Raw genomic sequence first — 57,671 nt, forward strand, 5'->3', positions numbered from 1 at the left:
CGCGACGTAGACCAGAGGGAAGGGGAACGGTGCTGGCGCGCGGAAGTCGGCCATGTCGGCGATCCGGGCGTCGACGGGCAGGGCGCCGCGCTGGTGTTGCAGGACTGCGATCATGTCGGGGGACGCGTCGATGCCGCAGACCGGAGTGCCGCGTTCGGCCAGGGGCAGGGCGATCCGGCCGGAGCCGATGCCGAGTTCGAGGGCGGGGCCGTCGCCGGCCAGGTCGTGCAGGAAGTGCACCGCTGGGGCGGGGTCGAGGTGGCCGGCGGAGTCGGCGTCGTAGTGGGGTGCCCACCTGTTCCAGTGGTCGGCCTGCTGAGCAAAATGACCGTTGCCGTCCATTGATCACCTTTCACGTGCGCGGATGGGTGACAGGTTCCGCCGGACGTGTGTCAGGGGCCCTGCGGACGGCCGGAAGCCGCTAGTTTTCCGCGGTGCCCTGGTCCGCGGATCGCTCGCGGCCGGGGATTGCTTTGCCCGGTCCGTGATCGCCCGATCTTGTGAGGTATGGCGCCCGTGGGTTACCTGCAACTGCTGCGGAAGCGTTCGGTGCTGGTGCTGTGGTCGTCGGCGGCGATGAGCGTGCTCGGCGACCGGCTGTACGGGCTTGCGGTGATGTGGGTGGTGTACGAGTCGACCGGCTCGGCGACGTGGATGGGTGTCGCCGCGGTGGTCGAGTCGATTCCGTACATCCTGATCGGTACGTTCGGCCGGGACCTGGTCACCCGGTTCTCCTCGTACCGGGCGCTCGGCTGGCTGGACGCCGGCCGGGCCGCAGCGGCGTGCGCGCTGCCGTTTCTGTGGTCGCCGGACGGCGGCGGCCTGGCGGTGCTGCTGGCGCTGATCTTCGTGCTCGGCACGCTGGGGGCGTTGTTCGGTCCGAACCTGGGCGCCCTGGTGCCGGACCTGGTCGAGCCGGGCCAGGTGCGGCAGATGATCGGGCTGCTGGACCTGACGACCCGGATTGTGGCGATCGCTGGGCCCGGCGCGGTCGGCCTGATTCTGCTGGCCGTTTCCGAGGTGCAGCTGTTCGCCCTGGACGGGGTGACGTTCGCCGTGTCGGCGGTGGCGATGTGGTGGTTGCACGCCCACGCCCGCCGTACCGCCCGGGTGGCCGCGTCGGGGCCGGCCGCCGCGCCGGCGGTCGAGGAGCCGGCGGCCGCTGCGTGGCCGGTGCTGCGTCGCCACCCGGACGTAGCTCTCGGCGTCGGCCTGCACGGGATGGGGTTCTTCGTCGCGGCGGTGTCTGCGGTCGGCCTGCCCGCGCTGCTTGCGGTCCAGCTCGGCCAGGGCGCCGCCGGATACGGGCTCGCGCTGGCGGCGGTCGGTGCCGGGGCGCTGGCCGGGAATCTGCTGATCGGCAACCTGGCGCTCGGGCACTGGCTGACGGTGTACTGCGGGGCGTGGGCGGTGGCCGGGCTGACGTTGTTCGGGTACGGGATCGCACCGTCGATGCCGGTCGTGTTGGCCGTCGGGTTCATCGCCGGGCTGGCCACCCCGGCCGCCGCGGTCACGTTGCGGACCCGGCTGTCGGAGTTCGGCAAGCAGGAGCGGCTGCGGCTGATCACCGTCGACCAGACGGTGATCCGGACCGCGGGCACGGTCGGCATGCTGACCCTTCCGATGACGGTCGATGCGGCGCCGGCCACCGCGTTCGCCGGGGCCGGCGTGCTGCTGCTGGTGACCGCCGCGGTGACGGCCCTTGTAGGGCGCCGGTGGGTGACGGTGCCGGAGTTCGCACGGGCCGAGCCGGTCGGCGGCCGCGCATCCTGACCTGAACGGGGGCCGCCCGCCCCGCACCGGAGTACGAGACGGGCGGATCCTGTGGGGGCGGCGCGGTTCTCAGATCGTCGCGCCGGCCGTGAGCGCGGCCGGCGAGTCTGGGGCGTGCTCGGTGGGCGTGAACTGGGCGACGTCGGCGCGCAGGAGGTGCTCGATGGTGATGGCCTCTGGCGGGACGCCGATCATCTCGTAAACCTTTCGGTGCATCCGGGAGAAGCCGGCGCCGCCGCGTTCGGTGAAGAACTCCCGGTCGTACCAGGCGACGCCGAGGAGCACGATGCCGCCACCCGAGCGCGGGTCTTCCGGGTTGTCGAACTGGACGTACGTGTTGTCCCAGTCCCACAGCATAAGTTCCTCAGGACGGGCCCGGAGCTTGTCGTCGGACTCCTTGATCGCCTCGACGCAGGCGACCAGGGTGGCGAAGTCGTCGCACCGGTAGCGGCAGTCACTGAACGCGACGACCGTCTTGTCGCCGCGGCGGGCCGGGTCGCTGCTCTCGCCCGTGAGCACCTGAATGCGGGTCAGCGGTGTGGGGCCGGACAGGATGGATTCGAGCACGCTCATGGTTCGTTCCTCCTTGCTCGGTGTGGGACTTACCAGCTGGGTCCGGCGATCGGGTACAGCTGGGGCTCTTGGCCGTCACGGCGGGTCACCGCGTCGGGGGCGACGTAGCGCAGGTTCAGGCCGATCCGGGGCTGGGCGGAGGTGTTCGGCGGGCTGGAGTGCAACAGCCGGACATCCATCGCCATGGCCTCGCCGGCGGCCAGCGGCACCACGACAGGCTCGGGGCTCCCCGCAGGTACATCGGTGGTGAGGGCGCGGCCGCGTTGGCCGCCGTGCGGGTCTTCTCGGCGGGTGGGCAGGTAGCCGTGTCTGTGGGAGCCGGGGATGACGCGCAGCGCGCCGTTCCCGGCGGTCGCGGCGGTCAACGCCATCCACACGGTCACCGACCGTTCGGGGTCCAGCTCCATGTCGGCGCCGACACCGTCCTGGTGCCACGGCACGCGGAAGTCAGCGGCGGGCCGCTTCGTCAACAGGAAGCCGCCCTCCAGGGCGATGTCGGGGCCGATCAGGTCGGCGACCGCGTTGACGATGACCGGGCGGCGGACGAGGACCGCGATCTCCGGCAGGCTCAGCCAGGGGGCCTTGACGACGTCGCCGTTCCCGGCGACCTGCTGGCCGATCCGGATCGCCTCGCCGGGTGCCGCCCACTGCAACCCGGTGTGGAAGCCGGACGTCCCGAGTCTGCCCGCCGTGGTGATCATGGAGACTGCCCCTCTCTGCCTGCCGCGGGGTCGGCCCCGCACCGATCAGCTATCGATGAAATCCACTGTCGATCCGGGGAGGGGGCCGCGGATACCCTCCTGACGGGGGTACCCATGAGGGGGGTGGATGTCGATCTACCAGCGGGTTTACGATTCGCGCACCCAAGCACCCGTCAATCTGGGGGCACTGTGGAGCGTGCGACCGTACGACCGCTGCCCGAGCAGCTGCTGACCGATCCGGTGGTCGTCGACGCGCTACGGTGCCGCGAGTTCGCGCCGGTTTTCGCCGCCGCGCACCGACACGGAATCTCCTGGAATGAGCTGGACGAGGCGACCGGGCTGAAGGCTGACCGGATCAGCGACTACGTGAAGCGGGGCACCTACCCGAACCCACGAATCGAGACCGTCGAGCGCATCGCGGACGGTCTGCAAATCCCGGGTTGGATGGTGGGCCTGACTGAGAGACCATGGGAGCTCACTCCGCCGGCCGACTCCGGAAGGGAGATGAGCGCCGTGAACCGTCGAGACCTGCTCACCGCGGGCCTGGTCCTTCCACTGGCCGGGATCAGTGCCGCGCGTGACGAGACCGAGGCTGCGCTGGCCTACGCCGGCGTGGAGGACGTGACCGATGTCGAGGCGGCCGCCGAGCGGTACAGCGCCGGCTATCGCGGTAGAGCCCCGGAGGAGATGCTCGGCCTGCTGGCCGGAAGGCTCAAAGAGGTCGCTCCGTTGATGAAGCTCAAACACACCACGGCGGTCGGCAAGGATCTGGCCCGGGCGGTCGCGCAGCTGGGCGGTATGGCGGCGATCGTGCTGCACGACATGGGCCGCCATGAACTCGCCGAGCAGTGGTTTGTCACAGCGGTGAAGGTTGCGCGCCGGTCGACGGACCGGCAGACGGTTGCGTGGGTACAGGCCCGGCGGGCGATGGTGCCGCTCAACTACGGGGCGCCGCGTGTCGCGGCCAAGCTCGCTGCCGAGGCCCGGCGGGAGGCAGGTAGCGGAGAGACGGCTGCGGCCGCGCTCGCCGCGTCGGTGGCCGCGCGGGCGTACGCGCTCACCGGCCAGCACGAGGAGGCTGACCAGGCGCTACGGGCCGCCGACCGTATCGCCGGCCTGCTGTCGCACGGGGAGTCGGCGGATACCTGGCTGGGCTACTGCGAGCAGAAACACCACGTGCATCGGTCACAGGCGCTCACGTCGATGACGAATACCGCGGCGGCGAGGGAGGCTCAGCTGGCCGGCATCGCGTTGTCGACCCGGATGAGCATGACGCGGACGCTGCTGCTGCTGGATGGGGCGGTGTGTGTCCGCCGGGACGGCGATCCGTTCGGCGCGTGCGAGGCTGCGGTCGAGGCGTTCGACCAGGCGCCGGACCGGTTCCGGGCAGGTCTTGTCCGGCGGCGCGCAGTCGAGCTGTTCAACAGCGTGCCCGACAACGTGCGCCAGTCGACAGCCGGTCGGTCGCTCGGTGCGGCTCTCATTTCCGCCTGAAGCGGGCTTTCGCAGGTCAACGCTGGCATCATGGCGCAACGGTGTGCGGGTTTCGGCGAGGTGCACACCTGCGTGACCAGGGCCGCCAGACGCTGGGGCAGCTCGGCAGCCCGGAGGTGGGACGGCTGCTGGACGACCCCGAGCCGGATGTCCGGGAAACCGCGGCGGAAGCGCTGGGCCTGCCCGTCTGGGGTCCCCCGCCCGGGTGAGCGGCGGGAGACCCCAGGCCGGGTGTCACGGCCAGACGTACGGTGACTTGACCGGCTTCGGCTCGCGTGGCTGCTTCACCGGGTGTGCCGCGAACTGCTCGGCGTGCAGGCCGAACGAGCGGTCCAGCTTCGGCATCCAGTAGGCGTCGTCGTGCCGCCCGGCGCCCAGCTGGTAGTCGTGCCGCACCCCCTTCGCCGCCAGTGCCGTGCTCATCTGCTGGGCCGCCGCCCCGAACCGGTAGTCGTCGGAGTCGCCGCCGTCGAAGTAGTACCGGTGCCGGTTCAGGTCGGCCGCCGACATCCCGGCGACCAGGGTCAGGGGCCGGAGCCCGGCGTTGGCGGCCTGTTCGGCGGAGGTGCCGACGAGCGGCGGCAGGCTCAGCGCGCCCATGTGGCTGGCGATCGAGCTGAACACGCCGGGGTTGTTCAACCCGAGCGTGAACGCCCCCTGCCCGCCCATCGACACGCCGCTGATCCCACGGTGGTCACGGTCGGCGACGGTCCGGTAGGAGCGGTCGACCAGCGGCACGATCTCGTCCACGATCATCGTGCGGTACTTGCCGGCGGACGTGTCGACGTACCAGCCGCTGCCGCCGTCCGGGAACACCACGATCGCCTCGACGCCCAGCCGGTCGAGCACGGTGTCGATGTCGCGGGCCTCCCATTCGATGTTGCTGCCGTTGAACCCGTTCAGCATGTAGACGACCGGGAACCGCTGGGCGGTGGTGCGGGTGTACGCCTTCGGCAGGTACACGTTGAACTGCGCGCGCCGCCCCATCGCCGCCGACTGGTAGTCGTCGCGGAAGAACCGCGAGTGGTCACCGAGTTCGACCGTTTTGCGCGGGTCGATGTAGAGCAGCTCGCGGGTCGGCGGCAGTCCGGTCCAGGTGCGGATGGTGTCGACGACGAGCCGGCCCTGACTGTCGACGAACACTTCGGCCTGCGCGTCGGTCAGCGTCACCTTCCCGGCCTTGAGCAGGTCCTTCAGTTCGGCGAGCCGGCGGGCGGCGGTGTCGCCCTGGTGGAGGAAGCCGTCGGCCAGGGTCGCGGCATAGCCGCGGACGTCGCCGGCGGCGACGGCGCGGTGCTGCCGGTCCAGCACGGCACAGGCATGGGCCAACTGGGTACGGCTGGCAGCCTTCCCGGTGTCGCCGGCCAGGGCACGCAGTCGCGCCTTGGAGTACAGCCCGACGGGTCCCTGGTAGAAGCCGCCCCCACCGGTGCCGTCGTAGACCCGCACGGCGATGACGTTGGTGGCGCCCCACCGCAGCAGCCCGTCGGCCGGGTAGTACTCGCGCGGCACCTCCCAGGTGGAGTCGAAGGTGGGCGGGAAGCCCCCGGTCCGCCCGATCTCCTGCCCGTTGAGGAACGCCTGATCCGCGTCGTCGATCTTGCCGAGCGCCGCGACGACGGCCGAGTCGGTGACCCCGGTCGGCCGTTCCGGCAGCGTGAAGGTCTTGCGATACCAGGCGAAGCCGTCGTACGAGCTGAGGTCGGTGTGGTTCCCCCAGTTGTCCGGGACGGTCCAGTCCCGCCAGGAGGTGTCGGCGAAGGACGGATCCGACCACGCCGGATCGTCGCCGGTGGTGAACTTCCAGCCGTCCCCGGCCAGATCCACCCCGAAGTCGACCGACCCGGTGGTGGCGCAGGCGGTCGACGGAGGGCCCGCCTGAGCCGATGTGGGAACGTTCACAGATCCAAGAGTCAAGAGTAGGGTGCCCAGCAGAGCGCGAGCTTTCAATGACATGGAGTGCCCCCGAACGGAACGGGTTCGAACAAGAAACAAGACGAACGCACACTCGCAACATTCGCGAAACCTGTCAACCGGGAGCCTTCGAGAGGCATCCGGTGTCGAGTAGTGTGCGATTCGTGGAGCTCACGGACTTCTGGTCGATCGTCGAGGATTCGGCGCGGGAGGGCACCGACCCCGACGAGCGGGCCGCCCGGATCGCGGCGTCGCTGGCCGCGCTGTCCGACGAGGACCTGATCGCCTTCCAGGGGCACTTCGACGACCAGATGGACCGGCTCGGCGGCGACCTCGTGTGGAAGGCCGCGGCCCTGATCCGCAACGGCTGTGGCGACGACAGTTTCAGCCGTTTCCGGGCATGGGTGATCGGCCTGGGGCGCGAGGCCGTCGACCGTGTGGTGGCCGACCCCGATCACCTCGCCGAGCGGCCGGAGATTCAGCGGCTGGCCGGCCGGGACGACAGTGAGTGGGCCGACGACGAGTGGCCGGACTGGGAGGAGTTCGAGTTCGCCGCCGTCAATGAGTACGAGCGCCGCCACGGCGCCGTCGCCCTGCCGCGCGGCGAGCGGGCGGTGACACCGGAGGGTGAGGACCGGGAGCTGCCCCGGCTCGACGCGATGTTCCCGGACAGTGGACCGCTCTGACGGCGGTCAGCGGTTGAAGACGGTCACCTCGATGGCGTAGTGGTCGGCCCGGTACAGGTTGTCGGAGTACTCGACGGTGGCGCCGGTGCTGTCGAACGACGTGCGCTGCATGCTGATCAGCGGTGTGTGCTGGCCGATGTCGAGCAGCCGGGCCTGCGCCGGCGTCGCCGCCTTCGCTGTGATCCGCTGCTTGGCGACGGCCGGTCGCCCGTTCCACTCGGCCATCATCCGGTAGAGGCTGCGGTTGTTGAGCGCCTCGACGGTCAGGTCGGCGAACCGCGGTGGCAGCCAGTTGCGCAGCACGGCGAGCGGCACCCCGTCGGCCAGGCGCAGCCGTTCGCAGTGCACGAGCCGTTCGGTGGCGGGCAGGCCGAGCATCCGGGCGGCGTGCCGGTCGACGCAGTCGCGGTCGAAGCGCAGCACCGTGGTCTGCGGTTGCCGGCCGGCGGCGGCCAGGTCGTCGTAGAGGCTGGTCAGGGCCACCCGGCGGCGGACCTGCACGTCGGTGACCCGGGTGCCGACGCCGCGTTTGCGGGTGAGCAGCCCTTTGCTGACGAGTTCCTCGATGGCCCGGCGGATGGTGGGGCGGGAGATGTCCAGCGTCTCGGCGAGTTCGATCTCGGTGGGCAGGCGTTCGCCGGGGACGAGTTCGCCCCGGTCGATCGCCTCCTCGAGGCGTCGGCCGAGCTGGAAGTAGATGGGGACGGGGCTGGTGCGGTCGATCTCGAGAGGCGGCATGGGCATCGGTGGCACCCCCTCAGCGGTGACAATCGCGGAAGTTTGTCAGTGCGTTCAGAAGAATGTCAATACAAACTATTGACGTGATCAACACGGCGGCAGAGGCTGCTGACACGTGCGGCGGAAACGCTCGCGACATCTTGCCGTAATCGGAGGTGTGATGCAGGACTTCGAGGTCATAGCCATGGGACGTGTCGGTGTCGACATCTACCCCTTGCAGACCGGAGTGGGCCTCGAGGACGTCACCTCGTTCGGCAAGTTCCTCGGGGGTAGCGCGACCAACGTCGCGGTCGCCGCCGCGCGGCACGGCCGGCGAACCGCGGTGATCACCCGGGTCGGGCACGACCCGTTCGGGAGGTACGTGCACCGCGCCCTCGGCGAACTCGGCGTCGACGACCGGTTCGTCTCGTCCGTGGCGGGCCTGCCGACCCCGGTCACGTTCTGCGAGATCTTCCCGCCGGACGACTTCCCGCTCTACTTCTACCGCCAGCCGACCGCCCCCGACCTGATGATCGGGCCGGGCGAGCTGGACCTGGACGCGATCACGAACGCGGGCGTCTTCTGGGCCACCGTCACCGGACTGTCCCAGGACCCCAGCAACAGTGCCCACCACACCGCCTGGCGGGCCCGTGGCCGGCGCCCGCTGACCATCCTGGACCTCGACTACCGGCCGATGTTCTGGGATTCGCCGGACGAGGCCACGGCCGCCGTGCAGGAGGCGTTGCCGCACGTCAGCGTGGCGGTCGGCAATCTCGCCGAATGCGGCATCGCGGTCGGTGAGACTGATCCGGACGCCGCCGCGGACGCCCTGCTCGCCGCCGGGGTGTCCCTCGCGGTGGTCAAGATGGGCCCGGCCGGGGTGCTCGCCAAGACCGCGAAGGAGAGCGTGACCAAGGAACCCACCGACGTCGACGTCGTCAACGGCCTGGGCGCCGGGGACGGGTTCGGCGGCGCTCTCTGCCACGGTCTGCTGAACGGCTGGCCCCTGGACCGGATCATCGGTTTCGCCAACGCGGCCGGCGCGATCGTCGCGAGCCGCCTCGAATGCTCCACCGCCATGCCGACCACGGCCGAGGTGGAGAAGGTCATGGAGGCCGGACGTGTCTGACGACGACCTTGGGAAGAACGACGACCCTGGAAAGTACGACGACCTCGGGAAGAACGACAACCTCGGGAAGGACGACGATTTCGCGGTACTGCGCGGCCTGCGTGCCACCCGCCCGCAGGCGATCGCCGAGGCCGCCGCGCGACGGATCCGCCGTCCGCTGCTGGCCGACCCGGCCGACCGGCTCATGCTGGTCGCCGCCGACCACCCGGCCCGCGGGGCGCTGGGTGTCCGGGGTGACGGCGGCGCGATGGCCGACCGATACGAGCTGCTGCGCCGGCTGCGGACCGCGCTGCGCCGCCCGGGCGTCGACGGGGTGCTCGGCACCGCCGACGTCCTGGAGGACCTGCTGCTGCTCGGCGAGCTGGACGACAAGATCGCCATCGGTTCGATGAACCGGGGCGGCCTGCAGGGTGCGGTGTTCGAACTGGACGACCGGTTCACCGGCTACGACGCGGCGGCGGTGGCCCGGATGCGGTTCGACGGCGGCAAGATGCTCGTCCGGATCGACCCGGACGATCCGGCCAGCGTCCGCACCCTGGAGGCGTGCGCCCGCGCCGTCGACGAGCTGGCCGCGCACGGGCTGCTCGCCATGGTCGAGCCGTTCCTGTCGACCCGGGGCAGCAGCGGCTCGGTGGTCAACGACCTGAGCACGGCGGCGGTGGCCCGATCGGTGGCGATCGCCGCGGGACTCGGCGGGACCAGCGCCTACACGTGGCTGAAACTGCCGGTCGTCGAGGAGATGGAGGCGGTGATGGCGGCGACGACGATGCCGGCGCTGCTGCTCGGCGGCGATCCGTCGGGCAGCCCGGAGGAGACCTACGCGTCGTGGGGGCGGGCCCTGGCCGTACCCGGTGTGCGCGGTCTGATGGTCGGCCGGGCGCTGCTCTATCCGCCGGACGGTGACGTGGCCGCCGCCGTCGACTCGGCGGTGCGGCTGGTCCGTACGGGGGTGGCGGCGTGATCCGGCTGGACGTGACTCCGGAGTCGGCGGGCTGGGGCTACAGCGGCCTGCGCGTCGTGGTCCTGGCACCGGGCGACGAGTACCAGCAGTCCACCGGCGGCGACGAGATGGTCGTGGTGCCGCTGAGTGGCTCGGCCACCGTCACCACCGACGGTGACAAGGCGGAGCTGGCCGGGCGGGGGAGTGTCTTCGACGGGCCGACCGATGTGGTCTACGTGCCGATCGAGACGACGCTGACGCTGCGCAGCGCCGACGGGGGCCGGTTCGCGCTGGCCACGGCACGGGCCACGAAGCGGCTGCCGTTCCGGCACATCCCGGTCGCCGAGCAGCGGATCGAGATGCGCGGCGCGGGGGTCTGCTCCCGGCAGGTCAACAACTTCGCCACCACCGATGTGCTGGACGCCGACCGGATCATCGCCTGCGAGGTGCTCACCCCGGGCGGTAACTGGTCGTCGTATCCGCCGCACCGGCACGACGACCTGGAGGAGATCTACTACTTCGAGGTGGCCGGGGGCGGGCCCGCCTACCAGCGTGCCGACGGGGTGCACGAGGTCCGTACCGGTGAGGTGGTGTTGATCCCGGACGGCTGGCACGGCCCGTCGATGGCCACGCCTGGTTATGACCTCTACTACCTGAACGTGATGGCCGGGCCGGGGGAGCGGGCCTGGGTGATCGAGGACGAGCCGGAGCACGCCTGGGTCCGTGACACATGGACCGGCCAGGCGATCGACGAGCGGCTGCCGTTCGGAAAGCAGGCGTCATGAGACTCACCGTGGGACAGGCCGTTGTCCGGTTCCTGGCCGCGCAGTACACCGAGCGTGACGGCGCCGAGCACCGGCTGATCGAAGGCTGGTTCGGCATCTTCGGTCACGGCAACGTCGCCGGCCTCGGCCAGGCGCTGCTGGAGGCCGAGCTGACCGACCCGGGCGCGGTGCCCTACCGGCAGGGCCGCAACGAGCAGGGCATGGTGCACGCGGCCGCCGGGTTCGCCCGGATGCGCAACCGGATGTCGACGCTGGCCTGCACCACCTCGATCGGGCCGGGTGCCACCAACATGGTCACCGGCGCGGCGCTCGCGACGGTCAACCGCCTGCCGGTGCTGCTGTTGCCGGGCGACGTCTTCGCCACCCGGGTCGCCAACCCGGTGCTGCAGGAGCTGGAGGATCCGCGCGGCTTCGACGTCAGCGTCAACGACACGCTGCGGCCGGTGTCCCGCTTCTACGACCGGATCTGGCGGGCACAGCAGCTGCCTTCGGCGCTGCTCGGCGCGATGCGGGTCCTCACCGATCCGGCCGAGACCGGCGCGGTCACCCTGGCGTTGCCGCAGGACGTACAGGCGGAGGCGTACGACTTCCCGGACCCGTTGTTCCGCAAGCGGGTCTGGCACGTGCCGCGCACACTCCCGGAACCGGGCGCGCTGGCCCGCGCGGTCGCGATCATCCGGAGTGCCGAGCGCCCGTTGATCATCGCCGGTGGCGGCGTCATCTACTCGGAGGCGACCGAGGCGCTGCGGTCCCTCGCCGAGGCGACCGGCATCCCGGTCGCCGAGACGCAGGCGGGCAAGGGCTCGATGCGGTACGACCACCCGCTCGCCCTCGGCGCGGTCGGCGCCACCGGAACCGTGGCGGCCAACGGGTTCGCCCGCGACGCCGACGTCGTGATCGGCATCGGCACCCGCTGGAGCGACTTCACCACCGCGTCCCGCAGCGCGTTCGCCGACCCGTCGGTCCGCTTCGTTAACGTAAACATCGCCTCCTTCGATGCCGCGAAGCACGCGGGCGAGGCGGTGGTGGCCGACGCCCGGGCCGCACTGGAGGCGTTGCTCGACGCGCTGGCCGGTTACCGGACGGATGCCGGCTACCAGGCGCGTGCCCGTGAGCAGGCCCAGGCCTGGGATGCGACCGTGGAACGGGCCTACCACCGGGGCAACCAGCCGCTCCCGGCGCAGACCGAGGTGATCGGTGCGGTCAACGACGCGGCCGGCCCCCGCGACGTGGTCGTCTGCGCTGCCGGGTCGATGCCCGGTGACCTGCACAAACTGTGGCGCACCCGGGACCCGAAGGGCTACCACGTCGAGTACGGCTTCTCCTGCATGGGCTACGAGATCGCCGGCGGGCTGGGCGTGAAACTGGCAGCCCCGGACCGTGAGGTCTTCGTCATGGTCGGCGACGGGTCCTACCTGATGATGGCGCAGGAGCTCGTCACCGCCGTACAGGAGAAGGTGAAGTTGATCGTGGTTCTCGTGCAGAACCACGGCTATGCCTCGATCGGGCGGCTCTCCGCCTCGGTCGGCGCCCAGCGGTTCGGGACCGCCTACCGCTACCGCGACCAGGACGGACGTCTCGGCGGGAGCACGCTGCCGGTCGATCTGGCGACCAACGCCGCCAGCCTCGGCGCGACCGTCCTCCGGGCGGCCACCGTCGACGAGCTGCGCCAGGCGCTGGCCGAGGCGCGGGAGACCGACGGCGTCACGGTCGTGCACGTCGACACCGACCCGATGGCCGACTCGCCGGGCAGCGAGTCCTGGTGGGACGTGCCGGTCGCGGAGATCTCCCAGCTGGAGACGGTCCGGACGGCCCATGAGCAGTATCTCGACGGCAAGCGCGGACAGCGCGACTACCTGTAGAAGGAGGGGACATCTTGACCGGCTTCGCGGAACGTATCGGCGGCGCGCCGATCTCCTGGGGCGTCTGTGAGGCGCCCGGCTGGGGACTGGAACTCCCCGCCGACCGGGTGCTCGCCGAGATGGGCGGGCTCGGGCTGCGGGCCACCGAACTCGGCCCCACCGGCTACCTGGGCAAGACCCCGGCGGATGTCCGGGTCACCCTGGACCGCCACGGCATGACGCTGATCGGCGGTTTCCTGCCGGTGCCGATGCACGTGGTGACCGACGCGGACCTGGCCGAGGCCGCCGCCGCGATGGACACCCTGGCCGCCGCGGGCGCCGAGGTCGTGGTGCTGGCCGCCCGCTCCGGTGACGGCAGTTACGACCACAAGGTGCACCTCGGCGACGACGAGTGGACCACGCTGTTCGCCACCCTGGAGACGCTGCAGGAGATGGCCCGCGACCGCGGCCTGCGCCCGAGTCTGCACCCGCACGTCGGCACCGCCGTCGAGTCCCGCGAGGCGGTGCTGCGCGTGCTCGACGGCAGTGACGTGCCGATCTGCCTGGACACCGGCCACCTGCTGATCGGCGGCATGCAGCCGGCCGAGCTGCTGGAACTGGCCGCGAACCGGATCACCCACGTGCACCTCAAGGACGTCGACCTGGAGGTGTCGGCGACCGTCCAGGACGGCACCCGCGCCTACATCGACGGGGTCCGGGCCGGCCTCTACACGCCGCTCGGCGCCGGTGACGTGGACATCCCCGGCATCGTCCGCGCCCTGGAGAACGCCGGATACACCGGCTGGTACGTCCTGGAACAGGACTGTGCGCTGGCCGACGTGCCCGCCGACGGCCAGGGCCCGGTCGGTGACGCCCGGCGCAGCGTCGCGTTCCTCACCGAGGTGTCCCGGTGACGACGCTGGTCTCTCCCGGATACGTCCCGGCCGGAACCGGAATCGGAGGCTCCACGGTGAAGCGGATCGGCATCATCGGCACCGGCATCATGGGCGCCGACCACGCCCGCCTGCTCACCTCGGCGGTCTCCGGGGCTGCCGTCGGCGGGGTCTTCGACCTCGACGGCGACCGGGCCCGCGGGGTGGCCGAGGCCAGCGGCGGCGCGCGGGTGTTCGCCGACCCGTACGCGCTGATCGCCGACGACGCCATCGACGCCGTCCTGATCGCCTCCTCGGACGCCACCCACGAGGACTACGTGCTCGCGTGTGTGGCCGCCGGCAAGCCGGTGCTCTGCGAGAAACCGCTGGCCCCGACCGTCGACGGCTGCGCCCGGATCCTGGAGGCCGAGACGGCGTACGGCAGCCGGCTGATCACCGTCGGGTTCATGCGCCGCTTCGACCCCGGCTACACCGACCTGAAGGCGCTGCTCGCGACCGGTGCGATCGGTGCTCCGCTGATGCTGCACAACGTGCACCGCAACCCGGCCGCCGTCCCCGGCATGCCGAGCGCCAACCTGATCACCAACTCGGCGGTGCACGAGCTGGACATCACCCGCTGGCTGTTCGACGAGGAGATCACCGAGGTCGCCGTGCACACCCCGCGGCCGACCGGCAACTCCGGCGGCACCCGCGACCCGCAGCTGCTGATCCTCACCACCGCGTCCGGGGTGCTCTCCGACGTGGAGATCTTCGTCAACGCGCGGTACGGCTACGAGGTCCGCTGCGAACTCGTCGCCGAGACCGGCACGGTCACTCTGGACGCGCCACCGCCGACCTCGGTACGCCGTTCCGGACTGCACGCGCGCGAGCTGCCGGCCGACTGGCGGCCCCGTTTCGCCGAGGCGTACCGCCTGGAATTGCAGGACTGGATCGACGGAACCGGCCAGGGCGCCACGGCGTGGGACGGATTCGCCGCCACGTTCGTCGCACAGGCGTGTGTGAACGCGCTGGAAAGCGGAGAACGTTATACCGTCGAGATGCCGGCGATACCCGGGCTATACCGGCGGCAGTAAAAGGTGGGTGCCATTTCTTCGCGTGTTTCTGAAAGTGATGCGGTGACCGATTTTGATCGCGCCTTCGCCTCCCGGGCGCGTGCCGCCCTGGAGCGGGAGGTCCAGGGCATCCGCGCCGAGTCCGGCGACCTGTGGCGGCGGCTCCAGCACCGGCGGCTCGCCGAGCGGGTCCACGCCCTCGCCGCGGCCTGGCACCTGACCGGCGACAGTGGTGTGCTCGCTCCGGCGGCACGGCTGACCGGTCTGCTGCGGGAGCGGCAGAACCCGGGTGGCCTGTTCCGCGGTGGCGACAACGTGGACTCGCCGCCGGACTCGGCGTTCAGCGTCAACGATCTCGCCGACGCGGCGTGGCTGCTGCGCGGCACCGACGAGGGCGGCGCCCTGGTCCAGCTGCTCGACGGCATGACCCCCGCCCTGGTCAAGGGCGGGGTGCACACGCCGAACCACCGGTGGGAGCTGTCCGCGGCCCTGGCCCGCCTGCACCGGCTGCGCCCGCAGCGGGCGATCGCCGACCGGGTGGAGCAGTGGCTGGCCGAGGGCGTCGACATCGAGGACGGGCTCTACTCGGAGCGCAGCGCCAACTACGCCGCCGCCGTGTCGAACCCGTCCCTGCTGGTGATCGCCGACGTGTTCGACCGCCCCGACCTGCTCGACGCGGTCGAGGCCAACCTGACCGCCACCCTCGACCTGCTGCTGCCCGACGGCACCGTGGAGACCGTCCTGTCCCGGCGGCAGGACCAGCGGCATCCGATGCCGTTGAAGCTCTTCCTGCTGCCGTTGCGCACGATGGCGATCCTGCGGGACCGCGGTGACCTGGCCTGGGCCGCCGGGATCGCCCTGGAGCAGGGCATCGTCGCGCCCGCGCACGCCGCCACCGACCCGGTCGCCGGTCGTGCGCTGCCAACGGCGGTCCCGCCGCCGGTGCCCCGGGAGCGCCACTTCGCCGCGGCCGGAACGCTGGTCGCGCACGGCCCGGCCCGGACGGTCGTGGTGTTCGGCGGCTCCGACTACGCACGGCACCGGCGGATCCGCTCCGGGCTGGCGAACTCGCCGACCCTGTTGCGGCTGCACGCCGGCGACACGGTGCTGGACAGTGTCCGGCTGTCGCGCACATTCTTCGGCCTGGGCCCGTTCCGCGCCGGCTCGCTGACCGTCACGCCCGGCGCGGCCACCCTCTCCGAGACCGTCTCGGCCGCCTACTACCAGCCACTTCCCGGGGACGGGACCGGCCGTTACGCCCTCACCGACGACGGCCGCTTCAGCGCCGCCATGGACTTCGCCCATCGTCCCCGCGACGAGGTCACCCTCACCACCGAGGTCCAGGTGAGCCGTACCGGCCCGGGTACCGACCTGACCGTTGACATCAGTGGGGCGGCCGTGGACTGGGCGCTGGAGCTGGCGTTCCGGCCCGGCGGCACGATGACCGGTGCCCGTCCGCTGGGCGGTGATCGATGGCATCTGGAGTCCGGCACGGCCGCCTACGGCGGGCTGTCGGTGACGGTCGTCGAGGGGCCGCGGACGGCGTCGGAGTCCGAACCGGGCTACCACCCGGGTGAGGACTACGAGTTCCTCGGCGGCACCGATGCGGCCGCCGGTGTCCTTCTGTATGTGACCGGAAAAGCCCCGTCGAGGCTTCGCCTGTCCATCGTTTAGGAAACCGTACAGAGCTGCGACCTGCGATATCGACCCGGGTCGATTAAAATCCAACCTGTGAATTAACATGTCGTTGACGCGGTAAGCGCTTTCCTCTAACGTCCGTCGCCACGAGAAGAACCACGAGAAGACATTTCATCGAGGAGATAGTCATGGGCATTTCGGCATCCGCTCGGAAGGGGTGGCTGGCCGCGAGCGTCGTCGGCGCCCTCGTCCTCGGCGCCTGCTCGTCCGGATCCGGCAGCGGTGACGGCGACCCGAAGAGCATCACCTTCTGGTTCTCCACCTCCGCCCAGGACCAGGGTTACACCGACCTGGCCAAGGAGTTCGAGGCCAAGGAGGGCATCAAGGTCGAGATCGTCAACGTCCCCTACGACGGCTACCAGGACAAGCTGAGCCAGGCGGCCCAGGCCAACGCCCTGCCGGACACCGCCAGCGTGCCGTCGCTCGACCCGCTCTGGGTCAACCAGCTGCAGGACCTCTCCAGCATCGCGAACGCCGAAGCCAACAAGATCAACAAGAACCTGGTCACCGCGGACGGCGACAAGGTCCTGTCGATCCCCTCGGACGTCACCGCGGCCGGGCTCTACATCAACAAGAGCCTGTTCGACAAGGCCGGCGTGTCCTACCCGACCGACCCTGCGCAGACCTGGACCTGGACCGACTTCCTCGCCGCCGCCACCAAGGTCCGCGAGGCCACCAACGCCAAGTACGACCTGGTCTACGACAACTCCGCGGCCCGCATCCGCGGCTGGATCTACACCCACGGCGGCACCGGCTTCCAGCTCGGCGCCGACGGTAAGTTCGCCGCCCCGGACGCCGCCACCGTCACGGCGCTCACCGAATTCGCCAAGATCAACGACGACAAGGTCATGCCCAAGTCGGTCTGGACCTCCGGCCAGGACCCGAACGCCCTGTTCAAGAGCGGCCAGGTCGTCGCCTACTACTCGGGCGTCTGGCAGGTCGCCGACTTCGCCGACAGCATCACCGACTTCGAGTGGGCCAGCGTGCCCAGCCCGGCCCAGCCGACCCACGCCACCGACATCAACCTCGGCGGCAAGATGGTCGCGTTCAACAACGGTGACAAGGCCGAGTCGGCCAAGAAGTGGATCGACTTCGTCTTCCAGCCGGCCAACTACACCAAGCTGGCGCAGACCAACGGCTACCTCCCCATCGAGACCGGCCTGACGCTGACCTACCCGTTCGAGAAGAAGGCCGCCCAGGACGCGTTCGCCTTGTACATCAAGGAGATGGAGCTCGCCGACCCGATCTCCAGCTCCGGCCAGGCCAACCAGACCAAGCTGCTGCTGGCCAAGCAGAAGGTCGAGGACGCGCTGATCAAGACCGAGCTGGCCAAGCTGGTCAACGGCGAGCAGGACGCGCAGAAGACCGTGGACGCCATCGTCACCGGCCTGAACGACCAGATCAAGTAGGGGACCGCGACGGGTGGGCCCGCCGGCTTCCGGCGGGCCCACCCTCGCTGGGAAAGACTCGCTGGGAAAGAGGAGTGACCATGGTCTTCAGCGCCAGCCGGCGCCGGCACAACAGCTACACCCTTGCTCCACTGATCCTGATCTCGGTCAACGTCCTGCTCTTCCTGACGTTCTTCGTCTGGCCCGCCATCATCGGCCTGGCCTACTCCTTCACCAGCTACACCGGTGTCGGCGACGCGCCCTGGGTCGGCCTGGAGAACTACCAGGAACTGATCGGTGACGCCGACTTCTACGCGGCCCTGCTGCGCACCCTGATCTACACCGGCTGTGTCGTCCCGCTGATGTTCGTGATGTCGCTCGGCATCGCCTACCTGCTGACCAGCCCGTACGCCAAGGGCAAGACCATCGCCCGGGTGGTCTTCTTCCTGCCCTGGCTGATCTCGCCGATCATCGCCGGTGTCATCTGGCGCTGGCTGTTCGGGGAGAACTTCGGCCTGGTCAACTTCGTGATCACCGAACTCGGCGGCGACCCGGTCTCCTGGCAGTCCAACGGCGACCTGTCCCTGATGATCGTCGTCATAGTGGCCACCTGGGCCGGCACCGCGTTCAACATGCTGCTGTTCATCGCCGCGCTCAAGAACGTGCCGGTCTCCTACTACGAGGCCGCCGACCTGGACGGGGCGAACGCCTGGCAGAAGTTCCGGAGCATCACCCTGCCGGCCATCGCACCCACCTCGTTCATCGTCGTGCTGCTCAGCACCCTGCACGCGATGAAGGAGTACACCTACTTCGTCGCGGTCAACGACGGCGGCCCGGGCACCGAGAACAACCTGATCGTCCAGTACATCTACGAGACCGGCTTCAAACGGGCCCAGATCGGCTACGCGAGCGCGGCGTCGTTCGTACTCCTGCTGATCCTGGTGATGGTGGCCGTTCTCCAGCTGATCGCCAGCCGCCGGAAGGGATCCTGAGATGGCCGTCTCCCGGAGCAGGACCGGCGATCTGCCGAAGAAGATCAGCTCCAGCGCGATCATGTGGCTGCTGGCCGTCCTGTACGGCTTCCCGCTGCTCTGGTTCGTGGTCAGCTCGTTCAAACCCGGCGGCGAACTGTTCTCCTACCCGCTGACGTTCTGGCCGAAGAACCCGACGATCGAGGGCTACACCGACGCCTGGACCAGCTTCGACTTCCCCGGTTACCTGGTCAACACGATGATCGTGGCGATCGCGGCCACCCTGCTCACCATCATCGTCAGCGCCGCCTGCGGATACGCCCTGGCCAAGTACAGCAACTGGTGGCTGAAGATCTTCGCCGGCTGCATCCTGGCCACCACCATGCTGCCGACCGAGACGATCCTGGCCCCGCTGTTCCTGGTGGTCCGCAACCTCGGCCTCTACAACAGCCTGTCCGGTGTGGTGGTACCCGCCGTGATCACCGCCACCGGCACGTTCATGTTCCGCCAGTTCTTCGTCACGGTCCCCAACGACCTGCTCGAAGCGGCCCGCATCGACGGCTCCAGCGAACTGTCCACCTTCTTCCGGATCATGCTGCCGCTGTCCCGGCCGATCATCCTGACCCTGGCGATCTTCTCGTTCCAGTGGCGTTGGAACGAGTACCTCTGGCCGCTGATCATCCTCAACGAGCCCAGCCAGTTCACCCTGCAGATCGGCATCGCCGGCATCGTCGGCGCCAACAACGTGAACTGGTCGATCCTGATCAGCGCCTCCGTCCTCTCCATGGTTCCGCTGGTCGCCATCTACCTGGTGTTCCAGAAGTACGTGATGAACGCAGACATCAACGCCGGCCTCAAAGACTGAGGAACATAGATGACCACTCTGACCCGCCGCACCCTGCTCGCGGCGACCACCGCCGGACTCGCCGCCCCGCTCCTGAGCCGCGCCGGTCTGGCCGCTTCGCTGGCCGAGGCGAAAGCCTTCGTCGACGACTACAGGTCGAACCTCACCACCAACCTGACCGTCGACACCAACGCCGCCGTGCGGATCCTCTCCGGCGTGCGGTCCTACTGGCAGACCGGCACCGCCTGGAACAACGGCACCGTCCTGAACGCCGCGGTGCTCCGCGCCAACATCAGGTTCTGCGAGAAGCGGACCGCCGGGCGTACCGACGCCGAGGCCGCCTGGTCGTTCATCGTCGACCGCCGCCACCAGAGCTACGCCGTCATCGACGGTCTCGGCCCGTGGGCCGCCGCCTACCGCACCACGGCACTGGCCGTCACCGGTATCACCGAGGCGCCGGCCGGCACCCCGGCCACCACGATCAGCGACGCCGTGCCCGCGGGCGCCCCCGCCGGATCCACCCTCGGCGCCGGCTCGCCCACCTCACCGCTGGGCCAGATCGTCACCCTGGTCAACACGGTCCGCGGTAACTGGTCCTCCAGCAACCCGTCGAAGTTCGCCGTCCAGTACCCGCGCCCCTGGCGGCTCACCACCGACAGCACCGTCGTCGACACCGGCGTCCTCGACGCGTTCGGCTTCCCCGTCTACCAGTCGAAGGTCGTGGTCGCGCCGCAACTGCTCCGGCAGCGCGGGCTCGTCCCGGGCGACGACGGCGGTTTCCCGAGCGGCCACACCAACGCCCTGCACCTGGCCGCGCTGGCCTTCGCCTACGCCTTCCCGGAACGCTTCCAGGAGCTGCTGACCTGCGCGTTCGACCTGGCCGACACCCGGATCACGGCCGGCATGCACTCGCCGCTCGACGTGGTCAGCGGCCGGATCCTGGCCACCGCGCTGGCCGCCGCGATCCTCGGCGACCCGGCCAACGCCGAGCTCAAGGTGGCTGCCCGGGCCCAGGCCGCGGCGTTCCTGGCAGACAACCCCGGCGTGGGTACGGACACCTTCGCCGACCGTTCCGCCAACCGCCGTCTGATCCTCCCGAAGCTCACGTACATCCTGCCGAGGACCGGCCCCGACAAGCCCCTGACCGTGCCGAAGGGCGCCGAGGTGCTGCTGGAGACCCGCCAGCCGTACCTCACCGCGGACCAGCGCCGGGCCGTCCTGCGCAGCACCGCCCTGCCCGCCGGATACGCCCTGCTCGACGGCCCCGAGCAGTGGGGACGCCTCGACCTGTTCAAGGCCGCCGACGGCTACGGCGCGTTCGAGACCGACGTCGACGTCACCCTCGACGGTGTGTCCGACGCGTGGCGCAACGACATCACCGGCCGTGGCGGCCTGACCCTGCGCGGCACCGGCACGCTGACCCTGACCGGCACGAACCGTTTCCGTGGCGGTGTCCGCGTCCTCGGCGGCACACTGGCCGCGACCGGCGCCCACTCCCTCGGTGACGGCGACGTCGAGATCAGTGGCGCCACCCTGCGCACCATCGTCCCGGGCATGTGCCTCGACGGAACCGTCACGATCGGCCCCGGCAGCACCCTCGCCGTGTCCACCGCCGCGCGCGGCCCGGTCCTCACCGCCGAGCGGGTGACCGGCCGGTTCGCGAAGGTCACCGTCGACGGCCGCCCGGCCGAGGCCGTTTACACCCGCACCAGCATCTCGGCGCGGATCCTGAAGCCATGACACCGCCCCGCGTCGTCCTCGTCGGCGCGCACGGACACGGGCGCGGCCACCTCGACCAGCTCGCGAAACTGCACGCCGACGGCAGGATCGCGCTGGTCGGGGTGGCCGACCCCCGGCCGCCCTGCCCCGAGCAGCGGGCCGCGGCCGCCGACGCGCCCTGGCGGCGGGACGCGGCGAGCCTGATCGGGGCCACCGCCCCCGATCTGGCCGTCGTCGTCACGCCCGTGCACACCCACGTGGCTATCGCCGAGGCCGCCATGCGCGCCGGCGCCCACCTGCTGCTGGAGAAACCGCCCGCCCCGAGCCTGGCCGGCCTCGACCGGCTCCTCGCCGTCCAGGCCGAGACCGGGCGGACGGTGCAGGTCGGCTTCCAGGCGTTCGGATCCGGGGCGGTCACCGAGCTGCGCCGCCGTATCGACGCCGGCGATCTCGGCGACATCGAGGCGATCAGCGCCACCGGACTGTGGTGGCGGGGCGAGGCCTACTGGAACCGGGCCGGCTGGGCCGGGCGCCGGTTCCTCGACGGGGCCGACGTCAACGACGGGGCGCTCACCAACCCGTTCGCGCACGCCGTCGCCCTCGCCGTCACGCTCGACGGCTCCGGCGGTCACGAGTCGGTGCGGGCCGTCGACCTGGACACCTACCGCACCCGGCCGGCCGAGGCCCACGACACCGCGAGCGCCCGCATCCGCACCGCCCGGGGCACCACGGTCACCGTCGCCGCCACCCTCTGTGCCGAGGCCGAGGAGGAACCGGTCGTCGTCGTGCACGGCACCCGCGACACCGCCACGCTGCACTACACGCAGGACCGGCTCGTCACCGCGGCGGGGGAGACCCGGCATGCGCGGGCCGACCTGCTGGAGAACCTGCTCGACCACCTCGCCGGCCCGGCCGTCGACCTGCTCGTGCCGCTCGCCGCGACCCGCGCGTTCACCGAGGTCGCCGAAGCCGTCCGGCAGAGCCCGGCACCGACACCGGTGCCCGGCGAACGACTCGACGGGCTCGCCGCGCTCACCCACGAGGCCGCCGCCACCGGCCGGCTCTACCGCGAGCTCGGCGCGACCTGGGCGACCGCGCCCGCCTACACCTGGACACCGGAAGGATCCTGATGCGGATCACCGCGATCGAGGGCACCGATCTCTTTCACGGCCCGGCCGCGGCGCCCCGGCAGGTCGTCCGGGTCACCGTCGCCGCCACGACGGCGACCGGACCTTTCCGGGTACGGGTGGAGGGCGCCTCCGTCCGTACCCCCGAAGCCGTCGCCGTCACCACCGGCCTGGCCGCCGGCGAGCAACGCACCGTCGAGGTCGGTGTCCTGGTCTCGGCCCCGGCTGCCGAAGGCACGCCGTTGCGGGTCACCGCCGTCGCCGACACCGATGCGGGCCCGGTGACCCTCGACGGCGAGTTCCGGGTCGCGGCCACCGGCTGGACCATGTGGATGGTGTCGCACTTCCACTACGACCCGGTGTGGTGGAACACGCAGCGCGGCTTCACCGAGGTGTGGCAGCAACTGCCCGACGTGCCCAAGGTCGACAAGCTCCGGCCGGCGTTCGTACGGACCGCGTTCGACCTGGTGCGGGCCCACATCGACGCGGCCCGCCTGGACGACGACTACCGGTTCGTGCTCGCCGAGATCGACTACCTCAAGCCGTACTGGGACGTGTTCCCCTCCGACCGGGACGACCTGCGCCGGATGCTGCGCGACGGACGCGTCGAACTGGTCGGCGGCATGTACAACGAGCCGAACACGAACCTCACCCACCCCGAGTCGACGATCCGTAACACCGGCTTCGGCATCGAATACCAGCGCGACGTCCTCGGCGGCGACCCGCGGACCGCGTGGATGCTGGACGTCTTCGGGCACGACCCGGCGTTCCCGGGACTGATGGCCGACGCCGGGCTGACGTCGAACTCGTGGGCGCGCGGACCCTTCCACCACATCGGGCCGCGCCGGCACACCGGCGACATCACCCGGATGCAGTTCCCCAGCGAGTTCGAGTGGATCTCGCCGAGCGGGCGGGGGCTGACCACCGCCTACATGGCCAACCACTACGTCGCCGGGTGGGACGTCGAGCGCAAGGAGACCCTGGAGGAGGCGCTCGCCGAAGCCTATGCGCAATATCGGTCGCTGCGGCTGGTCGCGGCGACCCCGAACGTGATGCTGCCGGTCGGCCACGACCACAACATCCCGTCCCGGTGGTGCACCGAGATCCACCGCGAATGGGCGAAACGGTATGTGTGGCCCCGGTTCGTGATGGGCCTGCCCCGGGACTTCTTCGCCGCGGTCAAGGCCGCGAACCCCCGGCTGTCGCCGCAGACCCGCGACATGAACCCGGTCTACACCGGCAAGGACGTGTCCTACATCGACACGAAGCAGGCGCAGCGGGCCATCGAGACGATCGTGCTGGACGCCGAACGTCTCGGCACCCTCGCCGCCCTCCTCGGCACCGGGTATCCGCAGGCGCAACTCGACAAGGCGTGGCGGCTGCTCGCCTACGGCGCCCACCACGACGCCGTCACCGGGACCGAATCCGATCAGGTCTATCTCGACCTCCTCGCCGGGTGGCGGGAGGCCTGGGAACTCGGCGCCGCGGCCCGCCGGTCGGCTGTCGCCGGACTGGCGTCACAGGTGGACACCCGGGGCGCCGGTCAGGCGGTGCTGGTCGCCAACCCGTTGTCCTGGGCACGGGGTGGCGTGGCCCGGTTCGACCTGTCCTATCCGGCTCCCGGGCCTGCCGCGTTGACCGTTCTCGACGACTCGGGTGCGGTGGTGCCGGTGGTCGCTTCGGCGCTGACCCGGCACCCGGACGGCACGATCGCCGACGCGTCCCTGGCGGCTGTCGCCCGCGACGTGCCCGCTCTCGGCTACCAGGTGTGGCACGTCAGCCCGTCGGCGGCTCCCGCTCCTTCCGCTTCTTCCGCGGCGCTACCTCCGGTCACCGTCTGGCGGGCGGCTCCCGGCGATCCGGTCATCCGCAACGACCATTTCGAGGTACGCGCGGACGCCGGCCGTGGCGGCGCGCTGACCAGCATCGTCGACCGCCGTACCGGGCGGGAACTGCTGCGTTCGGGTGGTCTCGGCGGTGAACTGGTCGTCCAGGAGGAGTATCCCGACCACCCGTTCTGGGGTGAGGGCCCCTGGCATCTGCTGCCGAAAGGCCCCGGCCGCGGTCTCGCCGACCGCACCGCCACGGTCCGTGTCGAGCACAGCCCCGCCGGCAGCCGCCTGATCACGGAGGCCACCATCGACGACCTGCGGATCACCCGTGAGGTGACCCTGTGGGCCGGCAGTGACCGTATCGACTTCCAGACCCATGTGGATGGTTCGATCGGCGAGGACCGGCTGCTGCGGGTCCGCTTCGACCTCGACCTGCCGGGCACACAGCCGGTCTCCGAGGTGGGTTTCGCCGCGATCGGCCGCTCGTTCGGTTTCCCGTCCCTGGACGCCGCCGAAAGCCTGTGGGCCCTCGACAACCCGGCCCACACGTGGGCCGCCCTGTCCAGCACCGCCCGGATCCGCTCCGCCACCTCCGCTTCCACCTCCTCCGCCACCTCCGCTTCCGCCTTCGGAGTCGCTGAGGTGATCACCGAGGAGGATCCGCGGGATCTCGTGGTCGCGCTGGTCCGGCAAGGCGTGACGGCGACCGCCTCCCGGCCCGGCGGTCCCCGTTACGGCGCGCTCGACGCCGACTCGAATCTGCCGGACATCCGCATCGTCGTCGGTGACAACGCCTTCAGCCGGGAGGTTCTGGCCGCGGCCGAGCCGTCCTTCGGGGAGGTGCTGGCGGCGACCGGCCGGGTCTACGTGCCGCCCGCCCGGCCGCTGGACGAGACCTGGGTGCCGGATGCCGACCTCCGCGGCGCCCGTGACCTGCCGGTCCTGATCGTCGCTGCCGAAGGCCTGGCCGCCCTGATCGCCGATCTGGAAGACGCCGAGGTCACCGTCGGCCAGGAACTGCCCGGCGACTTCACCGACTATTCGGTGGCCCTCGTCAACCACGGGACCCCCGGGTTCGTCGCCGCCCGGGACGGTTCCCTCCACCTGTCGCTGATGCGCGCCTGCACCGGCTGGCCGAGCGGAGTCTGGATCGACGGCCCACGGCGTACCGTGCCGGATGGGTCCGGTTTTGCTCTGCAGCATTGGACACACACGTTCCGGTACAGCCTCGCCGCCGGGCCCGGCGACTGGCGTGCGGCCGGTTTCGTCCGGGCCGGCCAGGAGTCCAACCATCCGCTGATCGCCACCCCGGTCCCGTCCACCGCCGGCGACCTGCCGTCCCGGATGTCGCTGGGTTCGGTCGAGCCCGCGAACGCCGTCCTGTCCGCCCTCAAACCCGACGGCGACCAGATCACCGCCCGCATCTACGAGACCAGCGGAACCCCGGCCCGCGCCCGGATCCGCCTGCACGGCGGCCTGCACGACCCGGCGCTGGCCAACGTCCTGGGCGAACCCCAGGCCCCCGCCACATTTGACGGCCCCGACGTCACGGTGGACCTGGCCCCGGCCGACATCGTGACCGTCGCCGCCCTGCCCGCGACACCGTTCGGTCCCACCGTCCCGGCCACCGAGCCGGTACAGCCGGTCTTCACCCGATACTGGCTGCACAACAAGGGCCCGGCACCCGTGGGCAACCTGCCGGTGACCGTCCACATCGCCGCGGCCGACGCCCCCGGAATGCTCCGGGTGACGGTCAGCACCAGCACGGTCCCCGCCTCCGGCACCGTCACCCTGGACATTCCGCCCGGTGCCACGGTCACCCCCGAAGGCCCCTACGCCTACGACCTGCCGCCGAGCGGCCACCAGCAGTTCGACCTGACCGTCACCGGCCACGGCCAGGTCACCGCCCGGATCCGGGACCCGCACGGCCAGCTGCTGGAAGACGTGACCCACCTGCCCGAATCGGACACCGCCGCGTCCGCCGCCCCGGCATCGGGCGAACTCTCTCCGGCGGCTGTGACGGTCGCGCCCGGCGAGACCGCCCGCCTGGTGCTGCGCCTGCACAACCCCACCGATGCACCGCTGCGCGGCGAGGTCCAGTTGCTCTCCCCGTTCGGAACGTGGGGCGCCACCGCCGACGACCTCGACGTCCAGCCGTGGATCCAGGGCTACGACCTGCCCGCCGGCGCCACCACGACCCGGGAGTTCACGGTGACCGCGTCGACGACGGCCCGTCCCGGAGCCCAATGGTGGGCCCTGGCCCGGGTCACGGCCCTGGGACAGGTCGCCTACACCGCAACCGTCCCCCTCACGGTCCGGCCGTAGCCCGCGCACCGCTACTCCTCGCGGGCGGCCCGCTCCCGGGAGAGGACGACCAGCGCCAGGTTGGCGGCGACCGCGGCGCCCAGGATCGTCGTCGCCAGCGCAGCGATGTCCGACAGCGCCCCGAACCCGGCGGCCGCACCGAGGACGGCCGCGGCAACGGTCACCACCAGGGGCACGAGCCGGAGACGACGGGCCCACGCCGCGTAGGCGCTGAGCCCCACCGCCACCCCCACCGAGGGCACCGCCACCACCCCGGACCCGATGAACGCCGCCGGCCCGGCCGTCCAGATCAGGAGGACCGCACAGAACCAGCCGCCCACCCCGAAGAACACCGGAGTCACCCACCGCAGCACCACCCCGGTCCGTACCCGGTACCCACCCCGCCGCCGCACCCGGAACATCATCGCCGCCAGCAGCACGACCGTGAGCAGCGCCGTCCCGGCAACGACCCCGAACAGCCCCCGCCCGATGACCGACATGGTGACCGCCGGACGGAAGTCGACGGCCCGCGACGTGATCCCGTCCTCGACCACCCGCCCGCTGTCGAAGAACGTGACGAGCAGCGCCGGCGGCTGATGCTCCCAGAAGTCCCCGGTGTGCCCGAGTTCCGGCAACACCACCTGCCGCCCTCGCGACAGCATCGGCAGGAGTTCCCGGGTGGCGAGCTCGGCCGGCGTCGAGAAGTCCACACTCCCGCCGATCAGCAGCGTCTCGACGTCGCTGGGCCGCAGCGCCCGGTATTCGGCGTTGTCGGGACTGTCCGGCCACGACGTGAAGAACCCGCCGGGCCCGCCCCACAGCAGATCGGTCGCCTCGTTCCCGAGGATCGACCCGGGATCCCCGCCGTCGGCGTAGTACCGCGCGGCGGCCGGCGCGTCGATCATCCCGAACGACGCGAACTCGCCCCACACGAACGACGTCGGCAGCACCAGGTCACCGAGCACCGACAGCGCCCACAGCGCCGCCGGATCCCCGCTGAGGTAGGCGTCGATCAGCGTCGGCGCGTTGAGCGGTGCCGCGCCGGGCCCGTTGCGGAACATGCCGTACATTCCGGCGACCCGCACGTTGCCGTCCTTGATCCGCAGGGGACCCCAGCGGTCGGGGACGTCCGCGGCGACCTTCCGCATGGCGTCGGTCAGATCGGCGGTACGGCCGGAGCACCCCGCATCGGCCCGGCAGAGTTCCGCGTACCGCCCGAGTTGCCGATCGGTGATGCGGGGATCCCACACGAAATGCCCGGGAGGGTTGACGGAGATCATCGCCGACCGTTCCAGCGAGGCCGGGTACCGCCACGAGTAGATCATCGCCGTGCGTGTCCCCGCGCTGGAGCTGAGCAGGTTGATCCGCCCGTACCCGAGTGCCTTCCGGGTTTCCTCCAGATCGTCGACCCGCTGGGTGATCGAGTATCCGGTGAGGTCGACGCCGTCCCCGGTCAGCCGCCGGGCGCAGTCCCCGAACGCCGCCGTGGCGGCCCGCAGCCCCTCCGCCCCGGTCAGGTCGGCCGACGTCTGCAGTGCGTGATCGACTTCGGGGCAGTCGAGCCGCCGTGACCCGTCCACCCCGCGGTATCCGACGAGCACCACGTCATGCCCGCCGATCAGCCGTGCGGCCTGCGGGAACTCCAGATTCGTCGCGCCCGGCCCACCGTTGAGCCGGAAGATCGGCGCCCCGGTGACCGGCCCGGTGGCCCGGATCCGGATGACCGGCAGCGCGATCCGGCCGGACCCCGGGTCCCGCCGGTTCTCCGGGACGACGATGGTCCCGCAGTCGGCCGCCACCGTCCCCGTCTCGACCTCGTAGTCGCAGTCCCGCAGGCTGAACCCGCCCTCCGGCACCTCGAACGTCGCCTCCGGCCACACGTTGAGCAGGCCGAGACCGGCCATCACGGCCACGAGCACCACAATGCTGATTCGTCTCATGCCGGAACCGTAGGAATCCGCGGCCGCCGGTTCGTCCCTCCACCGGGGACACCTCGACTACCCCCGCAGGAGTAGACGGAATCGGTCATCCTGGTGGGGTGACGGTCTGGTACGCGGATTTCCAGTTCTGGTGTGTGGTCGTCGTCCTCGCGGTCTGTCTCTGGCATCTGGGCCAGGTCCCGGCCTGGTGGCGGGGCGACTGGCGGGCGAGCCGGATCCGCTGGCGCAACCGGGCCTGGCTGCCGGCGATGGTGGCCCTGACCGCGGCCTGCCTGCTCACGGTCATGATGTATGTGGTCGGTGAGGCAGACCTGCCGATCGCCCTGACCTGGCTGGGCCGGCTGCTGTTCGTCATCGGTGGCCTGTCGCTGCTCGCGATCCCGCTGCTGGGGTGGGTTCCCGCGTTCGACTTCGCCGTCCCGCCGCCGGATCGCACGAACGTGCCCCCGCCGCCGCTGAACCGCGCGGCCCGCCGCGCGCAGGCCCGCCGGAGTCCGCCCCTGAAGGCACCCGTCCCGGGCCGGACGGCGATCCGCTTCCACCGCCCGGCGGCCAGGTTCAAGGATCGTTTCCGGGCATACCGTTTGGAGATCGACGGTGAGCCGGTCGGTGAGATCCGGCACGGCGGCGAGGTGGTCAGTGTGGACGACCGCTGACCAGCCCGCCGCGGTAGGCGACGACCACCGCCTGCGCCCGGTCGCGTGCCCCGATCTTGGCGAGGATCCGCTTCACGTGGGTCTTCACCGTCGACTCGGCCAGTGTCAGCAGCTCGGCGATCTCCGCATTCGCATATCCCTCGGCGACCAGCCGCAACACCTCCCGCTCGCGCCCGGTGAGCCGTTCCAGCAGCTTTCCCTCCGCTGACGGCGCGGGGCCGGGTGTGGGCGTGACGAACCGGTCGAGCAGCTCGCGGGTGACCGCCGGGTCGATCAGCGAGTCCCCGGCCGCGACCGTCAGCACCGCGTCGATCAGCCGTTCCGGCGACGCCCGTTTCAGCAGGAAGCCGCTGGCCCCGGCCTGGACGGCACCCCACACGTACTCGTCGTGCCGGAACGTGGTCAGCACCAGCACCCGTGCCGCCGACCCGCTCGCCACGATCCGGCGCGTCGCCTCGATCCCGTCGATGCCGGGCATCCGCACGTCCATCACGACGACGTCCGGTTCGAGGTCCCGGCAGAGCGCGACCGCCTCGAACCCGTCGGCGGCCTGCCCGACGAGCGTGATCGTCCCGGCGGTGCCGAGCACCGCCGCCACACCGGCCCGGAGCAGCGCGTCGTCGTCGGCGAGCAGGACCCGTACCGTCGTCATGATCGCAGTCTGCATCGCACGGCGAAGCCGTCGGGCCCCGGGCCGTGGGTGACCGTCCCGCCGAACATCGCCGCCCGCTCGCCGATGCCGAGCAGCCCGCGTCCCGGCCGGTATCCGTCGGCGGCGCCGCGCCCGTCGTCACGCACCGCGATGTCGAGTCCGCCGTCATCGCGACGCACCGTCACCCACGCGTGGCGCGCCCCGGAGTGCCGCAGCGCGTTGGTGAGCGCCTCCTGCACGATCCGGTAGGCGGTCAGGTCCAGGCTGCGCGGCAGGTCGCCCACCTCCGGGCCGACGTCCGATGTGGTCGGCAGCCCCGCCTCGGTGATGCGCTCGACCAGCACCGGGAGCAGAGCGAGCCCGTCGGCGCCGAGCGGATCGGCGTCGTCGAGCACACCGAGGACACGGTCGAGTTCGGTGAGCGCGTCCCGCCCCGACTGTTCCAGGCCGAGCAGCAGTTCACGGGCCCGGCCCGGATCATGGTCGAGGAGGCGGCGGCTCGCACCGGCCTGCACGAGCATCAGGTTGACCGTGTGCCCGATGAGATCGTGCAGTTCACGGGCGATCCGGCCGCGTTCGAGGGCGACCTCCCGCTCCCGGTCGAGCCGCCGCACGGTCTCCTGCTCCTCCTGCCGCCGGGCCATCGCATATCCGGCCGTCCACAACGCCAGCCACACCACCAGCACCCCGAGCGGCTGTGTCGGCCGCAGCACCTCGTCACGCACAGCGAAGTAGACGGCAATGCAGAGAATCACCCCGGCGAGGCTCCAGCGGGCCTGCCGCCGGCTCGCGTGGCGAGCCACCGAGAAGACCACGAGCAGATTGGCGTACGGCGAGAGCCAGCTCACCGGTGTGGCCAGGGCCTCCAGGCACAGCCCCGTGGCACTGAGCACGAACGCCGGAAACGGCAGCGACCGGCGCAGTGCCACGGCGACGGCCAGCAGCACCCCCGCGGTGACCGCCGCGGCGGCGTCCCGTCCCGGCACCGGATCGAGCATGAACCGCTCGGCCAGCAACGCCACCAGGAAACATCCGCCCAGCGTGGCATCGGTGCCGGCCCCCGCGGAGCGGATGTCCCTCATCGGTGTCCCCTTCGGTGTGCCACGGTCACGGGAGGATCCGGACCTCCGGGTAACGGGGTGACGGCCGGTCCAGGATCCCGCCGCCACGATGCCGCAGATGCCGGTCGAAGAACGCCCGCACGAACGCCCGCTGGACGGCCACCGACCGTGCCGGATCGATCGTGCCGACGACCGGTTCGACCTGGTCGGCGGGCAGCCCGAGCTGGGGGTAGAGCGACTGGAAGTCGGTGAACGACAGGTGTTTCGTCCCGTCGATCTCCCGCCAGTAGCGGGGCCCGCGCAGCCGGTCCCACGCCTTCGTCCACGTCTCGTCCTGTTCACCGTCGCCGTCGGACCCGAACAGCAGGAACGGCCGTTTCAGATCCCGGTCCAGGATCGGGCCGATGAAGCTGCCGTCCAGGTTGACGCCGGCCAGGACCCGCGGGTCGGCGAGCATCACGTCGGCGGTGGTGGTCCCGCCCATCGAAGCGCCGAACATGCCGATCCGGGACAGGTCCATGGTGCGGGCCAGCGGCATCCGGCGCAGCTGGTCGAGCACGAACCGGGTGTCGCGGACCCGCACGTCGACCACCTTCTCCAGCAGTGTCTCCTCCTCGTCGGGTGATGCCGGAGGGTCGATGGCGGCCGTCGCGATCCGCCCGTCCGGGAACTCGACGAAGTTCGCGTCATGGGTGTGATCGATCGTGACGACCACGTAGCCGTGGCTGGCCAGGTCCTCGACCAGCACGGTTCCGCTGGTGCGTTCGATGCCGAACCCGGGGGAGTAGAGGATCACCGGATGCCGGCCCGCCGCCGGTGGCGCGCCGACGTATCCGTGGGTGACCGGCAGCGCGTACGGGCTGCCCGGCGGGTTGATCCGCTCGGCGACACCGGGCGACACCCAGCCCGCGCGTTCGTGGCCGCGGACGGTCCGCGCCGGGTACCAGATGGACACCATCAGCTCGCGGACCTTCTCGGAGGCCACCCACGGATCCGGCCGGGACCTGTCGATCAGGTGGGCGGTGACGGTGCCGACGCGTTCCGGCCCGGTCGGCGGCGGCAGCGACAGCTGGGTGACGGTCGACGCCGGCGTGGCGGCGAGGACCAGGGAGAGCAGCGCTTTCATCATGTTCCGAGTCTTCGGCCCACCGGACGTCCACAGTAGTCACGGCCCTCACCGGTTCGATGTGCGTTCCTCACGGTCCGGGCATGAGAAACACACATCACGCGGTCACAGCCGGGCGAAGACATTGACCACCACGCCGAGGTACAGGATCGCCCCCACGAACCAGAGCGTCACGATCGGCAGCGGAAACCGGACGTACCACGGCATCCGCAGCCCCGGAAACCGCCGGCGGAGCTCCTTCGGTCCGGCCTTGCCACCCTTCGTCATGATCACGACGGTCGCCCGGACCACCTCCTGCATGCCGTCCTCCAGCCAGTGGCCGGCGTTGAGAAGGACCGCCCGCTCCGGCCCGGCCAGCAGATACCACCGCGCGCCGGTCCCGGACGAGTCGACGTGCAGCAGCCAGATCTCCGTGGGGCGCCCGATCACCGTGCCCCGGCCGGTCCAGCGGCGCACCTCGACGACACCGTCGGTCACCCTGATCGCCGCGTTCCGTACCAGCAGCACCGCATGCACCGCGAACCACACCAGTGGCAGTCCGACGACCACGAGCATGGCCGGGACCGCGGCGCCATGAAGACCTTCGGAGGTACGGCGACCGTGCGCCACCATCAAGGTCACGTAGAGGAGAGCCGGGATCGCCACCGGCAACGTCACCGCGGCCAGGCGCTTGAAGCGGGCGCGGTCAGGTCTGACGACGAGTGTCGTGTCGGGCATGCGTGGCACCGTCCCCTGGAGAACCGAGGTCGGGAGCATATGCGCCGTGCAGCGGTGTCCACCCGCGTTGTCGGACGGGGTTGGTCGGCTTGCGTGCGGCGTACAGAATCTTGGTCGTGAGAGCCGAGATGCCACCCGTCGCCGCACGCCTGCGTCTGATCGGGATATATCTCGCGCCGGTTCTCCTAGCCGCGGCCGGCAGCGTGCTGGACTGGCCCGGCTGGGTCGTCGGCTTCCTGATCATGATCGCCCTGATCGTGTACGGGGCGGTCCGCCCGACCCGCACCGGCAAGACCCTCCCGAAGCCGCCGCTGCGCAGGTTCCTCGGTTTCGTGCTGTGGACGTCGGCGTTCGTGTCCGTCGTGGCGACCTTCCACGCCGCCCGCCTGACCGTCCTCGACCTGACCGGCAGCCCGGCGACGGCGACCATCGACTACATGGAGATGGACCGGACGATCCATCGCGGTGGCCGGGTGGAGATCGACTACTGCTACCACCTGAAGCGCTCCGACGGTGGCTGGGTGAGCGGCAGTCTCTGCCGCGACGGCCAGGAGTACAGCCGCGGCCAGACCGTGGCGGTCCTGGCCGACCCGACCGGCCTGGTGGCACCGGAGACGCCGGAGGAGGTCGCGGGTGTCACCTTGTTCCGCACCATCGCCCTCGTCTCCTACGCGCTGATCATCGTGTCGGCCCTGCTCGGCGGTGGCCCGGCCGCACCGCAGCGCCCGCTGGTCCCGCCGCAGACCCGCTACCCCCGCTGGCGCCCGTCGCCGCCCCGCCCGCGGGCCGGCTCCCGCACACGGACCCGCCGCAAGACCCGCCGCCGCTGACCATCCGCGGTCGTTGACCATCCGCGGTCGTTGACCATCCGCCGTCGTTCTCATCCCACCTGGAGGATGCCCGGAAACCGGGGCTCGGCGAGCCTGGCCACATGAAAGCGAGCAGACGCGGCGCGGTTCCGCTACTCGGACTACTCGTGATCGTCGCCGGCGCGGTCCTGGTGGTCGCCGGTGTGGTCACCTACATGACGATCAGTTCCACACTGTCCTCCCAGCAGATCACCGTGTCCGACGACGCGGCGGCCTTCGCCGGAGAGCACGTCGATCAGCCGTGGGAGGCCTACGCCGAGGCGAAGGTGATCGCCGAACACGCCAACGAGATCGCCGACGGCAAGACCTACGCGCAGCTGGCCCGGGACGACCCCAACCGGGAGACCGTGATGAACGCGTCCTTCCTCCAGGCGTCGCTGTTCACCTCGGTGGTCGCCTTCGGCGTAGCAGCCTTGGCCGCCGGCATCGGAATAGTGTTCGTCCTGGTAGGCATGGCCTTGCGCCGCACCGCGCAGCCCGCCCTTTAGCGCGCACGCCGTCCGCCCGGCCAAGCCTGAGCGCGCATCCGCTTGTCCGCCCAGCCCGCCTTCCAGCCCGTCGCGTTGTTTGCGTAGCTCATCCTTGGGTCCGTCGCGTTGTTCGCGTAGCTCATCCTTGGGTCCGTCGCGTAGTCCGCCCAGCTCATCCCTGGGTTCGTCGCGTAGTCCGCCCAGCTCATCCTTGGCTCGCATTGTTGTCGCTCTCGGTGACGGTGGGCCGGAACGTCGGGTCGGTCGCCGCGTCAGTCGAGACGGCCGATGACCTCAAGGCGAGCCCGGGATCGCCCGGCGCCAGCGTGGATCAGCGATCACCATCGCCGATCGTGGGCTCCTGTCGTCGTGATAGAGCCTGTTGCCTTTTGGTCCCGGTCCACGATTCCGGTTCAGCAAAATGGGTCGCTGCCGTCCGATCGGGCGCGACAGGCCCGCTCAGCCGTGTTTTTTCGACCACGCTGCACAGCGACCCTAAAACGCAACAGGCTCGATAACGAGGATGAGCGATCACGATCATTGGCTTGTGATCGTTCATCCCCGTGACAGCGACGGTTGGGCCACACGTTGTCGTTTCGTGTGCTCTCACCGTCGTGGTTGGGCGGTCGCTGCCGGTCGCGGGCCGGGAAGCAGGTGATGCGTCGACCACCAACGTTTGCCGGGTTGCCCCCGGCCGATCTTGACCGGCTTACCACCGATAGCGGTGGTAAGCCGGTCAAGATCGGCCGGGCGACCCGGTGAATCCTCGTGGTCAACGCGCAAACTGCACCCTTCGTGGCTGGTTGACACCGGTGGTTCGGCGAAGCCGGACAATGGAGCCGCGCTGGGACGGGCCGCGTTGGGACGGCCGGCGCCGGGACGGGCCGCGCCGGGGTTGGGCCGGGCTGGGACGGGCCGCGCGGGGTTGGGCCGGGCTGGGACGGGCCGCGCCGGGGTTGGGCCGCGCTGGGACGGGCCGCGCTGGGACGGGCTGTGCTGAAACGGGCCGGGCTGGGACGGGCCGCGCCGGGGTTGGGCGGACTCAGGCGATGGCTCGGAGGCCTATGCCCAGGCCTACTACTACGACCAGGGCGGCGGTTGCGGTCGGTGCCCCGGCGGCGACACGGCCGGTCAGGGTGGACAGCCGGCCGGCCCAGGCGCGGGTTGTGATCAGGTGGGAGAGCCGGTTCTGGGCGACCACCAGCAGCAGGCCGATGGCGGTGAGGGTCGCGGCCATTCCCAGGCCGTAGGCGATCACCAGCGCCACCCCGAGCCCAGCACGACCGAGTCCGATCGCTCCGAGCAGGACCACGAGGGCGGACGGACTCGGTACCAGACCGCCGGCGAGCCCGATCCCGGCCAGCCCGAGGCGTCGCCGAAATCGCCCACCGCCGCCGTCCGACCCGGTGTGAGGATGGTGGTGGCCATGAAACCCGTGGTGATGGCTATGCCCGTCATCGTGCGACCCGTGGTGGTCGCGATCGTGGGATCCGTGGTGGTGGTCGGACTCGTGATCGTGAAGCCCGTGATGGTCGCGACCGGGGGACCCGTGGTGTTGGGCGTGATCGTGAAGGCCGCCGTCCCGATCGCGGGATCCGTGGTCATGATCGTGAAGCCCGTCGTGGCCATGAGACCCGTGGTGGTGATCGTGATTGTGACCGTGAAGGTTGTGGTCGGGGCCGTGGTCGTGGCGGTGGGAATCGGGGTCGTGGTGTGTGTGGGTGTGTGCGCCCGCCCGTGAACGGCGCGCGGCGACCAGCATCCCGGCACCGACCAGGACGACCAGCAGTCCGCTGACCAGGCCGAGTACCGCCAGTACCCGCTCCCCGGCGAGGGCCGTGGACGTGCTGAGCAGCAACCCGACGGCCAGGACCGCCCCGGTGTGGGCGATCGTCACGGTCCCCCCGACGGCGAGCGCGTCCCGAACCCGCCCCCGCCGCCCGGCGAAGTAGGCGGCCATCACCGTCTTCCCGTGCCCGGGCAGCACCGCATGCCCGGCTCCCAGCAGCACGGCCAGCAGGAACGCCAGCCCGGCGACCACCGGTGTCAGCCGCTCACCGAGCACCTCCTCGACCCGCTGCTGCGCCGCTCCGAGCAGCCCGGGCCTGCCGGGCACGGCAAGCGTCTCCCCGGCCACCGCACCCGGCGCCCCGTCACCGCCGACCCGGAGGCTCGCGGTCCGCACGTCCAAGGCCGAGGTCAAAAGATCTTGGGGGTACGCCCGGAGCCGCCCCGTGACACTCTCCACCGGAACACTGGAACCCGAGAGACGAACGCCGTCCCCGGCAGCGGTGATCTCACGCCACCCGACCCGGTCCACCCGGTACCCGTTGTCGACGAGCACGTCCACGGTCCCGGCGAGTCCCACGGCCGCACCGAGCGAACATTCGAGCCGGCTGGTGTCGAGCCCACCGGCCCCGGGGATCACGTCGTAGGCGGGCGACGACACCACCCACCCGAGCCGCTCCCCGCCGGCCGTGACCGCGAACCCGTCGGCGAACCGCCCGCATTCCGCCACCGCGTACCCGTTGCGTTCGGCCGGTGTCAGCGTCCCGTCCCCGTCCAGGTCGGCGCGGGCCCGGTCCTGGAGGGTGGGCAGTTCCGCGACGTCGACGACCACACTCACGTCGACCCGGTCCGGCCGCAGGGTCAGTCCGGCGTACTGGTTGACCGAGAACTTCCCGAGCGGATGCGCCTGGGCCGGTGCCGCGGGCCAGAGCAGCACCCCCGCCACGACCGTACCCACGAGTGCCGCGAGCCTGTTCATCAGTTGCCTCCGGAGGTGCGCAGCCCGGCGAGGGCGCGGCGGGCGAGCGGCGCGTCGACGGGGGAGAATCGGGGGTTGGTGTCCAGGGCCCGGGCCAGTTCGCTGCGGGCCGCCGCATGCCGGCCGAGTCCTAGCTGGATCATGCCGAGGTGGTAGGCGTAGACGGCTGGACGTGCTCCGCCGGCGGCCGCCCGTTCCGCATAGGGCAGCGCTTCGGCGTCCCGCCCGGCCGAGTGCAGTGCCCACGCCAGCATGTCGGCGACGTCGGGATGGCGGCGGCGTTTCCATTCGGCCTGGGCCGCGGTCACGGCGTCGTCCGGCCGGCCCTGCGCCAATGCCAGTTCGGCCGTGGCCAAGCCGTCGGAGCCGCCGTTGGCCGCGAACAACCGCTCGGCTGCGGCGGCCAGCGCGATCTGCTGATCGGATTCGGTCTGCCGTCCGGCCACGCGCAGCAGCGCCGCATACTCCAGCAGGATCGAGGTGGTCGGCATCCGGGCGACGAGTTCGCCGTACCCCGCAAGGTCCTCCCGGATCCGGGCCAGACCGTGCCGGGCGCCGACAGCGGTGGGGTCCGCGGCGAGTGCCGCGCTGTAGGACGCCTCCGCGGCAGCGAGGTCGCCGCGGCCGAAAGCGAGATCACCCAGCTGGGTACGGCAGAACGCCACGTCGTGGGGGTCGACGGCATTGTCGAGTGCCTGCCGCATCAACGTCTCCGCCTCGGTGACCCGGCCGCGCAGTTCGAGGTCGTAGGACGCGCGGGCGTAGGCGGCGAGCCCCGGCCGCAGGTCGAGCATCCGCTGCACCGCCGCGGTGGCCGCGGGCGCGTCACCGAGTTGCGTGAGGGCGTCAGCGAGTACCCCGTACGCCTCAGCATCGTGATCGTTGACGGCCAGCGCCTCGCGGGCCTGGTCGCGCGCGGTGGCGAAGTCGTGCCGGGCGTTGGCGAGCGCGCCGAGCACCACGAGCCCGTCGCCGTTGCCGTCGGGCCGCAGTGTGAGCGACCGGCGGGCGGCCTCCTCGGCCTTCGGGTAGAGCCCGGGGTCCGCGGTGATCCGCGCCTGCTCCAGGTAGGCGGCGCCCAGGGCGGCCCACCCCGGCCAGTCGCCGGGTACGTCCCGCAGTTGCTGTTGGGTCCGGGCGATCCGCTGCGCGAGCCGGTCGACGGGCTGCTGAGCAGCGCTCTGAGCTGCCGGAACTGTCGCGTCCGGCCGGGCCACGACGGCGGCCGCGGTGAGCAGGCCGGCGGCCAGGACGGCGGCCAGGCCGAGACGGGTCAGGGTGCGTCGCATGAGAGTTCCTCCACCAGCGAGCGAGCGGGCGAAATCAGGGAGACGGGCGGGCGTCATCAGGGAGACGGGCGGGCGTTCCGGAAGGGACACCCGCCCGAGGCGTGTCAGAAGGTGAGTGTTCGATCGGGGTCGGTGCGGGTGGTGCGCCGCCGGTACCACCGGACCAGCAGGAACACCGCGGCCAGCACGATGATCAGGGCGAACCCGGTGGCGCCGGACACGACCGCCACCGGAACGAGATCCGGCGCGGGCTGCGCGACGTCGGTGTCTCCGGTGGACCCGGCCGCCGCGGGCGCCGCCGACGTCCCGCCGGACAGCTTGCCGGCCGTGGCCGGCTGCTTGGCCGCACTGTTGACCGCGACACCGTTGGGGAGCGCCACGTACGGGAACTCCCCGCCGAAGGCCTGGTCGTTGGCGTCCACCGCGTCCCCGGCGGCGAGCGCGTCGACGGGCTTGCCGGACTGGGCCGCCCCGGCGAGCGCCTGCAGTTCGATGTCGACGACGTCGTCGGTGAGCCGCCGTCCGTTCGGGAAGCCCTGCAGGTCACCGGCGAGGACGCCGAGCCGGTTGGGGGTGCCCGTGACCGGCACCGACAGGTTGAGCCGCAGTTGTTCCGACGGGGTGAACCGGGAGGCCTTGACGTCGGCGTTGTTGAGCTGCGAGTTCAGATCGGCCTTGATCGGCCCGTCACCCTTGGTGGTGATGCCGGTCAGGAAGATCTCGGCGAGGTCGGTGCGGGGAGTCTTCGGCGCCGGGATCTTGTAGATGGCTTCGAGCAGCTTCGGCACCTCGGGTTCGAGCACCCGCTTGACCAGCGCCGGGATCTTGGCATCCCGCTCGGGCGGGGTGGCGTTGAAGGTGTCCTTCAGGGAGGCCGGCACGACCACCTCGTTGACCAGCGGGTTGCCGAGCCGGGAGACCTGCACCTTGCCTCCGGACTGACCGCCGCCGGTGATCCGTACCCGATTGCGCTCGGTCGTGGTCCACACCCCGATCACCGGGTTGCGCGCGGCGTCGCCCTTGAGCGCGACGTCCGCGAACGGCACCTGCAGCGCGATTGTGTTGACGTTGTAGCCGGCCACCGTGTCCTGGCCGGTCTCCGAGAGGTCACCGCCGTAGAGCAGGTCGAAGACGCGCAGATCGAGGAAGAACGGGTCGTCGGCCTGACCGGCGAAGATCTTCCAACCGCCGGGGAGGGTACGGGTGGCCTGCTGGCGCAACGTGCCGTAGTCGGGCATCGACGCGGCCCCGACCCGCGACGGCGCCACCGGAGCGTCCTCGACCCGGGTCTTGAACGGCTCGCCGTTGAACGACGACTGGAGGCTGTAGGTCTGCCGGAACAGCAGGTTCTCGTCGTCGAGCGAGGTGACCGGCCCGTTGTTGTACAGGAACGTGCTGTCGCCACGGTTGTCGACGCTCCGGAACTTCCACTTGAACTCGGCGTCCGGTTTGGCGTCACCGTCGTTGTCGACCTTGATGTGGTACGTGGCGTCGGTCGCGAACGGATAGAAGTTGGGCCCGCCGTTCGGCTCCTCGAACGGCTGCCAGTTGGCGACGAACGTGACGAAGCCGGGCCGTTCGGGGCTGACGAACGCGTACAGGTCGGTGTTGTCGATCGCCGGGTCGGCGGCGACCAGTGGCGCCTCACGGTGGCTGGACGCCGTCGCGGTCCCAGGGCCGAGACCGTACAGCGAGCCGCCGAGCAGCGCGACTGCGCCGAGCGCGGCGAGGGTGCGCCGCAGGCGGGGTTTGACCGTCATCAGTGGGTCCTTCCGTGCTGGCGAGAGTCGGTCTCTCGGCACGGATTCGCGGCCCCCGCATCTCCGGATGGGCGATTGTGGACTTGCCGACAGCCACCCATCCGGGCGGGGTACGGCTCCGAATCCCCTGTTCTGAGCCGACAGCCGCGCCAGGGCCGGACCCCGGCGCGATCAGTCCGGCTGCGGCCGTGCGCCGCCGATCTCCGGCCGCCGCCATACCTCCCACGCCACGAACGCGACACTGACCGCGGTGACGACGGCCAGGATGGTCAGCGCGGGCGCTGCCGGCGCCACCGGGATGAGCGCGATCAGTACAGCCGAGGTGACCAGGCGGTCGGTGGCGAGCTCGTGATGATCACGCCACCGGTACAGCACCTCGCCGGCGTAGAACAACGCGGCGCCGCCGCAGAGGGCCAGCCCCGACAGCGGTTGCAGCGGCTCGCCGGGGTGGGCGATCGCCTCGCCCACCCCGAGGCTGTACCAGATGATGCCGCCGACCAGCGGGAGATGCAGATAGCTGTACGCGTCCCGGGCGAGCCGGCCGCGTTCGGGCGCCGGAGCCCGGCGCAGCCGTGCCGCCGCACCGTGTTTCAGCCCGAAATACGCCCACCACATCGCGGCCGAGACGAGAACGCCGAACACCACGGCGGCCAGAACGTCGGCGCTGCGCACGTCGCCGGTGGCCGCCCGGCCCATCTGGTAGATCGATTCGCCGAGCGCGATGATGACCATCAAGCCGTGGCGTTCGACGAAGTGCCCGGGGCGCACGTGGAAACCGCCCATGCCGAACAGAGCCGGGCCACCGAAGTCCACCAGCACCGCACCGAGCCACAGCACCTCTCGCAGCGGCGACGACTGCGTCGCGGCCAGCACGACGAGCCCCGGGCCGATGAGCAGGACCGGCAGCAGCCGCAGAAGAGCGCGCCGCCACCGGGTGTCCCCGCGCGCCGAGTAGATCAGCAGAACGACGTGCAGCAGGCGCACCGTGAGCAGCGCCAGCGCGAACGTCATCGCCTCGTCGCCGAACGCCTCGACCAGGGAACTCGACGCGACCAGCATCGCCGACATGGCGAGGAAGATCAGCGCCCGTGCCGGTGTTCCCGACTCGGCCGAGGTGTTCGTCAGCCAGGTGTAGCAGACCCACGCCCACCAGACCGCCACCAGTGCCAGCACACCGTGGCCGAACCCGGTCCACGAGGGGTGTTCCTCGATCAGGTGCGTGACCTGCGACATCGAGTAGACGAAGACGAGGTCGAAGAACAGTTCCAGGGCGCCGACCGCACGGTCGTCGGTGGGCCGCTTCGTCGGCTCCCTGGCGGGTTCGGCGGCCGATCGCACGTCCGGGCCCCTGGCCGTAAGCGATCAGGCGGTGGCAGGTCGGTGGAAGTGCCCGGCCGCTGCCGGATCGTGGCGCCGTCCCCGGCGCAGACGCAGGCCGAGCATCAGCAGCGTGCCACCGAAGGCGATCGCAGCGGCACCGATCAGCACGACCAGGGTCAGGGCTCCCGCGGCCGGCCAGACGGCCAGCAGAACACCGAACGCCACGGACAACACACCACTCAGGGCGAGCAGCCATTCGCGCCGCAACTCCTTGCGCAGCAGGTATGCGGCGACGATGTCGAACACGCCGGCCACGATGGCCCAGACGGCGATCACCCAGAGCAGGGCCAGCGCGGTGATGCCGGGCCAGACAGCCGCGACGATGCCGGTCAGGATGCCGGCGGCACCGCGGGCGAGGAGCCAGGCGCGGCTGCCACGCGTGCGGCCGCCGTCCCGGTCACCGAGCGCGGCGACCAGCGTGAACGCGCCGTCCACCAGGGCGTAGGCGCCGAAGACGAGGACCAGGGCGAAGACGGTGATCCCGGGCCAGACGAGGGCGAGCACACCGAACAGGATCGCGGCGGCGCCGCGGAGGGCGACCGCCCACCAGCGACGGCTGAGCGTCTCCAACATGATGGTTTCCTTCCGGATGTCATGTACTGGACCGCTGCCGTTCGGCAGCGTGTCCGAGCCTGGCCAGGTGTTCATGGAGCAGGCGAACGGCCATGGAGCCCTCACCGACCGCGGATGCGACCCGTTTGATCGAGCCACTGCGGACGTCACCCACGGCGAGGACGCCGGGCCGGCTGGTCTCGAGCAGGGCCGGCTGTGGAGCGTCGGTGTGCACCTGCGCTCCGGTCAGGACGTAACCGCGCTCGTCCAGGGCGATACTGGAGGCCAGCCATCCGGTGCACGGCTTCGCCCCGATGAAGACGAAAAGCACCGTCGTCGGGAGTTCCTGCCGCTCACCGGTCCTGGTGTCGCGCAGGCCGAGCGACTGCAGCCGGCCGTCGTCCCCGTTCAGCTCGGTGACCTCCGTGTGGCGCAGCACGTCGACGTTGGGCAGTCGCTCGATCTGGTCGACCAGGTACCGGGACATGTCGCGGTTCAGGTCGTCGTGCCGGATGATCAGCCGGACCCGCGCGGCGTGCCGGGCGAGGAACACCGTGGCCTGGCCGGCCGAGTTGCCGCCGCCGACGACCGACACCGGCTGCCGCTCGCAGAAGACCGCCTCCATGAAGGTGGCGGCGTAGTACACGCTGGTGCCCTCGAACTCCGCGAGGCGCGGCACATCGAGTTTCCGGTACTGCGCGCCGGTGGCGATCACCACCGTCCGGGTCCGCAACTGTGTTCCGTCGTCGAGGTGCACGATCTGGTCGCTGTCGCGCGATCCCAGGCGTACCGCCTCGGCCGGCACGTTGAGGTCGGCGCCGAACTTCTTCGCCTGCACCACCGCACGGTCGGCCAGGTCGGCACCCGAGATACCGGCCGGGAAACCCAGGTAGTTCTCGATCCGGGAGGAGGTACCGGCCTGACCGCCGATGGCCACCGCGTCGAGCACGATCGTCACGAGTCCCTCGGAGGCGCCGTACACGGCGGCGGCAAGACCGGCCGGCCCGGCGCCGACAACGACAAGATCACACACGGTCTCGTCCTGGCCGGAGCGCCGCAGGCCGGCGACCCGGGCCAGTTCCTCGTTCGAGGGGTTGCGCAGCACCCTGTCGCGCCAGATCACCACCGGCGTGTCCTTCGCGCTGATGGACAGCCGACGCAACAGCTCCTCGGCGCCGGGGTCCTCCTCCAGGTCGATCCAGGTGTGCGGCACCCGGTTGCGGGCGGCGAGTTCGCGCAGGCGGCGGGTGTCCGGGCTGAACCGCGAACCGACGATCTTGATGCCGGTGATGCTGCCGATCAGCAGTTCCCGGCGGGTGAGGAAGCTGCGCAGGATCAGGTCCCCGAGGTGGGGCTCCTCGCGGACCAGTTCGTGCAGCCCGGGCAGGGGCACCGCGAGAACCTCGCCCGCCTCCTGCGCGACCATCGAGACGAAGGACGGCTGGCCGGTGAGCAGGCCGAGCTCGTCGAGAAACCGGCGCGGGCCGTGTACCCGGACCGTCCGGGCCTCCGGGGTGCCGTACCTCTCGATCACCGCGACCGTGCCGGACAGCACGACCAGGAAGTCACGGTCCCGCTGGCCCTCGGCGACAAGCACCTCGCCCCGCTGGACCGGACGTTCCTCGGCGCGGCGTCTCAGCAGTCCGATCTGCTCGTCCGACAGCCGGGGATAGGCCCCAGCCACATCCGGTGTCTCAGCGAGCCGCTCCGAGTTCGGGATCATGCCGCACCCCGCAGAACCTCGTCGGTCCAGCTGCGCAGAGCCGAAGCCGGTGCGGCGCCGGCCCTGCGCGCCACCACCTTGCCGTCACGCATCAGCATCAGCGTGGGTACGGCCTGGATCGTGAACCGCTCGGACACCTTGGGCGCCTTGTCCACGTCGACCTTGACCAGCTTGACCTTTCCGGCCAGGTCGCGGGCCACCTGTTCCAGCGCGGGGCTGACCTGCCGGCACGGACCGCACCAGGTCGCCCACATGTCCACCAGCACCAGGATGTTCGCCCGCTCGGCGACGTCGCCGAAGTCGTCGTCGCCGGCCTCGGCCATCCAGGGCATCGGCTTGTGACAGTTGCCGCAGTGCGGGATGCCGTCAGCAGCCGCGGGGATCCGGTTCTTGCGCCCGCAGTTGGGGCACTCGATCACCTTGCTCGCCACGTCACCCCTCCGGTGCTTGCTCGTAGGTGACGGTCAGTTCATCGTCTTTCACGTCGACCCGGATCTCCGCGCCGTCCCGGGCGTCCCCGGCGAGCAGTGCCCGGCCGATGCGGGTCTCCACCTCACGGGCGATGAAGCGGCGCAGCGGCCGGGCGCCGTACACCGGATCGAATCCCTGCCGGGCGATGAAGCGCTGTGCCTCGTGGGTGACCCGCAGCGTCATCCGCCGCTCGGCCAGCCGCTCGCGCAACTCCTCGAACATCAGGTCGACGATGCGCTCGATCTCCGGCTGGGTGAGCGGCTTGAACAGGACGATGTCGTCGGCCCGGTTGAGGAACTCGGGCCGGAAGTGCCGGCGCAGCTCGCCCATGACCAGTTCCCGGCCCTCGGGCTTGATCTCGCCGGCGTCGGAGATGCCTTCGAGCAGATACTGGGAGCCGATGTTCGAGGTCATGATGAGCACGGTGTTGCGGAAGTCGACGGTACGGCCCTGCGCGTCGGTGAGACGCCCGTCGTCGAGCACTTGCAGCAGCGTGTTGAAGACGTCCGCGTGTGCCTTCTCGATCTCGTCGAACAGCACCACCGAGTACGGCTTGCGCCGGACCGCCTCGGTGAGCTGCCCGCCCTCCTCGTAGCCGACGTATCCGGGCGGCGCCCCGACCAGCCGGCTCACGGTGTGCCGTTCCTGGTATTCGCTCATGTCGACCCGGACCATGTTGTCCTCGGTGTCGAACAGCGCCGCGGCCAGCGTACGCGCCAGCTCGGTCTTACCGACGCCGGTGGGACCGAGGAAGATGAACGATCCGATCGGCCGGCGCGGGTTCTTGATGCCGGACCGGGCCCGGATGATCGCGTCGGTGACCGACTGCACGGCCTCGTCCTGTCCGATCACCCGCTCGTGCAGGATCTGATCCAGGCGAAGCAGTTTCTGGCGTTCGCCCTCGGTCAGACGGCTGACCGGGATGCCGGTCCACCGGGCGACGATGCCGGCGATCTCGGCCTCGGTGACGACCTCACGGAGCAGCCGCTTGCCGCTCTGCTTCGCGGTGAGCCGCTGCTCCTCGGCTACCAGCCGGCGTTCCAGCTCCGGCAGCCGGCCGTGCCGCAACTCGGCGGCCCGGTTGAGGTCGTAGCCGCGTTCCGCCTGTTCCGCCTCGTGCCGGATCTGCTCGATCTCCCGGCGCAGGTCCTGGACCCTTCTCAGGGCCTGCCGTTCGGCGTCCCATTGGGCGCGCAGCGCGTCCACTTCGGCGCGCAGGTCGGCGAGTTCCCGGCGGAGCTGGTCGAGGCGCGCCAGGCTGGCCGAGTCGTCCTCCTTGGACAGAGCCGCCTCCTCGATCTCGAGGCGGGTCAGGCGCCGGGTGAGCTGGTCGAATTCGGCCGGCATCGAGTCGATTTCGGTTCGCAGCATGGCGCACGCCTCGTCGACCAGGTCGATGGCCTTGTCCGGAAGGAACCGGTCGGAGATGTACCGGCGGCTGAGGACCACCGCGGCGACCAGCGCGGCGTCCTGGATCTTCACGCCGTGGAATACCTCCAGCCGTTCCCGCAGCCCGCGGAGGATCGAGATGGCGTCCTCCTCGGTCGGCTCCTCGACGAGCACCGGCTGGAAGCGGCGCTCCAGCGCCGCGTCCTTCTCGATGTGCTTGCGGTACTCGTCCAGCGTCGTCGCGCCGATCATGTGCAGTTCGCCGCGGGCGAGCATCGGTTTGAGCATGTTGCCGGCGTCCATGGCGCCCTCCGAGCCGCCCCCGGCGCCGACGATCGTGTGCAGCTCGTCGATGAACAGCAGGATCCGGCCCTCGGCCGCCTTGACCTCGGAGAGCACGGCCTTGAGCCGTTCCTCGAACTCGCCGCGGTACTTCGCGCCGGCCACCAGGGAACTCATGTCCAGCGCGAACACCACCTTGTCCCGGAGTCCCTCGGGCACGTCGCCGTTGGTGATCCGCTGGGCCAGGCCCTCCACGATGGCGGTCTTGCCGACGCCCGGCTCACCGATGAGCACCGGGTTGTTCTTGGACTTGCGGGACAGGATCTGAATCGTCCGGCGGATCTCGCCGTCACGCCCGATGACCGGGTCCATGGTGCCCGCGGCGGCGTCGGCGACCAGGTCACGGCCGTACTTGGCCAGCGCCTCGTAGGCCACCTCCGGCATCGCCGAGGTCACCCGCTGGTTGCCCCGGATCTTCGTCAGCTCCTGGAGGAAGCCGTCCCGGGTGAGCCCGGCGTCGCTGAGCAACCGGCCGGCGGTGGAGCCCCGCCCCTCCTGCAGCATGGCGATCACCAGGTGCTCGACGGAGACGTACTCGTCCTTGAGCCGTTTCGCCTCGCGATCGGCGGCGTCGAACAGCTGGGACAGGCGCTGGGTGACGAAGACCTGGCCGGGCGCCGCGCCGGGTCCGCTGACCCGGGGACGCCGGTTCAGTTCCGCCTCCACCTGCTCCCGAAGTTCGTCCACGTCGACGCCGGTCGCCGCGAGCAGCCGGGGCACCAGCCCCTCGGGCTGCTCGATCAGGGCGAGTAGCAGGTGCTCGACGTCGATCTCGGTGTGGCCGAACCGCAGCGCCTTGGTCTGGGCGTCGTGCAGGGCCTCCTGCGATTTCTGGGTCAGGCGGTTCAGGTCCACGGTCTGCCTCCGATGCGTCGAGAGGTCGTGTCACGAAGTTCGCGCTCGAGGGCGGCCACCCGGTCGAGGAGGTCGATCACGAGGCCGAGGGCGGCATAGTTGACACCCAGGCCGGCGCGCAGGCGCCGAACGCGGGCCAGAGCGAGCACCTGATCACCGTCGAACCACAGGTTTCCGGCGTCGTCGCGCTCGGGCTCGAGAAGGCCCAGCGTGACGAGCCGTCGCACCATCTCCGGGTGCACGCCGCCGGTATGGCAGAACGCGGTCAAGCTCTGCCGGCCGAGCGTGTGCCTCGATCTCCGGGCGAGGGGGTAGGTCATGGCTGCCTCCGCGGATCGAAGGTGGAGACCGCGGCGAGTTGCTCGAACAACCGCCGTTCCTCGTCGGACGGTTCGGCCGGGACCATGATCCGGACCTCGGCGTAGAGGTCACCCGGACGGCCGCGGGGGTCGGGCAGCCCGCGTCCCTTGAGCCGCAGCCGCCGGCCGCTGGACGTGCCCCGGGGAACCCGGACCTTTCCCTCGCCGCCGGGGGTGTCCACCGCGACGGACGCGCCGAGCGCGGCCTCCCACGGCGCCAGCGGCAGGGTGACGGTGATGTCGCGTCCGTCGACCCGGTACCGCGGGTGCGGTGCCAGCCGCACCACGAAGTAGAGGTCGCCGGCCGTGGCGCCGTCGCTGCCGCGGCCGCCCTGGCCGCTCAGCCGGATCCGCCGGCCGTCGGTCACCCCGGGCGGAATCGTCACCTCGAGCGTGCGGCTGCCGTTCGGGCCGGACAGCGTGACGGTCCGGCGGCCGCCGGCGTACGCCTCCTCGACCGACACTTCGAGCTCGGCCTCCTGGTCCGCGCCCGGGACGGGGCCGAAGCCACCAGCGCCGCGGCCGCTGAACATGCCGCCGAACAAGCTCTCCAGGTCGATGTCCCCGAAGTCACCGGACCCGGAATACACGTGCTCCGCCGGACCGCCGCCGCGACGCGCGCGTCCACCGCCGTGAGCCCCCGCGCCGGCCCGCGCGCGTGCCCACGTCTGCCGATCCATGTCCGGCGGCACCTGGCGGAAGTCCGGGCCGAAGGCGTCGTAACGGCGCCGCTGCTCCGGATCGGAGAGCACGTCGTACGCCTCGGAGACGTCCTTGAACCGCTCCTCCGCGTCCGGATCCTTGTTGACGTCGGGGTGATATCTGCGGGCCAGTTTGCGATAGGCCCGCTGCAGCTCGTCGGCGCTGACGTCTCGGGAGACGCCCAGGGTGTCGTAGAAGTCGCGGGACGGTGCCATTCAGGAGCCCTTCGCCACGACCACCGCGGCGGGCCGCAGCGGACGCTCGTCAGTGCCGTAGCCGGGCCGGACGACCTGCATGATCGTGCCCGGCACGGCGTCGGTCGCCGGCAGCACCGCCACCGCCTCGTGCCGGCTCGGGTCGAACGGCTCGTTCAGGTCGTCGCGCAGCGGATAACCGAGGTCGGCGAGCACGGTCAGTGCCTGTTGGCGGACGGCCTCCAGCCCTGCGATGATCGACGCCGGATCGGCGGTGGCGTGCTGCAGGGCAAGTTCCACGTTGTCGAGGACGGGCAGCCATCGCGCCGCCACCCGGGCCCGCTCCTCCTCGCGCTCGCGGTGGACGTCGCGGGCCAGCCGCTTACGCAGGTTGTCGTAGTCGGCCACCGCCCGCCGATAGCGCTCGTCCGACTGCGCCAACTGGGCACGCAGCTCGGCGGTCTCGTCCCGGCCCTCCGGGGTCGCACCGTCGGCCGCACCGGTCGCGGCCGGCTCCCGTTCCTGTTCGGTCATCGTCGGTCATCCGGTCGTGAACTCGGCGTCGATCACGTCGTCGTCATCCTGCGTGCCCGACGAGTCGCTCCGTGAGGATGAGCCGCCGTCCGCCGGGCCCCTGCCGGCACCGGCGCCGAGGCCGTGGTAGACCTGTTGCAGTTCCGAGGTCAGTGAGCGGAGCCGGTCGAGCGGCGCGTCGTCCTTGATCGCCTGGCGCGCGTCGCTGACGAGCATCTCGGCGCGGCCCTTCTCATGCACGGGTACCGCATCGCCCAGCTCGTTCAGCCGTCGTTCCACCTGGTACGCCGCCGAGTCGAGCTCGTTGCGGGCGTCGATCATCTCGCGCAGCCGGGCGTCCTCACCACGATGGCGTTCGGCGTCCTGGACCATCCGGTCGATCTCCCCCTTGTCCAGGTTGGAGCTCTCGCTGATGGTGATGCGCTGCTCGGCACCGGTGTCCTTGTCCTTGGCGGATACGTTCAGGATCCCGTTGGCGTCGATGTCGTAGGTGACCTCGATCTGCGGCTCGCCCCGTGGCGCGGGCCGGATGTTCTCGAGCCGGAACCGGCCGAGCACCCGGTTGTCGTCCGCCTTCTCCCGCTCGCCCTGCAGCACCACCACGTCGACGGCGGGCTGGTTGTCGGCTGCGGTGCTGAAGGTCTCGGACCGCCGGGCCGGAATCGTGGTGTTGCGCTCGATGACCTTCGTCATCACGCCACCCTGCGTCTCGATGCCCAGCGACAGCGGGGTGACGTCGAGCAGCAGAACGTCCTTGACCTCACCTTTGATGATCGCGGCCTGCAGCGCCGCGCCGAGCGCAACGACCTCGTCCGGGTTGACCGTCATGTTCGGGTCCTTGCCGCCGGTGAGCCGGCGGACCAGCTTCTGCACGGCCGGGATCCGGGTCGAGCCGCCGACCAGGATGACCTCGTCGATGTCGTGCGCGGTCACCTTCGCATCCGACATGGCCCGCTCCACCGGACCCAGGCACCGCTCGACGAGGTCGCTGGTGAGGTCGTCGAATTTCGCCCGTGTGATGGTCGTGTTGAGGTGCTTGGGGCCGTTGGCGTCGGCCGTGATGAACGGCAGGTTGATCGTCGTCTGGGTGACCGACGACAGCTCCACCTTGGCCCGCTCGGCGGCCTCGAAGAGCCGCTGCAGAGCTTGGGGGTCACGGCGCAGGTCGACACCCTCGGTCTTCTGGAACTCCTCGGCCAGGTGGTCGACCAGCCGGCGGTCGAAGTCGTCGCCGCCCAGATGTGTGTCGCCGGCGGTGGAGCGCACCTCCACCACGCCGTCACCGACGTCCAGGATGCTGACATCGAAGGTGCCGCCACCGAGGTCGAAGACCAGGACGGTCTCGTGTTCCTTCTTGTCCAGGCCGTACGCGAGCGCTGCCGCCGTCGGCTCGTTGATGATCCGCAGCACCTCTATCCCGGCGATGCGGCCGGCGTCCTTCGTCGCCTGGCGTTGTGCGTCGTTGAAGTAGGCCGGCACGGTGATGACGGCCTCGGTGACCCGCTCACCCAGGAACTTCGACGCGTCCTCGATCAGCTTGCGCAGCACCTGGGCGGAGATCTCCTCGGGCGCGTAGAGCTTGTCTCTGACCTTGAACCGGACCGCGCCGTCGGGGCCGGGGACCACGTCGATCGTCACCGTGGTGAGCTCGCTGGACACCTCGTCGAAGCGGCGTCCGATGAATCGCTTCGCCGAGTAGATCGTGCCTTTGGGATTGAGAATCGCCTGACGGCGGGCCAGTTGACCGACGAGTCGCTCGCCCTGTTCGGTGAAGGCGACCACCGACGGGGTCGTCCGTGAGCCCTCCGCATTCGCTATGACCGTCGGCTGTCCGCCTTCCACTGTCGCGATCACCGAGTTCGTGGTGCCGAGATCGATGCCGACTGCCTTGGGCATGGCTCTCTCCTCCAACAACGCAGGTGGGGTTGAGATGTCCGTGAGACGCATGGCCCGGGATGCACACGGGTGGCCGCCTCCTCCTCTTCAGAACACCAGCGGCTGCCACCGGATGTCGATTGGCAGATCTGCCAATCCGGCCGGCGGCGGGCCGCCGGGCGGGCGGCTCGAGCCACCCGAGACGTTCGAACCCGGCTCAGGCTTCCGCGCCGCGCCACGACGGCGGGACGGGGACCGGCGGGACGACCCGGCCGGCCCCGGCCGACCGGCGCCACAGGACGAACAGCCAGGCGATTCCGATGATCGAGATGATCGCCAGACCGGCCCATTGCATGACCGAGAACAGGTTGACCTGCTCCACGCTGGGCTCGACCAGCCAGCCCTGCGGCGACGGGCGCAGCTGTTCACCCTCGGTCAGTTGCAAGGTCAGGTACAGCGCGATGCTGTGCATCGAGTCCCACAGGCCGTGCAGGACGGAAACGCCGAGGTACGCCAGGATCAGCCGGCCGGTGATGGCGAAACGGCCGTGGCCGCGCCGCGAGGCGGCGAACAGCACCCCGCCGAGGATGGCGGTCCAGAGGCCGTGTCCGACCGGCGCCAGAAGACCCCGGATCAGCTCGGTCTGCACCAGCTGGACGATCGACAGCCCGTCGACGGTGAACAGGGCGGTGAAGGCGTAGCCGGCGGACTCGAAGGCGGCGAAACCGAAACCGACGGCCGCACCGAGGATCATCCCGTCGCGCAGCGACCGGGTTTGCAGGTGCCGGGTCAGCACCATCAACGCGACGAGTTTCACCGCTTCCTCTATCAGCCCTACGCCGAAGAACAACCACGGCGAAGGGTCCAGCAGGTACGCCTCGAGCACCGAGGCGCCGAGCACACCCAGGACACCGCCGGTGAGGAACGTCGAGAACACCAGGCCCGCGGTCAGCTCGCCGGTGTCCCGGCGTTCGAACGCCCACGCGACGAAGGTCACCGGCACGAGGAAACTGCCGAGCAGGACCAGCGTGGGGATCAGATTCGGGTTGCCGGTAAGAAAGATGATCACCACTGTGGCCAGCCAGAGCGCCAAGCCGACGAGCAGGATGCGCAGCCACGTCCGGCGTGTCCGCTGCGGGACGCTTTCCTGGTCACGTACGACCTCGATCACCACAGACCTCCTGTCGAGAACGACTGTCGGTGGTGCCGCATCAGGTGGTCCATCAGGGGGGTGTGATCGCCTGGGACCGCGGCACGTCCGGTGTTCTCAGGATCACCGGCCCAGGGGGCGACGTCGATTGGCATCATTGCCAATGCCGTCGCCGCAGACGCGCTCCGCGTCGATCATGAAGGGCGACCAGCTCGGGCCCGGCGGGTCTGCCGATCCGCTGCTTTTTCGCGGTTTGCCGTGGGTCGGGGTGGGTACGCCGCCCGTCCCGGGGTTCGGCGCCGCTCGGCCCGGCGTGAGGAGGTGAGCGCCGTGACCGAGTTGCTGGCAGAGGCGCTGGAGCTCGCGGCAGAGATCAACCGGGTGACTCCGGCCGGCGACAACCCGGCCGAGGACCTGGGGGTGATATGGGATCCGATGAGACGGCTTGTTCCGTTCGCCGCCGCGTGGATCGGCCTGCTCGACACCGATCAGCGCCGCTACACGACGGTCTCGTCCGTCGGCCACGATCCTGTGAGCCGCGCGTACATGGAATCGGAGGAGCTGACGGAGCTGAGGAAGAAGTTGGGTCTGCTTCAGGGATGCCGGCCCTTGCGCCTGCAGGACGCCCCGCCGCACACGGTGGAGCTGCCGTGCTGGTCCGAACACTGGTGGCCGACCGGATTCCGGGAGGGAGTGGCCGTCCCGCTCGTCACTCCGGACGGCCGTCATCTCGGCTTACTCGGGCTGCACACGGACACGGCGAGCCAGCCGACCGTCGAAGCCCGGGACGCATTGGGTGCGATCGCGCATACGATCACCGCCGTTCTGGACCCGATGAACTCGCTGGCCGGGCTGGCGCGGTTGATCCACGGAGCAACCGCCGCCGCCGCCGTCGACTGCCGAGGCGCCGTCACCCCGCTGCCCGGGATGGCCATCGACTCCCTGCTCACCCGATGTCCCGACGTCGTGAGCACCGCGGTCGACGGCCTGACCGACCGGGTCCGATACATGGCGTTCCTCTACCCGGTCGCTGCGGACGACGGCCCGGAGCACTACGTCCGGGTGACCGGCCTCGCCTGTCCACCGGGCAGGTCGGACGACCTCGCCGGGCTCGTGGTGACCTCGCCCCCGGACGACCTCTGCGCCTTGACGCTCCGGGAACTGGTCGTTCTCGGCCTGGTGATCGAAGGGCACGCCAACCAGGGCATCGCCGATCGCCTGTTCATCACCGCCCGGACCGTCGCCGCTCACCTCGAGCACATCAGGACGAAGCTGCGCGCACCTACGCGTACCGCCGCCGCGGTGCTGGCGATGCGCCGTGGTCTGTACATCCCGTACCGGCTCATCGATGTCCGGACGGGCACGTCGCGTGTGGTGGCGGTCACCACCGGCGGGTGATCCGATGCACCGTCCGGCCGGAAGGGGTTCCGGAGAACTCCGGTTCCGGAACCTCGCGTTCTTGTTGACGTCTGTAAGTTAACTTTCCTAACCTTTGCTGACCCGGACAGAAGGGTCACATCCCCATGAAGATCAGAAAAGTCCTCGCGGCCGCCCTCACCCTCGCCACCTCGGCGATCGGGCTGGCCGCGGCGCAGCCCGCGTCGGCCGTGGTGCTGCCCGACGGCTTCAAGAGCGTCGGCTACATGCCGTCCTGGGCGGGCAGCGTCACCGCCGTGCAGTACTCGAAGCTGACCCACATCAACTACTCGTTCGCACTGCCCAACGCCAACGGCACCCTCCAGCCGATCGAGAACACCGCCAAGCTCCAGCAGCTCGTCACCCTCGGCCACCAGAACAACGTGCGCGTCTCCCTCGCCGTCGGCGGCTGGAACGACGGCAACGACTCCGCCTTCGAGAGCCTCGCCGCCAACGCCGGCACCCGCACCACGTTCGTCAACTCGCTGATGTCGGTGGTGCGCCAGTACAACCTGGACGGCATCGACATGGACTGGGAGTACCCCGACCCGGGCGCGTCGGCCAACAACTACACGGCCCTGATGGGGCAGCTCAGCACCGCCCTGCACAACGAGGGCAAGCTCCTGACCGCCGCGGTGGTCAGCGAGGGCGGTACGGCGAACGGCGTACAGCCGGCCGTCTTCGGTTACGTCGATTGGCTGAACATCATGGCCTACGACGGCGGGAGCCCGCACGCCAACTACGACTGGTCGATCGCCGCGGCCAACTTCTGGAAGAACCGGGGACTTCCCACGGCCAAGACGGTCCTCGGGGTGCCCTTCTACAGCCGGCCGGGCTACTTCACGTACGCCCAGCTCGTCGCCCTTGATCCGGCCAACGCCAACCGTGACTGCACGACGGCGGGCGGGGCGCAGCAGTGCTACAACGGGCTGCCGACGATCCGCCGCAAGACCCAGTGGGCGATGGCCAACGCCGGCGGCATCATGAACTGGGAGCTGAGCCAGGACGCCACGGGGGCGAATTCGCTGGTCAGCGCCATCTACGAGACCGTGATGGGCGGCACCGGGCCGGTCGGCCGGTCCGGGCGGATCACCGGGCTCGGCGGCAAGTGCGTCGACATCAACGCGGCGAGCAGCGCCAACGGTACGGCCGTCCAGCTCTACGACTGCAACGGCACCGCCGCGCAGACCTGGACGATCGGCACCGACGGCACCATTCGTGGCCTCGGCAAATGCCTGGACGTGAACGCGGCCGGCACCGCCAACGGCTCACTCGTGCAGATCTACGACTGCAACGGCACCGGCGCCCAGGGGTGGCAGTCGTCATCGGACGGCACGCTGCGCAACCCGGCCAGCGGCCGCTGCCTGGACGTGCAGAACAACAGCTCCGCCAACGGCACTCGACTGCAGATCTGGGACTGTTTCGCCGGTGCCAACCAGCGGTGGACCCTACCCTGATCGATACCTTCTCCGGCATGCCGGGTTGCACCCTGGCATGCCGGGTCGGTAGAGATGCGCGGATGAGAACGTTCGCGCGCGGTGTGATGACGATGAGCCTGATGCTCACGATGGCGGCCTGCACCGCACAGGAGCGGGCCGCCCCGACGCCCGACCGGCCCACAGTGACCGAACCGGGCGGGGCGGAGGTGCCCGCCCTGACCGCGAGCACCGTGCGTGCCTTCACCGGCACCACCGACGGGGCCCCGTTCGACGAGGCCCGGCAGGTGCAGGCCCCGCCCGGGTGGACCGTGACGGTGTGGGCACGGATCGACAAGGCCCGCCTGCTGGCGTGGACCCCGGATCGGCAACTGCTGGTGTCGCGGCCCAAGTTCGGTGACGTGCTGGCGCTGACACCCGGCGCCGAGGGGACCGCACCCGCCCAGCGCACCCTGCTCAAAGGACTGAACCAGCCGCACGGGCTGGCCTTCGCCGGCGACACGCTCTACGTGGCCGAGAGCGACCAGGTCAACACCTTCACCTACCGCAACGGGCAGGTCAGCGGCCGGAAGATCGTGATCGGCGGGCTGCCCGACGACAAGAGTCCCGACCTGCGCGGCGCCTACTCGCACGCGCTCAAGAGCGTCGCGATCGGCAAGGACGGCAGCATCTACGTGTCGGTCGGGTCGACCGGCAACATCTCGGCCCAGGACCGGGACGCCACCCCACAGCGGGCCACGATCCTGAAGACCCCGCCCGGCGGCGGCACCCCGACCGTGTTCGCGCGCGGCGTCCGCAACGGCACCGGACTGGCCGTCGACCCGGACGGCGCGGTGTGGACGGCGGTCAACCACCGCGACAACATCCAGTACCCGTACGAGCGCGACTACGACGGTGACGGCGCCAAGGACAACGGCGACGTGATGCAGTCGTACGTCAACGACCACCCGATGGAGCAGCTCGCCCGCCTCACCGAGGGGCGAGAGCTGGGCTGGCCGTACTGCAACTCCGAGCCCGACATCAACCCGGGCGACCCGGACTCGCCGCTGAGCTACACCGGCCGCCCGTTCGTGAACGACCTCGAGACCAACGTGGACGGCTCGAAACTCGACTGTGCCAAGCTGCCCCCGTCCGAGCAGGGGATGGGCGCCCACTCGGCGCCGCTCGGCCTGTCCTTCGTGTCGGGGCCGGGCCTGGCCGGAGGGTACGGCGCGGGCGCGCTCGTCGGCGTCCACGGCTCGTGGAACCGCAACCCGCCCCGCCCGCCGGAGGTGTCGTTCTACGCCTGGCGCAACGGCACGCTCGGCCCGCAGCAGACCGTGCTCACCGGTTTCCAGAACCCGGACGGCACCCGCTGGGGCCGGCCGGTGATGGCGGTGCAGGGCCCGGACGGCGCGATCTACGTCAGCGACGACCACGCCGGCGCCGTCTACCGGGTCACCGCCTCCTGACGGTCACACCGTCGTCGGTTCCAGCAGTTCGTCGAGCCACGCGGCCGGTGCGGTCCGGAACCCGTCGTCGACGGGGACGGCCGCGCCGGTCAGCGCCCGCCGCCAGGACAGCGCCCGCGACACCCGGGTGACCCGGCAGGCCAGGGTGGCCGACCGGCGCAGCGTCGCCCGGTCGGCGAGATCGGTCCACGGCTCCAGGTAGGCGTCACGCAGCCGGGCGATCACGGCCGGCCGTTCGGCGGGATCCAGGGCGTCGTGCATGACGTTGAGTGTCACCAGCAGCGTCCCGAACGGATGCCCCGTGCTGGCGTCACCCCAGTCGAAGAACCGCAGGTCGGCGAAGACGTTGTTGTCGTGCAGATCGTCGTGCTGCAACGCGGCCGGCACACCGTCGGCGGCCAGCTCGGCACACCAGCCGGCGAACTCATCGGCCAGCGCGGGCACCGCCGGATTCACCGCGGCGCGGAGGTCCGGGTCGGCGAGAAGACCGGCCAGGAGGCCGGGAAGAGCAGAAACCCGCTGATCGGGTACGCCCAGAGCATGCAACCGATCGACATGGGCGACGGTGGCCCGTTGCAGCACGGCGTAGGCCTGGAGCATCGCGGTCCACGTCGTGATCCGGTCGTCCACCGTCAGGGTGTCCCGCAGCGTCGGCCCCGCGTCGGCGGTGAGCAGCCAGCCCTGTCCAACGTCGACGGCCAGCGGCGCGAGGGTGGTGCCGGGCACGATCCGCGCCAGTTCGGCGGCGAGCCCCGCCTCGTACCGGCATGCGGTGATGTTGGCCTTGAACCACCGCGTCCCGTCGGCGGTCGGCGCCCGGTGGGTGACCGACCAGGGCCGGACCCGGACCTCCTCGATCTCCCCGGTGACCGGGGTCCCCAGCGCGTCGAGCCGGCCGCGCACCCAGCCGTGCGCCGCATCCCGCCAGGCCGGATCGTTCCAGTCGTTGTCACGCACGAAGGCACCCTACGGCGGCGTCCGGACGACGGCACCCGGATTCCGGGTGCCGCCGGGGTGCGGTGCGGCCGGGGCCGCCGTCGACGGCGACCCCGGCGGTGCGGTCAGCGGATCCGGCGGCGGTCGCCCAGGCCGTCGTCGATCGGCAGGTCCGCGGCCAGCGGCTTGGCCAGGGTCGTCGCCGGGACGCCGGCCCAGCGGCGCAGCATGGTCGTCGCGGCGGCCGAGTCGGCCGGGTTCAGCCGGGCGATGTTCGCGCCGTGGTTGGCACCCGGCGCGACATACAGTGCCGAGTCGCGCCGGCTGGGCGCGAACCGCTCGGCACCCCACGGGTCGTTCTCGCCGTAGATGAACAGCATCCGCTCCGACTGCGTGCGCACCCACAGGTCCACATCGATCATCGGCAGCGGGTTGTGCGGGCGGCGCAGCTCCTTCGGCAGCGAGGCGTTGGCCGTGTAGAGGTTCGGGTAGTTGCGCAGCCCGCGCAGGTGCTCGAACTTCAGGCTCGGCCAGCCCAGCTGCGACGCCGCCTGGAAGTAGTACGGCCAGTAGTACTCCAGTGCCTGGTCGGTGTAGAAGCTCCAGCCCGCGACGGTGTCGATCCAGGTCCAGATCTCGTCGTCGGAGGCGGTCGCGAGCGGGACCTCGGCGCAGTCGGCGGCCAGGCTGTACTGCCAGAACGCCCACACCGAGTCGAGCACCGTCATCTCGAACGAGCGGTCGGCGGTCCCGATCGTGCGCTCGAACGTCCAGCCACTCTCGGCCGCCGCGGCCTCCAGACGCGGCACCAGACGGTCACGGCGCAGCAGCGCCTGCCGCTGGACCTCGTCGAGATTCTTCCGGCAGTCGGCGGTGCCGACCACATCGAAGAAGCGGTCGTACGCACGGTCGGCCGGATTGACCACGTCGTTCGGCGCGACGTAGGCGACCACGCCGTCGACGTCCTTCGGGTAGAAGCGCCGGTGGTAGACGCTCGTCATTCCACCCTTGCTGCCACCGGTCTGGATCCACTTGGTGTCGTAGATCGACTTGAAGGCGCCGACGATCCGGTGCTCGTCGGTCGCCTCCTGCCAGATGTTCAGATCCGACCAGTCGGCGTCGGCGGGCCGCGACGGGGTGAAGAACCGGTGCTCGACGGAGATCTGGTTGGCACCGAGCAGGGCGGTCGGCTCGGTCTGGGTGGCGCGCGGGTTGGCG

General features: G+C 70.7%; 47 protein-coding genes (2 of these 47 running past the window's edge). 22 read left to right on the plus strand and 25 right to left on the minus strand.

The window, feature by feature from the left end; translation table 11 throughout:
* Positions 1 to 342: the 5' end (the start) of a methyltransferase domain-containing protein gene (locus tag ACFO0C_RS36420; protein WP_378071326.1), read on the minus strand. Its footprint begins 417 nt before the window's first position; only the first 342 of its 759 coding nucleotides appear in the window; the start codon lies at positions 340 to 342; the stop codon falls past the left edge of the window.
* A 165-nt stretch (positions 343 to 507) separates the two neighbouring features.
* Here ACFO0C_RS36420 and ACFO0C_RS36425 point away from each other — a divergent pair, with 165 nt between their 5' ends.
* Complete coding sequence (locus ACFO0C_RS36425) at positions 508 to 1,773, plus strand: MFS transporter (protein WP_378071327.1); 1,266 nt, start codon at positions 508 to 510, stop codon at positions 1,771 to 1,773.
* 69 nt (positions 1,774 to 1,842) lie between these two features.
* On the opposite strand, the gene ACFO0C_RS36430 is transcribed toward ACFO0C_RS36425, so the two are convergent.
* Complete coding sequence (locus ACFO0C_RS36430; RefSeq protein WP_378071328.1) at positions 1,843 to 2,346, minus strand: hypothetical protein; 504 nt, start codon at positions 2,344 to 2,346, stop codon at positions 1,843 to 1,845.
* Between the two features lie 29 nt (positions 2,347 to 2,375).
* Positions 2,376 to 3,047 (minus strand): phytanoyl-CoA dioxygenase family protein, encoded by a 672-nt coding sequence (locus ACFO0C_RS36435; RefSeq protein ID WP_378071329.1) that lies wholly within the window; start codon positions 3,045 to 3,047, stop codon positions 2,376 to 2,378.
* 240 nt (positions 3,048 to 3,287) lie between these two features.
* Here ACFO0C_RS36435 and ACFO0C_RS36440 point away from each other — a divergent pair, with 240 nt between their 5' ends.
* Positions 3,288 to 4,541, plus strand: coding sequence for a helix-turn-helix domain-containing protein (locus tag ACFO0C_RS36440; protein WP_378071330.1), 1,254 nt, complete (start codon positions 3,288 to 3,290; stop codon positions 4,539 to 4,541).
* Positions 4,542 to 4,775: 234 nt separating this feature from the next.
* On the opposite strand, the gene ACFO0C_RS36445 is transcribed toward ACFO0C_RS36440, so the two are convergent.
* Positions 4,776 to 6,443 (minus strand): alpha/beta hydrolase, encoded by a 1,668-nt coding sequence (locus ACFO0C_RS36445; protein WP_378071331.1) that lies wholly within the window; start codon positions 6,441 to 6,443, stop codon positions 4,776 to 4,778.
* A 176-nt stretch (positions 6,444 to 6,619) separates the two neighbouring features.
* Here ACFO0C_RS36445 and ACFO0C_RS36450 point away from each other — a divergent pair, with 176 nt between their 5' ends.
* On the plus strand, positions 6,620 to 7,141 hold the full coding sequence (locus ACFO0C_RS36450) for a DUF4240 domain-containing protein (protein ID WP_378071332.1): 522 nt from the start codon (positions 6,620 to 6,622) through the stop codon (positions 7,139 to 7,141).
* A 6-nt stretch (positions 7,142 to 7,147) separates the two neighbouring features.
* On the opposite strand, the gene ACFO0C_RS36455 is transcribed toward ACFO0C_RS36450, so the two are convergent.
* Positions 7,148 to 7,885, minus strand: coding sequence for a GntR family transcriptional regulator (locus tag ACFO0C_RS36455; RefSeq protein WP_360335219.1), 738 nt, complete (start codon positions 7,883 to 7,885; stop codon positions 7,148 to 7,150).
* 154 nt (positions 7,886 to 8,039) lie between these two features.
* Here ACFO0C_RS36455 and iolC point away from each other — a divergent pair, with 154 nt between their 5' ends.
* The 13 genes from iolC to ACFO0C_RS36520 all read left to right on the plus strand — a co-directional run bounded on the left by iolC (position 8,040) and on the right by ACFO0C_RS36520 (position 26,402).
* Entirely contained in the window at positions 8,040 to 8,987 is a 948-nt protein-coding gene (gene iolC, locus ACFO0C_RS36460; RefSeq protein WP_378071333.1) for a 5-dehydro-2-deoxygluconokinase, read from the plus strand.
* Entirely contained in the window at positions 8,980 to 9,948 is a 969-nt protein-coding gene (locus ACFO0C_RS36465) for a Cgl0159 family (beta/alpha)8-fold protein (RefSeq protein ID WP_378071334.1), read from the plus strand. Before iolC ends, ACFO0C_RS36465 begins: the two co-directional genes overlap by 8 nt.
* Positions 9,945 to 10,712, plus strand: coding sequence for a 5-deoxy-glucuronate isomerase (gene iolB / locus ACFO0C_RS36470; protein WP_378071335.1), 768 nt, complete (start codon positions 9,945 to 9,947; stop codon positions 10,710 to 10,712). Before ACFO0C_RS36465 ends, iolB begins: the two co-directional genes overlap by 4 nt.
* The gene (gene iolD / locus ACFO0C_RS36475; RefSeq protein WP_378071336.1) at positions 10,709 to 12,574 is read left to right on the plus strand and encodes a 3D-(3,5/4)-trihydroxycyclohexane-1,2-dione acylhydrolase (decyclizing); all 1,866 of its coding nucleotides are present in this window, start codon (positions 10,709 to 10,711) and stop codon (positions 12,572 to 12,574) included. Before iolB ends, iolD begins: the two co-directional genes overlap by 4 nt.
* 14 nt (positions 12,575 to 12,588) lie before the next feature.
* The gene (locus ACFO0C_RS36480; RefSeq protein ID WP_378071337.1) at positions 12,589 to 13,467 is read left to right on the plus strand and encodes a TIM barrel protein; all 879 of its coding nucleotides are present in this window, start codon (positions 12,589 to 12,591) and stop codon (positions 13,465 to 13,467) included.
* The gene (locus ACFO0C_RS36485) at positions 13,464 to 14,519 is read left to right on the plus strand and encodes a Gfo/Idh/MocA family protein (protein WP_378071338.1); all 1,056 of its coding nucleotides are present in this window, start codon (positions 13,464 to 13,466) and stop codon (positions 14,517 to 14,519) included. The genes ACFO0C_RS36480 and ACFO0C_RS36485 overlap by 4 nt, the downstream gene beginning before the upstream one ends.
* A gap of 42 nt (positions 14,520 to 14,561) precedes the next feature.
* Positions 14,562 to 16,172 carry a hypothetical protein gene (locus tag ACFO0C_RS36490; protein ID WP_378071339.1) on the plus strand — a complete coding sequence of 537 codons (1,611 nt, stop codon included), beginning with the start codon at positions 14,562 to 14,564 and terminating at the stop codon, positions 16,170 to 16,172.
* Positions 16,173 to 16,324: 152 nt separating this feature from the next.
* Entirely contained in the window at positions 16,325 to 17,605 is a 1,281-nt protein-coding gene (locus tag ACFO0C_RS36495; RefSeq protein WP_378071340.1) for an ABC transporter substrate-binding protein, read from the plus strand.
* Between the two features lie 80 nt (positions 17,606 to 17,685).
* A complete protein-coding gene (locus ACFO0C_RS36500) occupies positions 17,686 to 18,576 on the plus strand; it encodes a carbohydrate ABC transporter permease (protein ID WP_378071341.1) in 891 nt (296 codons plus the stop codon).
* 1 nt (position 18,577) lies between these two features.
* The gene (locus ACFO0C_RS36505; RefSeq protein WP_378071342.1) at positions 18,578 to 19,420 is read left to right on the plus strand and encodes a carbohydrate ABC transporter permease; all 843 of its coding nucleotides are present in this window, start codon (positions 18,578 to 18,580) and stop codon (positions 19,418 to 19,420) included.
* 9 nt (positions 19,421 to 19,429) lie between these two features.
* On the plus strand, positions 19,430 to 21,139 hold the full coding sequence (locus ACFO0C_RS36510; RefSeq protein WP_378071343.1) for a phosphatase PAP2 family protein: 1,710 nt from the start codon (positions 19,430 to 19,432) through the stop codon (positions 21,137 to 21,139).
* Positions 21,136 to 22,248, plus strand: a complete 1,113-nt coding sequence (locus tag ACFO0C_RS36515) for a Gfo/Idh/MocA family protein (RefSeq protein ID WP_378071344.1) — start codon at positions 21,136 to 21,138, stop codon at positions 22,246 to 22,248. Before ACFO0C_RS36510 ends, ACFO0C_RS36515 begins: the two co-directional genes overlap by 4 nt.
* Positions 22,248 to 26,402: a glycoside hydrolase family 38 N-terminal domain-containing protein gene (locus ACFO0C_RS36520; RefSeq protein ID WP_378071345.1), complete on the plus strand. Its 4,155-nt coding sequence runs from the start codon at positions 22,248 to 22,250 to the stop codon at positions 26,400 to 26,402. Before ACFO0C_RS36515 ends, ACFO0C_RS36520 begins: the two co-directional genes overlap by 1 nt.
* An 11-nt stretch (positions 26,403 to 26,413) precedes the next feature.
* On the opposite strand, the gene ACFO0C_RS36525 is transcribed toward ACFO0C_RS36520, so the two are convergent.
* Positions 26,414 to 28,321 (minus strand): hypothetical protein, encoded by a 1,908-nt coding sequence (locus ACFO0C_RS36525; RefSeq protein WP_378071346.1) that lies wholly within the window; start codon positions 28,319 to 28,321, stop codon positions 26,414 to 26,416.
* Positions 28,322 to 28,419: 98 nt separating this feature from the next.
* Here ACFO0C_RS36525 and ACFO0C_RS36530 point away from each other — a divergent pair, with 98 nt between their 5' ends.
* Entirely contained in the window at positions 28,420 to 28,977 is a 558-nt protein-coding gene (locus ACFO0C_RS36530; protein WP_378071347.1) for a hypothetical protein, read from the plus strand.
* Here ACFO0C_RS36530 and ACFO0C_RS36535 read toward each other — a convergent pair.
* From ACFO0C_RS36535 to ACFO0C_RS36550, 4 genes are all read right to left on the minus strand, one after another.
* On the minus strand, positions 28,958 to 29,629 hold the full coding sequence (locus ACFO0C_RS36535) for a response regulator (RefSeq protein WP_378071348.1): 672 nt from the start codon (positions 29,627 to 29,629) through the stop codon (positions 28,958 to 28,960). The genes ACFO0C_RS36530 and ACFO0C_RS36535 overlap by 20 nt on opposite strands.
* The gene (locus ACFO0C_RS36540) at positions 29,626 to 30,711 is read right to left on the minus strand and encodes a sensor histidine kinase (protein ID WP_378071349.1); all 1,086 of its coding nucleotides are present in this window, start codon (positions 30,709 to 30,711) and stop codon (positions 29,626 to 29,628) included. Before ACFO0C_RS36540 ends, ACFO0C_RS36535 begins: the two co-directional genes overlap by 4 nt.
* 25 nt (positions 30,712 to 30,736) lie before the next feature.
* Positions 30,737 to 31,819: an alpha/beta hydrolase family protein gene (locus ACFO0C_RS36545; RefSeq protein ID WP_378071350.1), complete on the minus strand. Its 1,083-nt coding sequence runs from the start codon at positions 31,817 to 31,819 to the stop codon at positions 30,737 to 30,739.
* Between the two features lie 102 nt (positions 31,820 to 31,921).
* Positions 31,922 to 32,533 carry a hypothetical protein gene (locus tag ACFO0C_RS36550; protein WP_378071351.1) on the minus strand — a complete coding sequence of 204 codons (612 nt, stop codon included), beginning with the start codon at positions 32,531 to 32,533 and terminating at the stop codon, positions 31,922 to 31,924.
* 116 nt (positions 32,534 to 32,649) lie between these two features.
* Between ACFO0C_RS36550 and ACFO0C_RS36555 the strand changes: the two genes are divergently transcribed.
* Complete coding sequence (locus tag ACFO0C_RS36555; protein ID WP_378071352.1) at positions 32,650 to 33,363, plus strand: hypothetical protein; 714 nt, start codon at positions 32,650 to 32,652, stop codon at positions 33,361 to 33,363.
* 101 nt (positions 33,364 to 33,464) lie between these two features.
* On the plus strand, positions 33,465 to 33,890 hold the full coding sequence (locus tag ACFO0C_RS36560; protein WP_378071353.1) for an aromatic ring-opening dioxygenase LigA: 426 nt from the start codon (positions 33,465 to 33,467) through the stop codon (positions 33,888 to 33,890).
* A 1,024-nt stretch (positions 33,891 to 34,914) separates the two neighbouring features.
* Here the strand turns inward: ACFO0C_RS36560 and ACFO0C_RS36565 are convergent.
* The 13 genes from ACFO0C_RS36565 to ACFO0C_RS36625 all read right to left on the minus strand — a co-directional run bounded on the left by ACFO0C_RS36565 (position 34,915) and on the right by ACFO0C_RS36625 (position 51,235).
* Complete coding sequence (locus tag ACFO0C_RS36565; protein WP_378071354.1) at positions 34,915 to 36,639, minus strand: hypothetical protein; 1,725 nt, start codon at positions 36,637 to 36,639, stop codon at positions 34,915 to 34,917.
* Complete coding sequence (locus ACFO0C_RS36570) at positions 36,639 to 37,928, minus strand: tetratricopeptide repeat protein (protein ID WP_378071355.1); 1,290 nt, start codon at positions 37,926 to 37,928, stop codon at positions 36,639 to 36,641. The genes ACFO0C_RS36565 and ACFO0C_RS36570 overlap by 1 nt, the downstream gene beginning before the upstream one ends.
* Positions 37,929 to 38,032: 104 nt before the next feature.
* Positions 38,033 to 39,688: a DUF4331 domain-containing protein gene (locus tag ACFO0C_RS36575; RefSeq protein WP_378071356.1), complete on the minus strand. Its 1,656-nt coding sequence runs from the start codon at positions 39,686 to 39,688 to the stop codon at positions 38,033 to 38,035.
* A 171-nt stretch (positions 39,689 to 39,859) separates the two neighbouring features.
* Positions 39,860 to 41,026, minus strand: coding sequence for a low temperature requirement protein A (locus tag ACFO0C_RS36580; protein ID WP_378071357.1), 1,167 nt, complete (start codon positions 41,024 to 41,026; stop codon positions 39,860 to 39,862).
* A 24-nt stretch (positions 41,027 to 41,050) separates the two neighbouring features.
* Positions 41,051 to 41,641, minus strand: a complete 591-nt coding sequence (locus tag ACFO0C_RS36585; protein WP_378071358.1) for an HdeD family acid-resistance protein — start codon at positions 41,639 to 41,641, stop codon at positions 41,051 to 41,053.
* Positions 41,642 to 41,660: 19 nt separating this feature from the next.
* A complete protein-coding gene (locus ACFO0C_RS36590; RefSeq protein ID WP_378071359.1) occupies positions 41,661 to 43,343 on the minus strand; it encodes an FAD-dependent oxidoreductase in 1,683 nt (560 codons plus the stop codon).
* Positions 43,340 to 43,774 (minus strand): thioredoxin, encoded by a 435-nt coding sequence (gene trxA / locus ACFO0C_RS36595; protein ID WP_378071360.1) that lies wholly within the window; start codon positions 43,772 to 43,774, stop codon positions 43,340 to 43,342. The genes ACFO0C_RS36590 and trxA overlap by 4 nt, the downstream gene beginning before the upstream one ends.
* A 1-nt stretch (position 43,775) precedes the next feature.
* On the minus strand, positions 43,776 to 46,400 hold the full coding sequence (gene clpB, locus ACFO0C_RS36600; protein ID WP_378071361.1) for an ATP-dependent chaperone ClpB: 2,625 nt from the start codon (positions 46,398 to 46,400) through the stop codon (positions 43,776 to 43,778).
* On the minus strand, positions 46,391 to 46,720 hold the full coding sequence (locus ACFO0C_RS36605) for a chaperone modulator CbpM (protein ID WP_378071362.1): 330 nt from the start codon (positions 46,718 to 46,720) through the stop codon (positions 46,391 to 46,393). Before ACFO0C_RS36605 ends, clpB begins: the two co-directional genes overlap by 10 nt.
* Positions 46,717 to 47,676 (minus strand): DnaJ C-terminal domain-containing protein, encoded by a 960-nt coding sequence (locus tag ACFO0C_RS36610; RefSeq protein WP_378071363.1) that lies wholly within the window; start codon positions 47,674 to 47,676, stop codon positions 46,717 to 46,719. The genes ACFO0C_RS36605 and ACFO0C_RS36610 overlap by 4 nt, the downstream gene beginning before the upstream one ends.
* The gene (locus ACFO0C_RS36615; RefSeq protein ID WP_378071364.1) at positions 47,677 to 48,189 is read right to left on the minus strand and encodes a nucleotide exchange factor GrpE; all 513 of its coding nucleotides are present in this window, start codon (positions 48,187 to 48,189) and stop codon (positions 47,677 to 47,679) included. It lies immediately after the preceding gene.
* Between the two features lie 6 nt (positions 48,190 to 48,195).
* On the minus strand, positions 48,196 to 50,085 hold the full coding sequence (gene dnaK / locus ACFO0C_RS36620) for a molecular chaperone DnaK (RefSeq protein WP_378071365.1): 1,890 nt from the start codon (positions 50,083 to 50,085) through the stop codon (positions 48,196 to 48,198).
* 196 nt (positions 50,086 to 50,281) lie between these two features.
* Entirely contained in the window at positions 50,282 to 51,235 is a 954-nt protein-coding gene (locus ACFO0C_RS36625) for a PrsW family intramembrane metalloprotease (RefSeq protein ID WP_378071366.1), read from the minus strand.
* A 309-nt stretch (positions 51,236 to 51,544) separates the two neighbouring features.
* Here ACFO0C_RS36625 and ACFO0C_RS36630 point away from each other — a divergent pair, with 309 nt between their 5' ends.
* From ACFO0C_RS36630 to ACFO0C_RS36640, 3 genes are all read left to right on the plus strand, one after another.
* Positions 51,545 to 52,612, plus strand: coding sequence for a LuxR C-terminal-related transcriptional regulator (locus ACFO0C_RS36630; RefSeq protein WP_378071367.1), 1,068 nt, complete (start codon positions 51,545 to 51,547; stop codon positions 52,610 to 52,612).
* Between the two features lie 125 nt (positions 52,613 to 52,737).
* On the plus strand, positions 52,738 to 54,087 hold the full coding sequence (locus ACFO0C_RS36635; protein WP_378071368.1) for a glycosyl hydrolase family 18 protein: 1,350 nt from the start codon (positions 52,738 to 52,740) through the stop codon (positions 54,085 to 54,087).
* Between the two features lie 62 nt (positions 54,088 to 54,149).
* Entirely contained in the window at positions 54,150 to 55,517 is a 1,368-nt protein-coding gene (locus ACFO0C_RS36640; RefSeq protein ID WP_378071369.1) for a PQQ-dependent sugar dehydrogenase, read from the plus strand.
* 3 nt (positions 55,518 to 55,520) lie between these two features.
* On the opposite strand, the gene ACFO0C_RS36645 is transcribed toward ACFO0C_RS36640, so the two are convergent.
* Both ACFO0C_RS36645 and ACFO0C_RS36650 read right to left on the minus strand, forming a co-directional pair.
* Positions 55,521 to 56,474 (minus strand): phosphotransferase, encoded by a 954-nt coding sequence (locus ACFO0C_RS36645; RefSeq protein ID WP_378071370.1) that lies wholly within the window; start codon positions 56,472 to 56,474, stop codon positions 55,521 to 55,523.
* A gap of 104 nt (positions 56,475 to 56,578) precedes the next feature.
* Positions 56,579 to 57,671, minus strand: the 3' portion of a protein-coding gene (locus tag ACFO0C_RS36650; protein ID WP_378071371.1) for a S28 family serine protease. Its footprint extends 287 nt past the window's final position; 1,093 of the gene's 1,380 nt are visible here — the last part of the coding sequence; its start codon lies beyond the right edge, outside the window — the gene reads right to left on this strand; the stop codon is at positions 56,579 to 56,581.

Source organism: Actinoplanes subglobosus, from assembly GCF_042650585.1.
GTDB lineage: Bacteria > Actinomycetota > Actinomycetes > Mycobacteriales > Micromonosporaceae > Actinoplanes > Actinoplanes subglobosus.

Bases quoted from the DNA above. Each gene is read 5' to 3' on its own strand.
- ACFO0C_RS36425 (WP_378071327.1), top strand. From the start codon at position 508: ATGGCGCCCGTGGGTTACCTGCAACTGCTGCGGAAGCGTTCGGTGCTG.
- ACFO0C_RS36430 (WP_378071328.1), bottom strand. From the start codon at position 2,346: ATGAGCGTGCTCGAATCCATCCTGTCCGGCCCCACACCGCTGACCCGC.
- ACFO0C_RS36435 (WP_378071329.1), bottom strand. From the start codon at position 3,047: ATGATCACCACGGCGGGCAGACTCGGGACGTCCGGCTTCCACACCGGG.
- ACFO0C_RS36455 (WP_360335219.1), bottom strand. From the start codon at position 7,885: ATGCCCATGCCGCCTCTCGAGATCGACCGCACCAGCCCCGTCCCCATC.
- iolC (WP_378071333.1), top strand. From the start codon at position 8,040: ATGCAGGACTTCGAGGTCATAGCCATGGGACGTGTCGGTGTCGACATC.
- iolD (WP_378071336.1), top strand. From the start codon at position 10,709: ATGAGACTCACCGTGGGACAGGCCGTTGTCCGGTTCCTGGCCGCGCAG.
- ACFO0C_RS36495 (WP_378071340.1), top strand. From the start codon at position 16,325: ATGGGCATTTCGGCATCCGCTCGGAAGGGGTGGCTGGCCGCGAGCGTC.
- ACFO0C_RS36500 (WP_378071341.1), top strand. From the start codon at position 17,686: ATGGTCTTCAGCGCCAGCCGGCGCCGGCACAACAGCTACACCCTTGCT.
- ACFO0C_RS36505 (WP_378071342.1), top strand. From the start codon at position 18,578: ATGGCCGTCTCCCGGAGCAGGACCGGCGATCTGCCGAAGAAGATCAGC.
- ACFO0C_RS36510 (WP_378071343.1), top strand. From the start codon at position 19,430: ATGACCACTCTGACCCGCCGCACCCTGCTCGCGGCGACCACCGCCGGA.
- ACFO0C_RS36515 (WP_378071344.1), top strand. From the start codon at position 21,136: ATGACACCGCCCCGCGTCGTCCTCGTCGGCGCGCACGGACACGGGCGC.
- ACFO0C_RS36520 (WP_378071345.1), top strand. From the start codon at position 22,248: ATGCGGATCACCGCGATCGAGGGCACCGATCTCTTTCACGGCCCGGCC.
- ACFO0C_RS36525 (WP_378071346.1), bottom strand. From the start codon at position 28,321: ATGAGACGAATCAGCATTGTGGTGCTCGTGGCCGTGATGGCCGGTCTC.
- ACFO0C_RS36535 (WP_378071348.1), bottom strand. From the start codon at position 29,629: ATGACGACGGTACGGGTCCTGCTCGCCGACGACGACGCGCTGCTCCGG.
- ACFO0C_RS36540 (WP_378071349.1), bottom strand. From the start codon at position 30,711: ATGAGGGACATCCGCTCCGCGGGGGCCGGCACCGATGCCACGCTGGGC.
- ACFO0C_RS36545 (WP_378071350.1), bottom strand. From the start codon at position 31,819: ATGATGAAAGCGCTGCTCTCCCTGGTCCTCGCCGCCACGCCGGCGTCG.
- ACFO0C_RS36550 (WP_378071351.1), bottom strand. From the start codon at position 32,533: ATGCCCGACACGACACTCGTCGTCAGACCTGACCGCGCCCGCTTCAAG.
- ACFO0C_RS36560 (WP_378071353.1), top strand. From the start codon at position 33,465: ATGAAAGCGAGCAGACGCGGCGCGGTTCCGCTACTCGGACTACTCGTG.
- ACFO0C_RS36565 (WP_378071354.1), bottom strand. From the start codon at position 36,639: ATGAACAGGCTCGCGGCACTCGTGGGTACGGTCGTGGCGGGGGTGCTG.
- ACFO0C_RS36570 (WP_378071355.1), bottom strand. From the start codon at position 37,928: ATGCGACGCACCCTGACCCGTCTCGGCCTGGCCGCCGTCCTGGCCGCC.
- ACFO0C_RS36575 (WP_378071356.1), bottom strand. From the start codon at position 39,688: ATGACGGTCAAACCCCGCCTGCGGCGCACCCTCGCCGCGCTCGGCGCA.
- ACFO0C_RS36585 (WP_378071358.1), bottom strand. From the start codon at position 41,641: ATGTTGGAGACGCTCAGCCGTCGCTGGTGGGCGGTCGCCCTCCGCGGC.
- ACFO0C_RS36590 (WP_378071359.1), bottom strand. From the start codon at position 43,343: ATGATCCCGAACTCGGAGCGGCTCGCTGAGACACCGGATGTGGCTGGG.
- ACFO0C_RS36605 (WP_378071362.1), bottom strand. From the start codon at position 46,720: ATGACCTACCCCCTCGCCCGGAGATCGAGGCACACGCTCGGCCGGCAG.
- ACFO0C_RS36610 (WP_378071363.1), bottom strand. From the start codon at position 47,676: ATGGCACCGTCCCGCGACTTCTACGACACCCTGGGCGTCTCCCGAGAC.
- ACFO0C_RS36615 (WP_378071364.1), bottom strand. From the start codon at position 48,189: ATGACCGAACAGGAACGGGAGCCGGCCGCGACCGGTGCGGCCGACGGT.
- dnaK (WP_378071365.1), bottom strand. From the start codon at position 50,085: ATGCCCAAGGCAGTCGGCATCGATCTCGGCACCACGAACTCGGTGATC.
- ACFO0C_RS36635 (WP_378071368.1), top strand. From the start codon at position 52,738: ATGAAGATCAGAAAAGTCCTCGCGGCCGCCCTCACCCTCGCCACCTCG.
- ACFO0C_RS36640 (WP_378071369.1), top strand. From the start codon at position 54,150: ATGAGAACGTTCGCGCGCGGTGTGATGACGATGAGCCTGATGCTCACG.